The 55,780-nt window shown below is 61.4% G+C and carries 55 protein-coding genes and 4 pseudogenes (2 of these 59 only partly in view); 25 read left to right on the top strand and 34 right to left on the bottom strand.

Annotated elements, in window-relative coordinates; genetic code table 11:
• The 14 genes and pseudogenes from tnpB to C1T17_RS20225 form a co-directional block, all read right to left on the bottom strand.
• Positions 1–131: pseudogene (tnpB, locus tag C1T17_RS20290) on the bottom strand (IS66 family insertion sequence element accessory protein TnpB) (its annotated part extends 19 nt beyond the left edge of the window); the annotation flags it as partial.
• Positions 128–511 (bottom strand): IS66-like element accessory protein TnpA, encoded by a 384-nt coding sequence (gene tnpA / locus C1T17_RS20285; RefSeq protein ID WP_104955473.1) that lies wholly within the window; start codon positions 509–511, stop codon positions 128–130. The pseudogene tnpB and the gene tnpA, both read right to left, overlap by 4 nt.
• 407 nt (positions 512–918) lie before the next feature.
• Positions 919–1,371: a GlcG/HbpS family heme-binding protein gene (locus C1T17_RS20280; RefSeq protein ID WP_104955472.1), complete on the bottom strand. Its 453-nt coding sequence runs from the start codon at positions 1,369–1,371 to the stop codon at positions 919–921.
• 128 nt (positions 1,372–1,499) lie between these two features.
• The gene (locus tag C1T17_RS20275; protein WP_104955471.1) at positions 1,500–2,261 is read right to left on the bottom strand and encodes a 2-keto-4-pentenoate hydratase; all 762 of its coding nucleotides are present in this window, start codon (positions 2,259–2,261) and stop codon (positions 1,500–1,502) included.
• A gap of 52 nt (positions 2,262–2,313) precedes the next feature.
• Positions 2,314–3,093: a 2-keto-4-pentenoate hydratase gene (locus tag C1T17_RS20270; RefSeq protein ID WP_104955565.1), complete on the bottom strand. Its 780-nt coding sequence runs from the start codon at positions 3,091–3,093 to the stop codon at positions 2,314–2,316.
• Positions 3,094–3,101: 8 nt separating this feature from the next.
• Positions 3,102–4,568 carry a 2-hydroxymuconic semialdehyde dehydrogenase gene (locus tag C1T17_RS20265; RefSeq protein ID WP_104955470.1) on the bottom strand — a complete coding sequence of 489 codons (1,467 nt, stop codon included), beginning with the start codon at positions 4,566–4,568 and terminating at the stop codon, positions 3,102–3,104.
• Positions 4,569–4,625: 57 nt separating this feature from the next.
• The gene (locus tag C1T17_RS20260) at positions 4,626–5,549 is read right to left on the bottom strand and encodes a catechol 2,3-dioxygenase (RefSeq protein WP_104955469.1); all 924 of its coding nucleotides are present in this window, start codon (positions 5,547–5,549) and stop codon (positions 4,626–4,628) included.
• 27 nt (positions 5,550–5,576) lie between these two features.
• Positions 5,577–5,813 carry a 2Fe-2S iron-sulfur cluster-binding protein gene (locus C1T17_RS20255; RefSeq protein WP_262982760.1) on the bottom strand — a complete coding sequence of 79 codons (237 nt, stop codon included), beginning with the start codon at positions 5,811–5,813 and terminating at the stop codon, positions 5,577–5,579.
• 89 nt (positions 5,814–5,902) lie between these two features.
• The gene (locus C1T17_RS20250; RefSeq protein WP_104955467.1) at positions 5,903–6,964 is read right to left on the bottom strand and encodes an NADH:ubiquinone reductase (Na(+)-transporting) subunit F; all 1,062 of its coding nucleotides are present in this window, start codon (positions 6,962–6,964) and stop codon (positions 5,903–5,905) included.
• 17 nt (positions 6,965–6,981) lie between these two features.
• Positions 6,982–7,341 carry a phenol hydroxylase subunit P4 gene (locus tag C1T17_RS20245; RefSeq protein ID WP_104955466.1) on the bottom strand — a complete coding sequence of 120 codons (360 nt, stop codon included), beginning with the start codon at positions 7,339–7,341 and terminating at the stop codon, positions 6,982–6,984.
• 37 nt (positions 7,342–7,378) lie between these two features.
• Positions 7,379–8,917 (bottom strand): aromatic/alkene/methane monooxygenase hydroxylase/oxygenase subunit alpha, encoded by a 1,539-nt coding sequence (locus C1T17_RS20240; protein ID WP_104955465.1) that lies wholly within the window; start codon positions 8,915–8,917, stop codon positions 7,379–7,381.
• Between the two features lie 28 nt (positions 8,918–8,945).
• Positions 8,946–9,218 (bottom strand): MmoB/DmpM family protein, encoded by a 273-nt coding sequence (locus C1T17_RS20235; protein ID WP_104955464.1) that lies wholly within the window; start codon positions 9,216–9,218, stop codon positions 8,946–8,948.
• Entirely contained in the window at positions 9,218–10,228 is a 1,011-nt protein-coding gene (locus C1T17_RS20230; RefSeq protein ID WP_104955463.1) for an aromatic/alkene monooxygenase hydroxylase subunit beta, read from the bottom strand. Before C1T17_RS20230 ends, C1T17_RS20235 begins: the two co-directional genes overlap by 1 nt.
• Positions 10,225–10,530, bottom strand: coding sequence for a phenol hydroxylase subunit (locus C1T17_RS20225; protein ID WP_104955462.1), 306 nt, complete (start codon positions 10,528–10,530; stop codon positions 10,225–10,227). Before C1T17_RS20225 ends, C1T17_RS20230 begins: the two co-directional genes overlap by 4 nt.
• 708 nt (positions 10,531–11,238) lie before the next feature.
• Between C1T17_RS20225 and C1T17_RS20220 the strand changes: the two genes are divergently transcribed.
• Both C1T17_RS20220 and C1T17_RS20215 read left to right on the top strand, forming a co-directional pair.
• Positions 11,239–13,176 carry a sigma-54-dependent Fis family transcriptional regulator gene (locus C1T17_RS20220; protein ID WP_223262989.1) on the top strand — a complete coding sequence of 646 codons (1,938 nt, stop codon included), beginning with the start codon at positions 11,239–11,241 and terminating at the stop codon, positions 13,174–13,176.
• 75 nt (positions 13,177–13,251) lie between these two features.
• The gene (locus tag C1T17_RS20215) at positions 13,252–13,443 is read left to right on the top strand and encodes a 2-hydroxymuconate tautomerase (protein ID WP_104955461.1); all 192 of its coding nucleotides are present in this window, start codon (positions 13,252–13,254) and stop codon (positions 13,441–13,443) included.
• Positions 13,444–13,612: 169 nt separating this feature from the next.
• Here C1T17_RS20215 and C1T17_RS20210 read toward each other — a convergent pair whose 3' ends face one another.
• The gene (locus C1T17_RS20210) at positions 13,613–14,164 is read right to left on the bottom strand and encodes a hypothetical protein (protein ID WP_104955460.1); all 552 of its coding nucleotides are present in this window, start codon (positions 14,162–14,164) and stop codon (positions 13,613–13,615) included.
• Between the two features lie 118 nt (positions 14,165–14,282).
• Here C1T17_RS20210 and C1T17_RS21095 point away from each other — a divergent pair, with 118 nt between their 5' ends.
• Entirely contained in the window at positions 14,283–14,519 is a 237-nt protein-coding gene (locus C1T17_RS21095) for a hypothetical protein (RefSeq protein ID WP_189338635.1), read from the top strand.
• Positions 14,520–14,644: 125 nt separating this feature from the next.
• Here C1T17_RS21095 and C1T17_RS20205 read toward each other — a convergent pair whose 3' ends face one another.
• The 5 genes and pseudogenes from C1T17_RS20205 to C1T17_RS20185 all read right to left on the bottom strand — a co-directional run bounded on the left by C1T17_RS20205 (position 14,645) and on the right by C1T17_RS20185 (position 22,167).
• Entirely contained in the window at positions 14,645–17,881 is a 3,237-nt protein-coding gene (locus C1T17_RS20205) for an efflux RND transporter permease subunit (protein ID WP_104955459.1), read from the bottom strand.
• Positions 17,878–19,023, bottom strand: a complete 1,146-nt coding sequence (locus C1T17_RS20200) for an efflux RND transporter periplasmic adaptor subunit (protein WP_104955458.1) — start codon at positions 19,021–19,023, stop codon at positions 17,878–17,880. Before C1T17_RS20200 ends, C1T17_RS20205 begins: the two co-directional genes overlap by 4 nt.
• Positions 19,020–20,321: a TolC family protein gene (locus C1T17_RS20195; protein WP_104955457.1), complete on the bottom strand. Its 1,302-nt coding sequence runs from the start codon at positions 20,319–20,321 to the stop codon at positions 19,020–19,022. Before C1T17_RS20195 ends, C1T17_RS20200 begins: the two co-directional genes overlap by 4 nt.
• Before the next feature lie 52 nt (positions 20,322–20,373).
• On the bottom strand, positions 20,374–20,751 hold the full coding sequence (locus C1T17_RS20190; RefSeq protein ID WP_145959050.1) for a hypothetical protein: 378 nt from the start codon (positions 20,749–20,751) through the stop codon (positions 20,374–20,376).
• Positions 20,752–20,830: 79 nt separating this feature from the next.
• A pseudogene (locus tag C1T17_RS20185) lies at positions 20,831–22,167 on the bottom strand (MFS transporter).
• 118 nt (positions 22,168–22,285) lie between these two features.
• Between C1T17_RS20185 and C1T17_RS20180 the strand changes: the two are divergent.
• Positions 22,286–22,555: a metal-sensing transcriptional repressor gene (locus tag C1T17_RS20180; RefSeq protein WP_104955455.1), complete on the top strand. Its 270-nt coding sequence runs from the start codon at positions 22,286–22,288 to the stop codon at positions 22,553–22,555.
• A 74-nt stretch (positions 22,556–22,629) separates the two neighbouring features.
• On the opposite strand, the gene C1T17_RS20175 is transcribed toward C1T17_RS20180, so the two are convergent.
• The 7 genes and pseudogenes from C1T17_RS20175 to C1T17_RS20140 form a co-directional block, all read right to left on the bottom strand.
• Positions 22,630–23,022, bottom strand: a complete 393-nt coding sequence (locus tag C1T17_RS20175; RefSeq protein WP_189338634.1) for a copper-binding protein — start codon at positions 23,020–23,022, stop codon at positions 22,630–22,632.
• Between the two features lie 17 nt (positions 23,023–23,039).
• A complete protein-coding gene (locus C1T17_RS20170; RefSeq protein WP_104955454.1) occupies positions 23,040–26,177 on the bottom strand; it encodes an efflux RND transporter permease subunit in 3,138 nt (1,045 codons plus the stop codon).
• On the bottom strand, positions 26,174–27,661 hold the full coding sequence (locus C1T17_RS20165) for an efflux RND transporter periplasmic adaptor subunit (protein ID WP_104955453.1): 1,488 nt from the start codon (positions 27,659–27,661) through the stop codon (positions 26,174–26,176). The genes C1T17_RS20170 and C1T17_RS20165 overlap by 4 nt, the downstream gene beginning before the upstream one ends.
• Entirely contained in the window at positions 27,658–28,887 is a 1,230-nt protein-coding gene (locus C1T17_RS20160; RefSeq protein WP_104955452.1) for a TolC family protein, read from the bottom strand. The genes C1T17_RS20165 and C1T17_RS20160 overlap by 4 nt, the downstream gene beginning before the upstream one ends.
• A gap of 136 nt (positions 28,888–29,023) precedes the next feature.
• Positions 29,024–29,323, bottom strand: coding sequence for a hypothetical protein (locus tag C1T17_RS20155; RefSeq protein ID WP_223262987.1), 300 nt, complete (start codon positions 29,321–29,323; stop codon positions 29,024–29,026).
• 103 nt (positions 29,324–29,426) lie between these two features.
• Positions 29,427–29,798, bottom strand: a complete 372-nt coding sequence (locus C1T17_RS20150; RefSeq protein ID WP_104955451.1) for a hypothetical protein — start codon at positions 29,796–29,798, stop codon at positions 29,427–29,429.
• 282 nt (positions 29,799–30,080) lie between these two features.
• A pseudogene (locus C1T17_RS20140) lies at positions 30,081–30,817 on the bottom strand (MauE/DoxX family redox-associated membrane protein).
• A gap of 76 nt (positions 30,818–30,893) precedes the next feature.
• On the opposite strand from C1T17_RS20140, the gene C1T17_RS20135 reads away from it, so the two are divergent.
• Entirely contained in the window at positions 30,894–31,292 is a 399-nt protein-coding gene (locus tag C1T17_RS20135) for a MerR family transcriptional regulator (RefSeq protein WP_104955562.1), read from the top strand.
• A 109-nt stretch (positions 31,293–31,401) separates the two neighbouring features.
• Here C1T17_RS20135 and C1T17_RS20130 read toward each other — a convergent pair whose 3' ends face one another.
• Positions 31,402–32,598 carry a tyrosine-type recombinase/integrase gene (locus C1T17_RS20130; RefSeq protein WP_223262991.1) on the bottom strand — a complete coding sequence of 399 codons (1,197 nt, stop codon included), beginning with the start codon at positions 32,596–32,598 and terminating at the stop codon, positions 31,402–31,404.
• A gap of 186 nt (positions 32,599–32,784) precedes the next feature.
• Here C1T17_RS20130 and C1T17_RS20125 point away from each other — a divergent pair, with 186 nt between their 5' ends.
• Positions 32,785–33,705: a hypothetical protein gene (locus C1T17_RS20125; RefSeq protein WP_104955560.1), complete on the top strand. Its 921-nt coding sequence runs from the start codon at positions 32,785–32,787 to the stop codon at positions 33,703–33,705.
• 8 nt (positions 33,706–33,713) lie between these two features.
• Here C1T17_RS20125 and C1T17_RS20120 read toward each other — a convergent pair whose 3' ends face one another.
• The 3 genes from C1T17_RS20120 to C1T17_RS20110 form a co-directional block, all read right to left on the bottom strand.
• Complete coding sequence (locus C1T17_RS20120) at positions 33,714–34,730, bottom strand: ParB/RepB/Spo0J family partition protein (protein WP_104955448.1); 1,017 nt, start codon at positions 34,728–34,730, stop codon at positions 33,714–33,716.
• A gap of 46 nt (positions 34,731–34,776) precedes the next feature.
• Positions 34,777–35,979 carry an AAA family ATPase gene (locus C1T17_RS20115; RefSeq protein WP_104955447.1) on the bottom strand — a complete coding sequence of 401 codons (1,203 nt, stop codon included), beginning with the start codon at positions 35,977–35,979 and terminating at the stop codon, positions 34,777–34,779.
• Between the two features lie 189 nt (positions 35,980–36,168).
• Positions 36,169–37,263 (bottom strand): replication initiation protein, encoded by a 1,095-nt coding sequence (locus C1T17_RS20110; protein ID WP_104955559.1) that lies wholly within the window; start codon positions 37,261–37,263, stop codon positions 36,169–36,171.
• A gap of 750 nt (positions 37,264–38,013) precedes the next feature.
• Here C1T17_RS20110 and C1T17_RS20105 point away from each other — a divergent pair.
• From C1T17_RS20105 to C1T17_RS21855, 8 genes are all read left to right on the top strand, one after another.
• Positions 38,014–38,334, top strand: a complete 321-nt coding sequence (locus C1T17_RS20105; protein WP_021243468.1) for a single-stranded DNA-binding protein — start codon at positions 38,014–38,016, stop codon at positions 38,332–38,334.
• A gap of 82 nt (positions 38,335–38,416) precedes the next feature.
• Entirely contained in the window at positions 38,417–39,316 is a 900-nt protein-coding gene (locus C1T17_RS20100; RefSeq protein WP_104955446.1) for a toprim domain-containing protein, read from the top strand.
• A 69-nt stretch (positions 39,317–39,385) separates the two neighbouring features.
• Positions 39,386–43,603 (top strand): strawberry notch-like NTP hydrolase domain-containing protein, encoded by a 4,218-nt coding sequence (locus tag C1T17_RS20095; protein ID WP_104955445.1) that lies wholly within the window; start codon positions 39,386–39,388, stop codon positions 43,601–43,603.
• Between the two features lie 123 nt (positions 43,604–43,726).
• Positions 43,727–45,781 carry a ParB/RepB/Spo0J family partition protein gene (locus C1T17_RS20090; RefSeq protein WP_104955444.1) on the top strand — a complete coding sequence of 685 codons (2,055 nt, stop codon included), beginning with the start codon at positions 43,727–43,729 and terminating at the stop codon, positions 45,779–45,781.
• Positions 45,782–45,920: 139 nt separating this feature from the next.
• The gene (locus C1T17_RS20085) at positions 45,921–46,844 is read left to right on the top strand and encodes an ArdC family protein (RefSeq protein ID WP_104955443.1); all 924 of its coding nucleotides are present in this window, start codon (positions 45,921–45,923) and stop codon (positions 46,842–46,844) included.
• 131 nt (positions 46,845–46,975) lie between these two features.
• On the top strand, positions 46,976–47,611 hold the full coding sequence (locus tag C1T17_RS20080; RefSeq protein ID WP_104955558.1) for a hypothetical protein: 636 nt from the start codon (positions 46,976–46,978) through the stop codon (positions 47,609–47,611).
• Positions 47,612–47,636: 25 nt separating this feature from the next.
• Positions 47,637–47,798, top strand: coding sequence for a hypothetical protein (locus tag C1T17_RS21860; RefSeq protein ID WP_223262986.1), 162 nt, complete (start codon positions 47,637–47,639; stop codon positions 47,796–47,798).
• A 141-nt stretch (positions 47,799–47,939) separates the two neighbouring features.
• Complete coding sequence (locus C1T17_RS21855; protein WP_223262985.1) at positions 47,940–48,248, top strand: DUF6927 domain-containing protein; 309 nt, start codon at positions 47,940–47,942, stop codon at positions 48,246–48,248.
• Between the two features lie 100 nt (positions 48,249–48,348).
• Here C1T17_RS21855 and C1T17_RS21850 read toward each other — a convergent pair whose 3' ends face one another.
• Both C1T17_RS21850 and C1T17_RS21845 read right to left on the bottom strand, forming a co-directional pair.
• The gene (locus C1T17_RS21850) at positions 48,349–48,573 is read right to left on the bottom strand and encodes a GDCCVxC domain-containing (seleno)protein (RefSeq protein ID WP_104955442.1); all 225 of its coding nucleotides are present in this window, start codon (positions 48,571–48,573) and stop codon (positions 48,349–48,351) included.
• Positions 48,566–48,772, bottom strand: a complete 207-nt coding sequence (locus C1T17_RS21845; protein WP_223262984.1) for a mercuric ion transport protein, MerT — start codon at positions 48,770–48,772, stop codon at positions 48,566–48,568. Before C1T17_RS21845 ends, C1T17_RS21850 begins: the two co-directional genes overlap by 8 nt.
• 236 nt (positions 48,773–49,008) lie before the next feature.
• Here C1T17_RS21845 and C1T17_RS20060 point away from each other — a divergent pair, with 236 nt between their 5' ends.
• A complete protein-coding gene (locus C1T17_RS20060) occupies positions 49,009–49,458 on the top strand; it encodes a MerR family transcriptional regulator (RefSeq protein ID WP_104955440.1) in 450 nt (149 codons plus the stop codon).
• On the opposite strand, the pseudogene C1T17_RS21840 reads toward C1T17_RS20060, so the two are convergent.
• Positions 49,445–49,752 (bottom strand): annotated as a pseudogene (locus C1T17_RS21840) (arsenical resistance protein ArsH); the annotation flags it as partial. The gene C1T17_RS20060 and the pseudogene C1T17_RS21840 sit on opposite strands and share 14 nt — an antisense overlap.
• A gap of 8 nt (positions 49,753–49,760) precedes the next feature.
• Between C1T17_RS21840 and C1T17_RS21460 the strand changes: the two are divergent.
• From C1T17_RS21460 to arsH, 10 genes are all read left to right on the top strand, one after another.
• Positions 49,761–49,937, top strand: coding sequence for a hypothetical protein (locus C1T17_RS21460; protein WP_189338633.1), 177 nt, complete (start codon positions 49,761–49,763; stop codon positions 49,935–49,937).
• A gap of 27 nt (positions 49,938–49,964) precedes the next feature.
• On the top strand, positions 49,965–50,411 hold the full coding sequence (locus tag C1T17_RS20050; RefSeq protein ID WP_104955439.1) for a hypothetical protein: 447 nt from the start codon (positions 49,965–49,967) through the stop codon (positions 50,409–50,411).
• A gap of 244 nt (positions 50,412–50,655) precedes the next feature.
• Complete coding sequence (locus C1T17_RS20045) at positions 50,656–51,603, top strand: DUF2493 domain-containing protein (protein WP_104955438.1); 948 nt, start codon at positions 50,656–50,658, stop codon at positions 51,601–51,603.
• 218 nt (positions 51,604–51,821) lie between these two features.
• Positions 51,822–52,451: a hypothetical protein gene (locus C1T17_RS20040; RefSeq protein WP_223262983.1), complete on the top strand. Its 630-nt coding sequence runs from the start codon at positions 51,822–51,824 to the stop codon at positions 52,449–52,451.
• A gap of 488 nt (positions 52,452–52,939) precedes the next feature.
• Positions 52,940–53,353 carry a single-stranded DNA-binding protein gene (locus tag C1T17_RS20035; RefSeq protein ID WP_104955437.1) on the top strand — a complete coding sequence of 138 codons (414 nt, stop codon included), beginning with the start codon at positions 52,940–52,942 and terminating at the stop codon, positions 53,351–53,353.
• Between the two features lie 102 nt (positions 53,354–53,455).
• Positions 53,456–53,788, top strand: a complete 333-nt coding sequence (locus tag C1T17_RS20030) for an ArsR/SmtB family transcription factor (RefSeq protein ID WP_104955436.1) — start codon at positions 53,456–53,458, stop codon at positions 53,786–53,788.
• Between the two features lie 9 nt (positions 53,789–53,797).
• Positions 53,798–54,229 (top strand): arsenate reductase (glutaredoxin), encoded by a 432-nt coding sequence (gene arsC / locus C1T17_RS20025; RefSeq protein ID WP_104955435.1) that lies wholly within the window; start codon positions 53,798–53,800, stop codon positions 54,227–54,229.
• Positions 54,226–55,302, top strand: a complete 1,077-nt coding sequence (gene arsB, locus C1T17_RS20020; protein ID WP_104955434.1) for an ACR3 family arsenite efflux transporter — start codon at positions 54,226–54,228, stop codon at positions 55,300–55,302. Before arsC ends, arsB begins: the two co-directional genes overlap by 4 nt.
• On the top strand, positions 55,299–55,730 hold the full coding sequence (gene arsN2, locus C1T17_RS20015; RefSeq protein ID WP_104955433.1) for an arsenic resistance N-acetyltransferase ArsN2: 432 nt from the start codon (positions 55,299–55,301) through the stop codon (positions 55,728–55,730). Before arsB ends, arsN2 begins: the two co-directional genes overlap by 4 nt.
• Positions 55,730–55,780, top strand: partial view of an arsenical resistance protein ArsH gene (gene arsH, locus C1T17_RS20010; protein WP_104955432.1) — the 5' end (the start) only. The gene runs 690 nt beyond the window's last position; the window shows 51 of its 741 coding nt (coding positions 1–51); the start codon lies at positions 55,730–55,732; its stop codon lies off the right edge, out of view. The genes arsN2 and arsH overlap by 1 nt, the downstream gene beginning before the upstream one ends.

Raw genomic sequence — 55,780 nt, 5'->3', positions numbered from 1 at the left:
AACAGCGCACCGGAATGCGGGCTTTGCTCCAGAACCTGCTGCGTCATCACCGCCAGGCCATCGAATCCCTTACGCATGTCCGTCGCGCCGCAGGCCAGGAATATCCGCGTCGATGGCGGCAACGGGATCATCGTGTCAGGATACCGATCACCCGTGACAGGGCATCGGCATCCACCGTGGCATCCACCGTCACCCTGACGCCCGACGGCAGCTCAATCCCGATCGCACTGTCGCTGCGCGTCGCAACCTGTGGGGCCGGCAAGGCAAGCGGCTCGCTGATCTGGACCTCGGCAAATGCCGGCTCGGCCAACTTGCGAACCCCGGCAAGCTCACCGGACATCGCCTGGCGCCGCCAAGTGTAGATCGAGCCGCTGCCGACATCATGGCGTTCACAGGCCGTGCGCACGCAGCCCTCCGGGCCGAATGCATCCCGCAGCACGGCTAGCTTCTGCTCTACCGTCCACCGCCGCCGACCTGACACACGGCTAACGATCTCTATCCGACTACTCATACGACCGCTCGTATGAGTAGTCGCTGCACCACTCCCTGAATCCTCAATCTCATCCGACATCGGCCACCCCGCTCAAAGAGCGGCAATCATCCCCCCGAATGGGCGCCGCGCAAGGCGGCCGTCAGACCTCGCTTACACCCGAACGCGCGAGCTAACAGAGAATTCATGTGTTGCTCCAAACCTACACTGCACCGAAGCCTTAGGCTCATCAGCGGGTCTGATATATTAGCTGACGTTTGGCAGAGACCAGATGCTCCATGCGCACAGAACGTGCAGCGCGCTGTTCGCATTGCTCGACATTAGCCCCATTGAATTTTCCGGGCGTTGAGCATGCCGGCCCTTCACTGTGCGGCTGGCACAGCCCTGGTACTGCTATGACGTCGACGTCGTCGTAGCCTCAGATGAGGTCAAAGTACGGGCGATTTGCCAATGAATTCTGTCGTTTTGAGTGCAAACTGTAAGCACTCTGTGTCTTGTTCCTCGGAGCCTCCAGAAACCCCCAGCCCACCTATGATGTCGCCTGCCAGAGTAATGGGGGAGCCCCCACCGAATAATGCAAACCCCCTCCTCGTCGCCAAGCCGATCTTGAGAGCCTCGTTGCCGGCAATTTCTTCAAACAGATTGTCTGTGCTTGTGCGGAACCCCGCTGAAACGGCCGCTTTATCTCTTGCAATGGCGGCGCATTCAGTCGGTGCTTTTGGATGCATGAGCGCAGCGACCGGACGGCCCGTAGTATCGCAGACGCTAGCGGCGACAAAGACACCGATAGAAGCACCATGTTCTACAGCCGCCAGTACGAGCCGTGCGGCAAGTTTAGCCGACGGACTAAACATTGTCTCGGCATCACGATCTACTGCCATTTTGTGCCTTCGATAATGTGTGCTGAGCCCGATGTCTGGACCGGGACGCGTTCCCTGCCTCACTCCAACTCGAACTGTCGACAAGACTCAATCGGCTCTGCTCATAATAGGGCCGCTCGATTTGGAAGTTACACAACGTTGAATGCGGTTCGGCCCAGCTTCTCGACATCAAGGCGCACCGACATTCCAGGCAAAAGTTTTTCAGCGGCTGTTGCGCCTCCAGCCATGATTATCCAACCTGCTTCGAGCCTCAAACCAGCGGCTGCAACGAGCCTCGACGCTGCAGCAAGACTCCGTCCGGGATGACCCAGGATCGCGGCGGACGAACCGATCTGAATGGGTCTTCCACCAATTTGCATGACCATGCCAAGATTTCCCGTATCGATCGATGGACTATTCCACGTTCCCAGCACGAAAGCCGAGCTGCTCGAGTTGTCAGCAATCACGTCAGGCAGGCTGAACTTGAAGTTTTTATAACGACTGTCGATAATTTCCATTGCTGGCGCTACAGCTTCCACTGCGTTCATTGCTTCGAGAAGTGTTACCCTTCCCTCCAGAGGCTTCTTCAGCAGAAACGCAATCTCAGGCTCAACGCGAGGATGAACGAATTTTTTAAATTCGATGCTATCCCCGTCTTCCACGCGCATTGCATCTGTAAGGCGACCCCATATGACATCTGAAACGCCCATCTGGACCATCTTAGCCCGACTGGTCAGACCCATTTTCATACCAATGAGTTTTTCACCTCTTTCGAGCCTGCGACGGATCGACAACGCCTGGATCGCATATGCTTCATCCACGGACAACGCGTGCGTCTCTGCCAATTGCGGAATCTCGGTCGCGGTTCGCGACGCATCGTCGACGGTACGCGCAAGTTCATCTAATGCCATAAATTTGGGCTCCGAAAGGAATATGAAACATGAGAGGGTTGCTTTGTGAGGCTCAGAAATGAGCCCGAACGCTACCTATCCCTGAGATCTTCAACTCGACGCTGTCGCCCGCCGCTATGGGTGCGAGCGGCCCCAGCGCACCCGACATAACAAGGTCACCCTTTTTTAGAGGCCGCCCCACTTCCACCATCTTCTTAGCAAGCCACAAGGTAGCCGTAAGAGGGTTGCCGAGGCAGGCGATGCCGGCACCGGTTGAAATAGGCTCCCCATTACGTTCGATAACCATACCGCACAGGATTGGATCGAACTCCGAGAGTCTGCGTGGCTGCGAGCCAAGCACATACAGCCCGGCACTTGCATTGTCAGCTATCGTATCGAGGATCTTTATGTCCCATTTGTCAATTCTGCTCCCAACGATCTCGATCGCCGCAACTGCGTAGTCGATTGCCCCTATTATGTCTGCAATGTTGAGCTGGTCCGAGTCCAGGTCCTCCCCTATCGCAAAAGCAATTTCGCCTTCAACTTTCGGTTGTTGAACGCGTGCGACCGGTATTTCCTCACCATCGGAAAAAGCCATATCGGCAAAGAGCATGCCATAATCGGGCTGATCGAGCCCGAGCATTGTCTGAACGGCAACCGAAGTTGCACCGATCTTGCGCCCGACCAACCGCCGCCCCTCCGATATCCAGTGCTTCGTATTGTGCTCCTGAATAGCGTAGGCAACGGCTGGGTCATTGCTTCCCACACTATCACGAAGCGGCGCAATAAAAGCGCCGCCATAGGCGGCTCGCAGTGCCCCGGCGGCAGTCTCAATTGCTTTACTGTCGACCATATCGTCCCTCATAGTTTCACGCATATGTTTGTGAGCTCAGTATAAAACTCGAGGCTATGAACACCTCCTTCGCGGCCGATCCCGGACATTTTCGAGCCGCCAAATGGGGTGCGCAAATCACGTAAAAACCAAGAATTGACCCAAACCAGGCCAACATCCATTTTTCCAGCAACGCGGTGAGCTCGACTGGTATTCTCTGTCCAAATCGAACAAGCCAGACCATATTCGGTGTCATTAGCCCGGCGGACGACCTCGTTCTCATCGTCGAACGGGCTTATGTGACAACACGGACCGAAAATCTCCTCCCGCATGATAATGCTATCGTCCGCGAGACCGGTCCAGATTGTCGGCTCGACCCACGCACCTTCTCTCAGCGCTTTGGGCATATCGGGTACGCCGCCGCCGGTCACGACGATCGCACCGAGCGCTTTGGCTTTTTCATAATAGGAAAGAACCTTGTCGCGGTGCTCGAGGCTGATCAACGGACCCATGTTGGCATCTGGATCATTAGGGACCCCCGGCCTGAGCGCCTCGGCGCCAGCGCGTAGCCGTTCGACGAAAATATCAAAAATCTGCCGCTCGACGAATACGCGCTCGGTTCCGAGACACACCTGCCCACAATTGGCGAACACCGACCGCATAGTTCCTTCGATGGCTTTCTCGAGATCGCAGTCGGCAAACACAATGGCCGGATTCTTTCCTCCGAGCTCGAAGCTAACAGGTCTGACGCGATCGGCTCCCGCTTTCATGATTGCAGCGCCAGTACGGGTTTCTCCGGTGAACGTCACCGCATCGACGCCATGATGGCGCGTCAGAAATTCGCCGGCGCTATTCGGGCCAAAGCCGTTGAGGACGTTGTATACGCCATCAGGTATGCCGGCCTCATTCATCACTTCAGCAAGGAGGTTCGCTGTTGTCGGCGTTTCCTCAGACGGCTTGACAATGACGGTATTACCGCAGGCCAATGCTGGCCCGACTTTCCAGGTCATCAGCAAAAGAGGCAGGTTCCAAGGAGATATGACTCCGATCACACCGCGGGGCTTGCGGATCGCATAGTTGATAGCGCCCGCTCCGTCCGGCGTGCCCATCTGGAAGGATTCCGTTGCAACATTTTTGACAAGGTCGGCGAATATCTTGAAGTTGGCGGCGCCACGGGGAATGTCGATATGTCGAGCAAGGCTGTAGGGTTTGCCAGTATCGGCGCACTCTGCCGCGAGAAATTCGTCAAAGCGGGCGATCACTCCGTCCGCGACTCGGTGCAATAGCCCGGCGCGTTCATCAACGGACATCTTTCCCCAAGGGCCAAGCAGTCCCGCGCGCGCTGCTGCGACCGCGGAGTCCACATCGGCTGCACTGGCCTCAGCAACCCTGCTGATAAGGCTGTTATCAATAGGGTTACGATTATCAAAGCAGCTTTGGCCTGAGTGGTCGACAAAGGTCCCGTTTATGAAGTTACGTAGTGTTTTATTAGACATCAAGATTTCCTAGGGAGCGCTACGGTCTCTATCGACAAGTCTTCTATTTGCTCGTTATTACGTTACGACCGTCATAAACCGATCATTAAGCGCCCGTTCGTAATAGAATATTGCCTTTCCGGCCTGATCCGCAGTCCATTGGCGAACGGGATTATCCGGATAGAAATCATAGCCGCCCGCGAATACCTCATTCCGATTGCCGGAAGGATCAAAGAAATAAATGGTTTGCCCGCGTGTGATCCCATGCCTGGTCGGTCCGATATCTACTGACATGTCATAACGGGTCATGAGATCCGCCGCGTGGCCGATATCATTCCAACTCTCGAGACGAAAGCTGACGTGGTGCAGTTTGGCATCCTCACCAAACCGGACGAGCGCTAGGTCGTGAGCCTTCATCCCACACGAAAGAAATATAGCAATCGTGTCGCCGTCGGGCGTCACAGCTTTCTCGGCGACCTTAAAACCGAGGAGATCAGTGAAAAGCTTAGCAGTAGCGTCGATATCAATCCCATAGAGGAGGCAATGATCGAAGCGCTGCGCCTTCATACCCCGAGGTTCATCGTGCCAGAGGTCCGGATTCTCGATCATGGGTCCTTTCGCGGACAGGTCCATCGACGCGAACAGGTCGAACCGATGACCAGTCGGCGCGATGAAGCTCAACCGCCGACCAAGGCCAGGCTGTTCTCCCGAAGCGATCTCTTCGATGGCAATTCCGGATTCGGACAGCGTCTGGCCCAGCGCCTCAAGTACATCCTCAGAGGCTACCTTGAAGCCCATAAGGTCCATTCCTGGCTCATCGGCCTCACGCAATATTATGCTGTGATGATCAAACTCGTCAGGCGCCTTGAGGTAAGCACGACCGTCATGGCCGATCTCCACGAGATCCAGGCCTATCCGATCGCGATAGTGAACAATCGAGGCCTCCAAGTCGAGGACACGCACCTGCACGAAGCCAGGCCTTAAAACACCGGTGAGAGCCATCAAACATCTCCATCTTCACTTGCAGGGTTATGCCCTGCCTGGTTGAAAAGCACATCGCGGGCTGGGTGCCAGCTCAAGGACGAGATCGGAGGCAGGCTGCAGGCAACACGCGAGCACCAGGCCCCGGCTTGCTTCGTCCTGAGTCACATAGCGAATACTCATCTTCCCCACCGCATATTCCCCCTCGATCACACGTACGCGACACGCGCCACAGCCCCCCCGTCGGCAACCAACCGGAATGACTGATGCGCCACCGCGCTCCATCGCGATGAGGACCCTTTGATCGCTGTGACACAAGAACGCGGGCTCTCCGCGCACTTCGATTAGAAAAGAGTCTGGTGCGCGCGACATGATCAGATCTTCTTGAAGAGCGGGCTCTTCGCGAGACTCTCCCCGTCGGATTTTGTTAAAAAGGTTTCCGTGAAGATATCTTTCTCGAAGAGCCTGCCCTTCATCAATGATCGGATGCAAGCATCGATCATCGGTGGCGGACCGCAGAGATAAGCCTTGTGGCCTTTGAAGCTTCCTTCAAAAAGCTCCTCGGCAACCTGATGCACAAAACCTACCGACCCGCCCCATACTTCATCGTCAGCCGCCTGCGACAGGACCGGCACGTATCTGAAGCTGGGGTAATCTTTCTCGAGTGAACGGAACTCGTCGGCAAAGTACAGGTCTTGCGCTGTCCGGACACCATGAATCAAAGTGATGGACCCTTCCCATCCCTTTTCCAGCAGATCCAGCGACATGCTCTTGGGACTGGACAAACCGGATCCCCCCGCCAGAAATATGATAGGATCGGCTGACGAGGCGCGGACGAAAAACCTTCCCAAGGGTCCGGTCAGCCGCAGTCGAAGACCCTCGACAACATTAGCATGCAACCATTCCGTCCCCACCCCACCAGGAACCTTGCGAATATGAAGTTCTAGCAAATTCGGATCGACGGGCGAACTCGCGATTGAAAACGATCGGGGTTCAGCGCAGCCTGGAATATCGACGTTGACGTATTGGCCTGCTTGAAATGGCATCCCTTCGCCGTCAATTGCCAGCCAAATTCCTAGGATATCGGGCGTAAGCGATGCAAATCTACGAACTGTCCCAACGACATCGCGAACCTCGAGATGGAGTGCATCCGGATCGACCTCCACATCGGCCTCGATTGTCAGATCACTCATGGCCGTTGCGCAGCAAGCCAGCGCTCGCCCTTCTTCGCGCTCATAATCCATCAGGGCGAAAGGCGAAGCAGCCCCATGATCGACCTCGCCATCGATCACCGAAAGCTTGCAAGTGCTGCAAAGACCATGATTGCATTGATAGGGCAGATAAATTCCACTGCGCAGGCACGCATCAAGGATGGTTTGTCCATCTTCGATAACGACGGTCTCTCCTAGCGGCTCAATGGTGAGTTGATACGTCATGGTTCGCTTCGGCTCTCTCAGAAATGTTTGCCATCAATGCCTTCGAGGCCCGGGGTAATAAATCTCAGCAGCGATTTATGCCCAACCTTGTTCTCAGCGAGACTCCTTTCCCACTCCGGTTCAACAACGACGTCATCAAGTGTCCAACGAACAGCAGCCCAATCGATTTTTTCAAAATCAGGGTGCGGTGAATAAGCGGGGGTTAGCACATTCTCGATCATCCCTCGAAAGCTCATCGTTGGCGGCAGCGGGAATGCCACCGGTGCGCAGAACATAAGATGATCTTCCCAGTGGAGGTAGACAAGTTGATTGCCGTGGAAGTTTTCCACCCGGTCCTTCGCGGGAAACTCGTAGTGCGCGATTGATGCGACTGCCATTGGGCGCCCTTTCATGACGAGAATACTGAGGTGGAGCTTAGCCGACTGCTTTGTGTGCCGATTTGGTCCATTCGTTCCAGACAGCTTGATCAGGAGATCCCTCGTAATCGAGGTTATCCGAGCCGTTCTTGATACCATACCAGTCCAGGACTTCCGGCATCGTACTGCCACCGCAATTGCCCTGGTAAATCTGATGTACTGGCAGCCATGACTGGATGTACTTCTTCGGCTCGTAATCAAAAATATCTTTGCACCCATCCGAACAGAAGTGATATTTGTCGCCCTCATATTCGGAGTTTCTCAAGCATAGCTTGGTCGGATCGTCAGGCTCCGTGAATACCATTGGAATTTGGCAGACATTGCATAGCTGCGGCAGCGAGTTGTTGTAGAATCGCTCACCCTTCTCTTGGAGCGCGCGCCAATGCTCGAAGCGTGGTCGATAGAGCTGATCAAATGTTTCTGGATACTTCTCTGACAACCAATCAAGCTCGTCATCATTTGGAATCCATGTGTGAAAAGCAGCCGCGTGGGTATAATTGTAGAACGTGGACCATACTTCGTGGGTCAGACGATCCTTTTCCTTCGACGCGACATCGGCATACTTAGGAGTGGTGATGCCGTATCGGGCAAGATCCTCAAAAAGGGCGCCACCCGCCTCTTCGAAGTAAATTCCCCACGCCTCGGCCCAGGACATAACCCGCTTCGGAAGCATGTAATCCATCATCATCGCGACGATCGACAGCAAACGATAACCACGCCAGAACCACTTGTCGATCCAGCGCTGTACGATCGGGACATTCTCGGGATCTTGCTCAAGCATGAACTTGATAATTTCCAGGCCCAAAGTCATGTGACGGCTCTCGTCAGACTGGGCGCTGAACCCGAATGTGACGGTGGCCATGTCTCCATTGTATGCCGCACCGCTCATAAATGGCACAAACAGCAGATTTGTCAGAACATACTCGAAGCTAAAGCTGATCGCCGTCAAGAACTCGAATGGTCCTGCCGTCATGGCATCTTCGAAAAAGCTCTTCGGGACCGAAAGGTACCAAACACGATCGAACATGTGGCGCGGGTCTTGAAGACCATCAAAGAACTTATTGTAATGACTTATCGTGTGCATCTGTGTCTGTGCGTGGCGCAGTTCATCGATCGCCTGCATCTGGCAAGCGACACGCGGCCCGGCTCCCACAAAGTGCCGACCCACATGGGCGTAGCCGCGATGAGCGAGATATTCTAACGGAGAGACCCCGGTAAGGAAAATCTTGAGCGCATTAACGTAACGCGCATCCGTGATCTTCATTTGCCCGTTATTTTGAGCAAAGCTGTCGATCACTGCATACAGCTTTCTTTCTTTCTCCGCTTGATACTTCCAGTATGCATCCATGGTAAGTCGGAAGGGGTCTTCAAAGGCGTCCCAGTCGTGGATTTTGATCCCCTCGTAAGATGCAAAGGGAAACACTTTATCCATAGGCTGATAGGTGGTTTCCCACCCCAGGCCACGGGTAAGATGGCCGTACCGTTCCTTAAGACCAAGCTTCTTGGCTTTGCGCTCGATTTTCGTTTCAGCGTTCATAATCACTCTCCGATTTGACTGTGGCTGCTCAGCGATTCCAGGCCAGAACGAACTCATCGTCGTCTTCGTCGACGTTACCGGCGAGGCTTACGAGGCTAAGTTGGAGTTCCTGCAGATCGAACGCCCTGCCCATATTGATCTCGATCGACTCGCGCCGAACAACTAGCCGGTTAGGGCAGTCAATCTTGGTCATCGAAGGGTAGACGTTAACCGTCGCAGCTTCATTATCGGATGAAATCGCTTCGATGATGGCCCGACCCTCATCAGTATTCTGCAGCGTTATAGACACATTTCCGGCCATTATACGCTTTCCCTTTCGCTGATACCGAACTTCGCCATGCGGGCGTCGAGCTTTTGTTCGGCAATCTCCAATGCTGCAACACTGCCCTCTCCCAGTATTTCGCACGCAAGTGGTTCCAACGCCGTCAATGCAACAGCCTTCCATTCGACAATCCAGTCCCGGATTTTCGAGGCGTTCGCTGGCGACTCCTTGGCTACCCGCGTAATGACAAAATCTACCCATCGAGTGGTCTCGTCATGCCAGTCAGTCAAAAACTCCGTAAGAAGAGAAACGGCCGCGGCCCCCCTATTCTGCCCCTCTTCATCGAAAGCGCCGAAGACAAGCGAGTACATGAGGACATCGAAAACGAAGTTCTGCGCGATAAACTGCTCGAACCAGTCGTCGAGCACGAGGCTATTTTCCACCATTTGCCGAATAGGCTGCCAAGCGAGATGTTCCATCCACACGGCCTTCGCCCTTGTAAGACTTTCCCCGGACTGATTGTCCAGAAGCAGCCCAATACGGCTAAGAACTTGAGCATTGCCGAGCCTATCCATTGTGGCGTACATTGTCGCCTGCGTGATAGCTGCACCATAACCAAGGTCGGTGATGTTGCAGTTATTCATGTTTGCGCCCCACTCGAAGTGCCTGAGTGGGACGATGTACAATTCAAGTAGCGCGCGCCAGTCGGCATCAATTTTGTTAAAGGCTTGCCGTTTATCAACGAATGCAAAGTTCTTTTCCGTTGACTCCATCATTCTGGCTCGAGCGATCGTGTAAGCTCCATAATAATATTGACGCGGGTCTTTCAACGCGTCCCAATCGTCCATGACAACCTTGGTCCGGCTGCGATCGAAGATTTCGAACTCTGGGGCCCATGTCGGTCGATAGTGGAAGTTCGCGCTGGGCTGCATGTCGTACGTAGCTTCCTCATAGCGCGAAGCTGGCTTATCACTTCCTAACCGACGCGCGATGTGCGCAAAGGTATTGCGGCGTGGCTGCACGCTCGTTGTCTTGATATCAACAGTCATCGGGAGACCCTCTTTTGTCCGGTATATTCATTGCGTGCCTGAGTTCGCTCGCCATCCGCGTCCTTGGAGAGCCACTTCAGGCGCTCGAACGGGGCAGCGGCTCCCGGTTCAACGGTCAGAACTGCTCGGTTGGTAGCGCAGAATTCAGTGAAAGCTTTGTAGGGCAGGATTAGGTCTACCGATAAATCGGGATCTGCCACAACGAAATTGAATAAGACGAAGCGCCCATGCGCGCCGGTGACTTGTGCCCAACGCTCGGTCACGTCCAGAGGCTTTGGCTGCTCTATATTCCCATGAGGCATCTAACTCTCCAGGCGTTCGAGGGCAATCTGCGCGCCTTCTCGTTTCCACTATCACAGCCTAACCTATGCAAACGACGTGCCATAAATCGCCGGCACCTAATGCACTCCATAAGCTACTGTTATATCATAGAAATAATTGACACTGTCGTGAAATGACGCGCCATCGGTGTTCGTCACAATCGAGACTCTTCATCAAATCGGAAAGCGATGATCAAACGATTTTGACGATTAGATCGATGATTGCAGACGGTCGGACTGCGGACGGTGTCACCAGGCGACGGGGCAACCGCCGCGCTGCTCCGGCCACAACGGCGGAGCGCGGTTTGGCCAGTCCAAGACCAAACATTGCCTCATAGCCAGGCATCGTTTCCACCGTCCCTCGTCAATTCGCCTTGCTTTCGCAGAGCCCCCCGCACTGATCGATTGCGAACATCGAGCGTGATGGCGACGATCTTACGTTCGGCGCACACGAGAGCCGCGAGCTTCAAGCAATGTTCGTCGTTGCCGACCATGTCAGCAAAGTGCAGAAGATTGGTGCTCCACGCTCAATGTACCTTGCTGGCCCTGCAAACTCCGTTGCGTTACTGCCAAATCTTACAACCGCCATTCTACTGAGCCATCTTGTCGATACGTATCCCGCGAGTCGCGGTCGCTCAGTGACGCCCCGTCGGATTGCTCCAAGAGCCCCGCTTTTCTCGGGATGCCTCGTTGCGCTACACGGTCCGACTAGGTTCTGAGCAATTGCTCAAATGGTTAACTTTTAGCTTGACTCCACACGATCCCTATATACCATTTGGGGAAATGCTGGAATGTGCCAGCGGTGGAGAGGTGATGGCTTCAGCTGATAACCCTAACGGCGCCTCGCATGAAAATTGCGGCGATCATGCTGTTCGTAACGGCTCATTGAGAGCCGGCATCGAACTGCCAAACATTGACGATCTAACCGAGCAACTGAGATTTTCGCCGGGGACGGGACATATTTGGCTGGGCGGCGATAGGATGGTGTTGATGCACACTCGGGCCATGCGCGCGCTCCGGGAGGAATTGGTTACTACAATCGGAATGGCTGCTGCAAAAGCCCTTTTAATGAGAATCGGATATGCATCCGGCGCCCAGGACGCGGAGCTGGCTGTGAAGGTCCGGGGGCAAAGCACCTTTGACGAGTTCTTTCTTGTCGGGCCACAGCTGCACGCACTTGAGGGCGTTGGCCGTGTTGAGCCAGTTTCAGTCATGTCCGATGCCAAAACCGGTAGTTTCTTTGCAGAGTTCATTTGGCACGACAGTTGGGAAGACGAAGTGCACATTGATTCTTACGGCGTGTCGAGCGAAGCCGCCTGCTGGACACAATTGGGATATGCATCGGGTTACACGTCCGCCTTTGTCGGTAGACCCATTGCGTATCGGGAAGTAGAATGTCGCGCAACGGGCCACTCGGCCTGTCGGATCATTGGTAAGCCAGTTGCTGAGTGGGGGCCGGAGGCAGTCGACGATTTAAGATACTTGCAGCCGCAAAAGTTCGTCAATGCTGGCAAACCGCCGCCGCGCCCGGTCAACGCCTCAGCAGAAAAGGTAACAGCCGAGGGGCGACTGCCAGCGATCACGTCGTCGCGCGATCTCGTCGGTGCCTCAGCTGGATTCAACCTTGTCTGTCATATGCTTGAGAAGGTCGCTCCTACGAGCGCTTCCGTACTTCTGCTTGGCGAGAGCGGAGTGGGTAAGGAAGTTTTTGCTAGAACTTTGCAGCGGATTTCTTCTCGTCCGAAAGGTCCATTTATCGCTGTCAATTGTGCCGCCGTACCAGAGCAGCTTATTGAGGCAGAACTGTTTGGAGTCGTAAAGGGAGCATATACGGGCGCAACAGAGGACAGGCCAGGGCGTTTCGAGCGCGCTGATGGTGGGACAATTTTTCTTGACGAAATTGGCACGTTGTCACTGCCAGCCCAGGGAAAGTTGCTCCGTGTATTGCAGGAGCGCGAAGTGGAGCGAGTGGGAGATACGAAAACTAGACGGATTGATGTCCGGGTAGTAGCTGCGACCAACGAGGATCTTCGACAGCGTGTAGCGAGTGGTGAATTTCGGCAAGACCTTTTCTATCGGCTCAATGTATTCCCGATAACAATTCCGCCTTTGCGGGAAAGACGAGCGGATATTTCTCCATTAATGGAGCATTTTCTACACTTGTTTAACGTCCGGCATGGAAAATCGCACAGTGGATTCACTCAACGAGCTATTGGTGCCATGTTTTCCTATGCTTGGCCCGGCAACGTCCGAGAACTTGAAAACGTGATCGAACGCGGTGTGATCTTAGCCCCTGAGGGAGAGGGCATCGACGTCTGCCACCTGTTCACCTCAGGCGAACGTTTGGATACAGAATTGTTGTCGATGGCAGCGGACGGTCGCTTCGAAAGAAACCGGACAGATGTTGCCGGTAACTCCAAAGATCGAATGTTAGATCTGAAAGAACTGGTAGACGGCTTGATCGAGTCCCGCGCCAGCATGGACACCGTCGAAAGCCTTTTGCTAGAACGGGCGATAAGTAAGGCCGATGGCAACGTTTCAGAAGGGGCCCGAATTCTTGGCCTTACTCGTCCTCAGTACGCATATCGTCTCAAACGGCTTTCGGGAGAGAAAAGCGACTCAGTCTAGGGTTATCTCAAGACAGTGGTGGTTCGCAAAGCCTTTATGTTGCTGTTTCGCTTAACATGGTTCAGGAGATTTAACATGCCGTTTGCGCAAATTTTTATTCTGGAGGGTCGCACCGAAGATCAAAAGCAGGCCGTCATTGAGAAAGTAACTCAAGCTCTTGTAGATGCGGTGGGAGCGCCGCAAGAGAATGTGCGGGTCTGGATTCAAGAGGTTCCGAAGGAGAATTGGGGTATCGCAGGCGTCTCCGCAAAGGCTCTTGGTCGTTAGGCAGTAGCGTCGTTAGAATTCCCGCGCATACGATCGCAGCTCCTCAGATGGGCGGGATTTTGATAGTGCAATCGAACCGACGGTGTATCTGCGCACCTCTTCGAATCTCGCATCTAGGAGCGCTAGAAAGCCAATGTTCGATGATATTGAGATATGATTTACCTCCGTCTCAGTAGCCGCTTGCCAACGCCAGCCGCACATCCGGCGCGATCGTATAGACGGCTTCGCGCTGCGCGCCCCGATTGGGATGATCGACGCGGAACCCCTGATAATGGCGATGCAGCAATCCAGCGCGCACAAGGTCAGATACCGCCCGGCTAACGTTCGTCCGACCGGATCGCAGGATGCGTGCTTCGATCTCCTCATCTTGCTGCTGAGCCAGATCGCGCCCATTTTCCGAGGTTTCAGCCTTTGCAATCAGCTGCGACCGAACCGCTGCAATCATGGCCTTGCGCCGACAGTCGCGATTGGCCAACGGCGCCAGTGCCTGGCATAGCCAGTCGCGTACCGGAACCTGGTTGGCTTCGCTTCGCACATAGGGTCCGAGACTGCCATTCTCTCCTGCGGCTTTCGCGATCAGGTTGAGGATGAGTAACACATATCTGGGACGTTTCGATACCTGCGATACGCGCTCGACAAGATCTGGCAGCGCGACGGTCGGCGGCGCCACAGCCAGCGGGGCCTGTCTGATATGGTCAAAGAGCTCGGCTTGGTGGAACATAGCAGGAATCTAGCACAAGCGATTCCGCTGTGAATCCCCCTAAATGATCCGGCTCAACAAAAATCACCAGTGTCACTTTACCGCCCGGGTAAAGTGACACTGGTGACACAGTCCAAACTTGGCTCGCGTTCCTACGAACGGACGTCATCCGGCAATGTTTCTAGCTGGCTTCCTGACCAACGCCACGAGCGGTGAATCGATCGTCGTTGCGATCGCACCGCGGCTCTCACCACGCGCGGCCTGGCTACAGGCGTTAGCGGCGTCGTTATGGTGTCCGAGGCGCGTGTTCGGCACCTTTGCTGCCGAGCGCGTCGACGAGCCGATCCGTTGGCTGGTCGGTCTCCATCTCCGATGAACCCTGTCATCGGCTTATACCAACTATTGTCAAATTTGAATATCGGGCGTGAGTCTGCGTTTGGTGCTGAACACCTTCGGCCCTTCCCTGTCCTCCGACTAGAGCCGTCGTCGGAGGACTGATCGTCAAGCTGGTCGCAATGTCGCTTGGTGCTCCCCGCGTCCTTGGCGCCGCGCCAGATAGCGGAACATCATGGCCGAGATCGCTGGCAACACCAGCAAGGTCAGCGCGGTCGAGGTAATGAGCCCGCCGATCACGACCGTCGCCAGCGGGCGTTGAACCTCGGCTCCCGTCCCGGTCGCCAAGGCCATCGGTATGAAACCAAGGCTCGCCACCAATGCCGTCATCAACACTGGCCTCACACGCTCCATGGCGCCGCCGATGATCGCATCCTCTTCTGCCGCGCCATCTTCCCGCTGCTTCCGGATCGAACTCATCATCACCAGTCCGTTGAGAACGGCCACGCCCGATAGCGCAATGAACCCAACCGCTGCCGTGATCGAGAATGGAATGCCGCGAAGGAGCAAGGCAAACACACCGCCCGCCAAGGCCATCGGCACCGCACTGAACACGATCGCGGCGGGTATGAACCCACCCAGCGCCATGTAGAGCAGCGCATAGATCGCGACGAAGCAGATCGGCACCACGATCATCAGCCGAAGTCGCGCGGACTGAAGGCTCTCGAACGTCCCGCCCCAGCCCGTGTGCATGCCCGGGGGAAGATCGAGCTTGCCGATCCTGTCCTGCGCCTCGGCCACGAACCCGCCGAGATCGCGGCCCCGCACATTGACCTGCACCACCACCATCCGCTTGCCGTTTTCGCGGCTGATCTGGTTGAGGCCCTGCGTGTAGCTGAACCGTGCCACTTCGCGCAGCGGGATCGACCGCGCTATCTGTCCGTCAGGCGCGGGCAACATCACCGGGATGGCGCCCAGTGTCTCAAGATCGTCGCGTTGGGCATCGGGCAACCGCACGACCACCGAGAAGCGCCGATCGCCTTCGAATAGGAGGCCTGCTTCCCGGCCGCCGAGCGCTGCGGCAACCGTATTGGCGACATCCTCCACCGTCAGCCCGTAACGCGCGGCGGCGAGCCGATCGATCTTCACATCGAACGTCGGCGCGCCGTCAGTCTGCTCGGCGCTCACATCGCCCGCACCGGGGATGGCGCGCAGCACGCCAGCGATGCGCCTGGCCTGCTCGCTCATCTGCTCCAGATCGTCACCGTAGAGCTTGACCGCGACATCGGAGCGGACACCGGCAATGAGCTCGTTGAAACGCATCTGGATCGGCTGCTGGATTTCGGTGCGGTTGCCGATCAGCGGCTTCATGCGGGCCTCGATCCGCCTGAGAATGTCGTCCTTGGATTTCACCTCCGCCGGCCATTCGCTTTCGGGCTTCGGGATGACATAGGTATCCGACGCGTTGGGCGGCATCGGATCGGTGCCAAGGTCGGCATTGCCGTTCTTGGAGAAGACCAGCGCCACCTCGGGCAAGGTTTTGAGCGCATTCTCAATCTGGAGCTGCATCTGGGTCGACTGGTCGATCGAGGCCGATGGCACCCGGAAGTTGGTGACTGTGATGTCCTTCTCGTCGAGCTGCGGCATGAACTCCTCGCCCAGGAAGCCGAAGCTCAATACCGCTGCAAGGAACACGGCCACGCCGCCCATGATAAATGGCATGGGCCGCTCGACCGCTTTGGCGAGCATGGGCGCGTACTTCTCCTTGAACCAGCGGATCGGTTTCACCTCGATCTCGCTGACTTTGCCCTTGATGACGATCGCGATCATCGCCGGAACGAAGGTGATCGACAGCACGAAAGCCGAGGCCAGCGCCACCATCAGCGTGATCGCCATGGGCGCGAACGTCTTGCCTTCGACACCCTGGAACGTCAGCAGCGGCACGAAGACCAGGAAGATGATGAGCTGACCGTACACGGTCGGTCGCACCATCTCCTGCGATGCCTCGACGGTTTCGCCCAATCGTTCGCGCAACGTCAGGAGTCGGCCCTCATGCGCCTGTCGCTCGGCAAAGCGGCGCAGGGTATTTTCGACGATGATGACCGCGCCATCGACGATCAGGCCGAAGTCGAGCGCGCCGAGACTCATGAGGTTGCCAGAGACGCCCAGCCCGTTCATCCCCGCCGCCGTCATCAGCATCGTGATGGGAATGACCGCGGCCGTCACCAGCGCCGCCCGGATGTTGCCGAGCAGCAGGAACAGCACGACGATGACCAGCAGCGCGCCTTCGACCAGATTCTTTTCGACCGTCGCGATCGTGGCGTTGACCAGCTTGGAGCGGTTGTAGACCGGCTCGGCGAAGATGTCGGGCGGCAGAGACTTGTTGACCTCGATCAGCTTTTCCGCCGCGCTGTTCGCGACGATGCGGCTGTTCTGGCCGACCAGCATCAGGACGGTGGAGATGACCGCCTCCGATCCCATCCGACTGCCGGAACCGGTGCGGACCGCGCCACCGATCACGACCTGCCCGACGTCCTTCACGCGCACCGGCACGCCCGCGCGCGTGGCGACGACCGCTTCCTCGATCTCGCTGATGGAGCGAAGACGCGCGTCGGCACGGACCAGAAAGCTCTCGCCGGCGCGCCGGACATAATTGGAGCCTGCCGAAAGGTTCGCCTTTTCGAGCGCGTCGGCCAGCTGCGTGATCGACAAGCCATAAGTCGCGAGTGCATTGAGGTTGGGCTCGACGAGATATTGTTTCACATAGCCGCCGTTGGAGTCGACTCCGGCAACGCCCGGGACATTGCGCATCTGCGGCCGGATGATCCAATCCTGCACGGTACGCAGATAGGCGGCCTTTGCGAGTTCGGTGGTCAGCCGCTCACGCTCGGGCGTCAGGTAGCTGCCATCGGACTGCCAGCCGGGCTTTCCGTCGACATGTTCGGGGCCCTTGCCGTCGGGGTGACGGAAGGCGACGGAATAGAAGAAAATCTCGCCCAGGCCCGTGCTGAGCGGCGCAAGATTGGGCTGGATGCCGGCGGGCAAGCTGTCCTTGGTCTGCCCCAGGCGCTCGGTGACCTGCGCCCGCGCAAAATAGATGTCGGTCGAATCCTCGAAGACCGCGGTGACCTGGCTGAAACCGTTGCGCGAGAAGGACCGTGTCATCTGCAGGCCCGGAATGCCGGCAAGTGCCGTCTCCACGGGGAAGGTGACCTGTTTCTCGATATCGACCGGTCCCAGGGTCGGCGCGAAGGTGCTGATCTGCACTTGCCTGTTGGTGACATCGGGCACGGCATCGATCGGCAGCTTGGTGATCTGCCAGGCGCCGAACCCGACGACCAGCAATGTCAGGAAGGCGACAAGCCATCGGCCGCGGACCGAAAGATTGAGGATGCGGCCGATCATTCTGCCGATTCCTTCTCAACTTCCGCCTTGAGGAGGAAGGCATTGGTCGTGGCGATCGGCGTGCCTGCGCGCAGACCCGACACGATCGCGACAAGGCCGCCACTGCGGCTACCTGCCTGGACGTTTGTGGCCTTGAACCCATCGCGGGTCTTCACGAACAAGACGGTCCGGTCCCCCAGCGTCTGGACCGCGTCCTGCGGCACCATCACGCCGCTCTTCGTCGCGCCGCCGCTGGCGAAGATGCGCGCCTGCACGAGCTGCCCTGGGACAAGCAGACTGCCGCCGGCAAGGGTCTCGACGACCACGGTGGCCGCGCGGGTCTCAGGGTCGACAACGCCGGTCGTCGAGCGCACGCGGCCCTCGATGGTCTTGCCGTCATTAGTGGTGAGTTCGACACGATCGCCGGCGCGGACGCGGTCGGCATCCGCTGGCGGCAGGCTCGCTGTAATCTGCAACCGGCTCGGATCGGCGACGCGGAACAGCACGGTTTCGGCGGCGACAAACTGGCCGAGACTGGCGGACGCGGCGGTCACCCGGCCCGAGACAGGGCTGACCACGATCACCGAACGGCCATCGCCCGCAACCCGCGCTGCGCCGGCTGCGGCGCTGGCGCGCATGGCATCGGCGCGTGCCACCGCAAGGTTTGCCTCGGCGGTCTCATAATCGGCCCGTGGGGATACGCCCTGCGCGAGCAGGCTGCGCTCGCGGGAGAGTTGCTTTTGCGCCAGCGTCACGCGCGCGGATGCCGCAGTGCGGTCCGCCGCGATCGCCGAGGCATCGCGGCTTTCGACCAGCGCCAGTGTGTCACCGGCCCGGACGGTATCGCCGATTCGTTTGAAGATCCGCGTCACGGTCCCGGCCGCGCGGGCGGTCAGCACCGCTTCGGCATCGGGCGTGGCCTCGACCGACGCTGAGGCGGGAATGGCAGCATCGAGTTCGCCCGACGCGGCTGCCGCCACGACAATCTGTGAAGAGCGGATGCCCTCTGCGGTGATTGCAACGCTATCGGATGGCGCTTGCGTCTTTTCGGTCGCCTCGACTGGCGGTGCGGGCGCGGTCATCCGGGCAATGCCGAACCCGGCGCCAGCGGCAAGGGCAAGCGCAAGGGCGGCGCCGGCATAGAGTTTCTGGTGCGATGTCATTGGATGGGTTCCCCCGTGATGGTGCGGCCAGCCAGGCGCGCGAGCCGCGCGCGGGCTTCGAAATGGGCGGTGCGGGCATCGAGCACGACGCCGCGCGCAGCCCCAAGGCCGTGACGGGCGGAGAGAAGCTCGACCAGCGGAGACTTGCCGGCCTCATAGGCGATCCGCGCAAGGCGGTAGGTCTCGTCGGCGGTCGCCTGGGCGTCAGCAGCGGCGGTGACCCGGGCATCAGCGGCGGCCAGTTCAGCGACGGCAGCCTGCCCCTCGGCGCGCGCCTCGTTGCGCGCCATCGCGAGGCGCGCCTCGGCAGCATCGATCTCGGCGCGCGACGCTGCGATGTTGCCGCGATTGCGATCGAAGATGTGCAACGGGATCGAGATGCCTCCGACCACGGCGGTCGAGTTTTCATAATCAAGCCGGCGCACGCCGACATTGGCTGTGATGTCGGGTGTCGCGCGACGCCGTTCGACTTCGAACCGCCGCGACGCCGCTTCGCATTCGGCCTGCGCCACGATGAAGGTCGAGGTTGTTCGCGGATCGACCGGACCGACGACCGACGCTTTCGCGCCGACGTCGAGCAGCGATTCCGACAGGCGGGCGTAGGGCTGTTCGCTCCCGACCAGCGCCGAGAGGCGCGCATAAGCGCCGATGCGGTTTGCTTTGGCGAGTTCGAGCGCTGCGCTTTCCTCATTGAGCGCCGACTGAGCCTGGAGCGCGCGCAGCCTTGCCTCCTTGCCAGCGCCGACCAGCGCCTGCGCGGCGTGGAGATCGCTTTGCGCTTCTTCGACCTCGTCTTCGGCAAGGCCGATCCGGCGGTCGGCTATTTCCGCGGCCGCATAAGCACGCGCCAGATCATAGGCGAAGGCCACACGGGCGTCACGGTCGCGCGCCTGCGAAAGCGCGACGCCGGCTTGCCCTGCGGCCATCCGCGCCGATCGCTTGCCGCCCAGTTCGATCGGCTGGCTATATTGCACTGTCGTTTCGGCCCGATCGAACCCGCTATAGGGCGACGAACCCGCGACATTCTCTGTCATAACGCTGATGCTGGGATTGGGCCGGGCGCGGGCCTGCTCGGACAGCCCTTCGGCGCGGCGTATGTCCGCTTCGCTGGCGGCGAGACGCGGCGCGTCCCCGGCCTGGCGCAGCAGCATCGCGTAAGGCGGTGCTATCTGCCCCTGAGCAGGCGCGGTTTCGGTCTGCGCGTGCGCGCCCGCGCTTACACTCAAGGCCACGACGCAGGTCGCGACCATCATGCCGGACATCGCGCAACGCGGCAGCCGGCCTATAAAGGCTGTCATTTTTCTATTCCCCTGAAAGGCTACAATGTCGGCGCACGCTCAGGCGCGCGGATCAGCCTCGAGGGGGGCGAAGGATCGATAAGGGCGCTAGCGAGCGCGTGCCCGCGACCGTGCCGAGTATCCAGTTCAACGCAACTGGCGCGAGGCCGGCAGTCACCACGGGGGGTGCGGGAACGACGACGGTCTGGAGGACGACATGCGCGGCCATATGCATGAGGTCAGCCTGATCGGGCTTCTCACCTGGCGCCCGACCGTGATGGTCGGTCTCGAGACTGACGACATGATCGGCGTCATGATCATGCGGCATGGCATCGTGCCAGTTGGCGAGCGCCAGCATTCCGAACAGCGCCAGAATCGCCAATAGCGCCGAAAGGCGCATGCGAAGCGTGCCCTTCACAGGGACATGCGATCTGGCCGATAATGCCGTCATGGTGGCGAACCTAACCGGCAAGACGCCGATCGACAAGCAAATCGCCATTGCAGTGCAGCAAAAGCGAAACCGCCGACCATCATTGCCGGGGCCAGTGATGATGGAGATCGTCGATGACGAAGGCGTGCGACCGGGCTTCGCGGTGATTTTCGCGCAGGTGCGGATGGTCCGGCGACAAATCGGCATGATCATGCTCGACCGCATCTGGATTGCGCTGCGGCCAGAGCCAAAGCGCAACGATCGTGCCGATCAAGGCAATCACCGCCATGGCCCCGAACGCCGCTACCTGACCGGCTCCGGCTCCAAGCTGTCCCACCAGCGGGTAACAGATCAGCCAGCAGCAATGGCTGAGCGCGAATTGTGCGGCGAATAAGGCGGGACGGTCGTCGGCATTGGCCGAGCGTTTGAGCAGGCGGCCCGACGGCGTGAGCTCATCGAATAGGCCACGCCGAGTATGAACCATCCGACCAGGATGACATGCCAGAAACCTGGAGTCAGACCGGTGCGCGCGGTCATGGCCGCGAGGATGCCGAGCGCGATCGTCATCGCGGCAGCCGCACCGATCATGATCGTGCGGTCCGCGACCCGGTCGAGGATGCGCGGCAGCGTCAGGGCGGCGAGGATCGAGCCGCCACCGAATGCGGCGAGCGTGAAGGCAACATCGCGCTGGGTAAGGCCAAGGCCTGCGCGCACGATCACGACCGTATTGACGATCACCATCGAGCTTGCGGCCGCCGATGCGAGCGTCAGCGCCAGCAATCCGCGCAGGCGCGGCGTCTTGAGACAGATGCGGATCCCGCGCGTCGTCTTGGCGTAGATGCCGCCTTCCCGAGCCGCCGCAGTGGCAGCCTTCGGCAGCACAGTCGAGACGACCAGCAGTGCCGAGCAGAGGAAGCCGACCGCAGTCCCGGAAAACAGCCAGTGGAAGTTGATCACGGTCAGCAGTCCAGCCGCCAGGATCGGACTGGTCAGGCTCTCCAGGTCATAGGCAAGCCGTGAGAGCGACAGCGCACGGGTATAGTCGCGCTCCTCCGGCAGCACGTCGGGGATGGTCGCCTGGAAGGTCGGGGTGAATGCGGCCGAGGCCGATTGCAGCATCAAGATCAGGACATAGACCTGCCAGACCTGGGTAACGAACGGCAGGCCGAGCGCGACCAGCATCCGGACGACATCCATGCTGACCAGGAAGGCACGACGCGGCAGCCGGTCGGCGAAAGCGCCGACGATCGGAGCAACGCCGATATAGGCAATCATCTTGATCGCCAGAGCGGTCCCGAGCACGGCGCCCGCATTACCGCCGGCGATGTCATAGGCGAGCAGCCCCAGCGCGACCGTGGCAAGGCCAGTGCCGACAAGCGCGATAACCTGGGCCATGAACAGATGGCGATAAGTGCGGTTAGCCAGGACAGAGAGCACTTCGCGATGATCCAGTTCGAGTCGGGACATATCCCCCAGGGGGATATTGACAAAACTTGAGCTATCCCCCTGGGGAGGATAAGTAAAGTCATGTAGCGCGTCGCCAGGGAGTTTGCGGATGACCGAACACAGGCACGAAAGTCATCCTGCGATCGTCAAGCGGTTGAACCGCGCGGGTGGCCATCTGCGCAGCATCGTCGAAATGATCGAGGCAGGACGGCCATGCACTGATGTCGCCCAGCAGCTACACGCCGTCGAAAAGGCCGTCGCCAGCGCGAAGCGAGCGCTGATCAACGACCATATCGATCATTGCCTCATGCACGCCGAAACCAATGACGGTGTCGGATCGGCGGTCGAGGAGTTCCGGACGATCTCAAAATATCTTTAAGCCGCTACGTCCTCTTTGGCCCCGATCATTAAGCTCAGGCGCCCGCCAGGTTACCCTTGGTGAGCGCCTGAAGCTTAGGGTTGCTTGGCGATGGCCGTCACTTCGCCGGCGCTACCAGTCAATGTCAGGTCAAAATCGACCTCTTCGCCCACCTTCGCCGCGTCGGTGATCGCCGGTGCCGCCTTGAACGCCATCGTCATCGCCGGCCATTTGGCTTCCGGGATCGGGCCATGGTTAAGCGTGATGGTGCCTGCGGCCTTGTCGATTGCGGTGACGGTGCCATGACCCTTCGCCTTGATCGCCGATGTCGCGGAAGGCGCCATCGCCATATTGCCCATGTCGCCGCTCATGGCGGCGGCAGGCGCCGCCTGGTTGGTCTCGGCCGCAACCGGCGTTTCCGCCTGTTTGCCGCAGGCGGTAGTCAGGGCGGCGAGGCCGAGGGCGATGGTCAGTCGTGCAGAGTTCATGGTCTTCTCCTTCAAGGTCATACAGGTTGGTGGGTGGGATGTGCCCGTCGCCGCCGGAGCAGCAGATAGGCAGCAGGCAGGACGAACATGGAGAGCAGCGGCGCGGTGAGCATGCCGCCGATCATCGGCGCGGCGATGCGGCTCATCACTTCCGAACCCGCGCCCGAGCCGAGCAGGATCGGCAATAGGCCGGCAAGGATCACCGCGACAGTCATTGCCTTGGGCCGGACGCGGAGCAGCGCGCCTTCGCGCACGGCCGCCTCGACCTGGTCGGCGTCCGGATCGGCACCGCGCTCCTCCAGCGCGTTCTTGAGGTAGATCAGCATGACCACGCCGAACTCGGCCGAAACGCCGGCCAATGCGATGAAACCGACGCCGGTCGCCACCGACTGGTTGAAGCCGAGCAGATAGAGGATCCAGAACCCGCCGGTGAGCGCGAACGGCAGCGTGCCCATGATCAGCGCCGCCTCGTCGAACCTGCCGAAGATCATGTAGAGCAGCACGAAGATGATCAGCAGCGTCGCCGGCACGACCAGCTTGAGCTTTTCGAGGGCGCGCTGGAGATATTCGAACTGGCCCGAATAGGCGATGCTGACGCCGGGCGAGAGCTTCACTTGGCTGGCCACCGCGCGTTGCAGGTCGCCGACCACCGAGGCGAGATCGCGGCCGCGCACGTCGATATAGACCCAGGTCGAGGGCCGGGCATTTTCGGTCTTGAGCATCGGTGGCCCTTCGGCAATCGAGACCCTGGCTACCGTGCCCAGTGTGATCTGCTGGCCCGAGGGAGTCAGGACTGGGAGCGTGCGCAGCCCTTCGAGACTGTCGCGCAGCTCGCGCGGGTAGCGAACGCTGATCGGATAGCGCGCCAGCCCCTCGACCGTCTCGCCGATGGTCTCGCCGCCGATTGCCCCCGACACGATCGTTTGCGCGTCTGCGATGTTAAGCCCGAACCGCGCGGCGGCGGCCCGGTAGATATCGACATCGACATAGCGGCCGCCGGTCAATCGTTCGGCGAGCGCCGAACCGACTCCCGGTACGGTCTTGGCAACGGTCTCGACATCATGGGCGATGCGATCGAGCTGGACGAGATCCGCGCCGGACACCTTGACCCCGATCGGGCTCTTGATGCCTGTGGCGAGCATGTCGATGCGGTTGCGGATCGGCGGCACCCAGACATTGGCGAGACCGGGGAGCTTCACCGTGCGGTCGAGTTCGTCGACCAGCTTTTCGGGCGTCATCCCCGGCCGCCACTGATCACGCGGCTTGAACTGGATGGTCGTCTCGAACATCTCCAGCGGTGCCGGGTCGGTCGCGGTCTCGGCGCGTCCGGCTTTGCCGAACACGCTCTCAACCTCGGGCACGGTCTTGATCAGCCGGTCGGTCTGCTGGAGCAGTTGCGAGGCCTTCGCCGCCGACAATCCCGGCAGCGCCGAGGGCATGTAGAGCAGGTCTCCCTCGTCGAGGTTGGGCATGAACTCGCCGCCAAGCCGGGCAAGCGGCCAGGCCGTCGTCAGGAAGACAAGCCCCGCGATCATCAGCACCGTTTTGGGCTTTCGCATCGTCCAGTCGAGCGCGGGTCGATACGCATTGGTGAGCCAGCGATTGACCGGATTGGCCTGTTCGGCCGGGATGCGGCCCCGGATCAGCCAGCCCATCAGGATCGGCACAAGCGTCACCGAAAGGATTGCCGCCGACGCCATCGCATAGGTCTTGGTGAAGGCGAGCGGCGCGAACAGCCTGCCCTCCTGCGCCTCCAGCGTGAAGACGGGCACGAAAGAGAGCGTGATGATCAACAGGCTGAAGAACAGCGCGGGGCCGACCTCGGCGGCGGCATCGGTGACGACCGTCCACCGCGTGGGGCTGTCGAGCGTCTGATCGGGATGATCATGCTCCCACCGTTCGATCTTCTTGTGGGCGTTCTCGATCATGACCACGGCCGCATCGACCATCGCCCCGATGGCGATGGCGATCCCGCCCAGCGACATGATGTTGGCGTTCACCCCCTGGAACCGCATCACGACGAACGCGGCAAGGACGCCCAATGGCAAGGTCAGGATCGCGACCAGCGCCGAGCGGACGTGCCAGAGGAACAGCCCGCAAACCAAGGCTACGACGATGAACTCCTCGACCAGCTTGTGGGTAAGATTCTCGACCGCGCGATCGATCAGCTGCGAGCGATCATAGACCGTCACCACCTCGACACCGGGCGGCAGGCTCTTCTTCAGGTCGGCGAGATTGTCCTTGACCGCCGCGATCGTTTCGCGGGCGTTCTTGCCGGAACGCAGGATGACGACGCCACCCGCCACTTCGCCTTCGCCGTTCAATTCGGCGATGCCGCGCCGCATCTCGGGGCCGATCTGGATATTGGCGACGTCGCCGAGTCGCACGGGCACGCCGCCCGCCACAGTCTTCAGCGGGATCGCGCGGAAGTCGTCGAGCGACTTCAGATAGCCCGAGGCGCGGACCATATATTCGGCCTCGGCCATCTCCAGCACCGAACCACCCGTTTCCTGGTTGGCCTTTTGAATGGCATCGACCGCCTGGGCGTGGGTGACGCCGTAGGCGGCGAGCTTCACCGGATCGAGCAGCACCTGATATTGCTTCACCATGCCGCCCATGCTGGCAACCTCGGCCACGCCGGGCACGGTTTTCAGCTCGTAGCGCAGGAACCAGTCCTGGATCCCGCGAAGCTGTGAGAGATCGTGATGGCCACTGCGATCGACCAGCGCATATTCATAGACCCAGCCCACTCCAGTCGCATCGGGGCCGAGCGCGCTGCGGGCGCTCGCGGGCAAGCGCCCCTGCACTTGGTTTAGGTATTCGAGGACGCGGCTGCGCGCCCAATAGAGGTCGGTACCGTCCTCGAAGATCACATAGACAAAACTGTCGCCGAAGAAGGAATAGCCGCGCACCGTCTTGGCGCCGGGCACCGACAGCATGGTGGTGGTGAGCGGATAGGTGACCTGGTTCTCGACGATCTGCGGTGCCTGCCCCGGATAGGAGGTGCGGATCACGACCTGCACGTCGGAGAGATCGGGCAGCGCATCGATCGGGGTCGACCGCACCGCCCACAGCCCGACGCCAACCAGCGCCAGCATCCCGATCAGGACGAAGAAGCGGTTGCGGACCGACCAGCGAATGAGATGGGCGATCACTGGCCCGCCACCTTTGCCATGCGCCGCACGGTCGGTCCGGCGGGAGGCTGGTCGAACCCGAAGCGGACACGATCCCCCGTCTTCAGGCCCCGCACCAACGCGGGTGTGCCAAGCTGGAAGGTCATCGTCATCGCCGGCCAGCCGATCGCGGGCACCGGCTCATGGCTGAGCGTCACCGACGTGGCGGTAAGCTGCTCGATCTTGCCCGTCGTCTCATAAAGCGACGTGGCGGACCGGGCGGCGGGTGCCGCCGATACGCCCCCGCCGATCGGCCGCGCCGCGACACCCGACAGACTCGCTTCGGAATCGATCAGGAACTGGCCTGACGCGACGATCTTCTCGCCCTCGCCCAGGCCCGCCAGGATCTCGGTGTCACCGCCGGCTTCCCTGCCGGTTTGCACCTCAGCCGGCCGATAGCGACCCTTGTCGAGCGCGAGCATGACTAAGGTGCGCTTGCCGGTACGGATCAACGCTTCGGACGGCACGAGCAACGCCGGTTGCGTGGCTCCACCGAATGAGACGGTCGCGAACATCCCCGGCCGCAGGCGCCCGCCGCGATTGGGCAGTTCGATCCGAACGGTCAGCGTCCGGCTGTCGGCCTGAGTCGTCGGCAGGATCGCGGAGACGCGGCCCGACAACGTCTCGCCAGGGAACGCGGCAAGCGAGGCCTGCACGATCTGGCCGGGCTTGAGCGGTCCTGCGATCGCCTCGGGCACGGCCGCATTGAGCCAGACGGTGCCAAGACCATTGACCTCGGCGAGCGTCTGCCCCGCCGCCATCGTCATGCCGGCGCGCACGTCCAATGTCTTGATGACCCCGCCGGTTGGTGTGGAGATCGTGACGACATTGTGCGGCCGCCCGCTCCGCTCGACCGACGCGATGGTGCCGGGCGGCATGCCGAGCAGCAGGAGCCGCTGTCGCGCCGCCTGCATCAGCGCCGCGTTGCCGGTGCGGCGGACCGCCAGATACTCAGCCTGTGCGCCACCCCATTCGGGGACGAGCAGGTCGGCGAGCGGTGCGCCCGCGCCGATGATGTCGCCGGGCGCCCGGGCAAAGACGCGTTGGACGAACCCGCCGGCGCGCGCCTGGACGATCGCGACATCGCGCTGGTTGAAATCGATCGTGCCGGTAGCGGTGAGACTGCTCGCCAGTTCCCCGCGCCGGACGGCGACCGTGCGCAGCCCGAGCGACTGCGACGTTGCGGGATCGATCCGCACCCCGGGGGCGTCGCTACCGCTCCCATCGGCATATTTGGGAACGAGCTGCATATCCATGAAGGGCGACTTGCCGGGCGCGTCAAAATGCTGCGACGGCACCATCGGATCATAATAATAGAGCGCCTTGCGACCCGCGTCGGCGGATTGCATCGCGGGTGTCTCGCTCCCCCCGAGATGGGCGACGCCATAGCCTGCACCGCCGGCAACGAGCGCGAGCGCAGCGGCGGCAAGGCCCAGCCGGGTACGCGGTGACATTTCGAGGCTCATCGTGCGTCGCTCCGATAGGTGAGGGTCAATCGGGCGCCATCGGCGGCGACCAAGGCTTCACGGTCGAGGGTATTGAGGGTCGCGTCGGCGAGCGCGGCATAGGCGTCGGCGATATCGACCAGGCTGGCGCGCCCCGCTCCGTAGCTGGCGGTCTCCAGTTTCACCCGCTGCTCGGCGAGCGGCTGCAGGGTGCCCTGTGCGCGCATCCATTGTTCGTGGTGCATGACATGATCGGCGATATCGGCATCGAGGTCGGCGGCGAGCGCGCGGCGCGCCGCTTCGCGCTCTGCCACGACCCGCCCGGCATTGGCCTGGGCTGCAGCGATCCCGGCATTTTGGCGCGTGCGGGTGAAGAACGGCAGGCTGACCGTCACCCCGGCCGAGACATAGTCGCCGAAGCGGGGGTCGCGGCGCTGATAGCCAACATTCACGCCGAAGTCGGACCGCCGGCCGGCGTCAGCCAGGCGTATATCGGCATCGGCCTGGCCCGCCTGGGCATCGATCATCTTGATGGTCGGGTGGCGATCGAGGCCCGCCCGCAAACCAGCTTCATCGACCGGGAAATCCGGGATGGCGCCGGCAATCTCGGGCGCGGGATCGCCGGTCCAGCGGGTCAATGTCGCGCGTGCCCGCGCCACGGTCGAAACCAGCTCACTCCGGCGATCCTGCATCGTCGCGATGGCCTGCTGTCCGGCCAATGTCTGGGCTGGTCGCGCGTTGCCCGAGGCGACTGCGCTCGGTGTTGTTGTGACCACGCGCCCGAGACGAGACAGAACATCGTCAAGCGCGGCAAGCCTGCGCTCTGCGTATGCAAGGTTGATCCAGGCCAGTGCGGTCCCGACCTCGACGGTGCGGGCCTCGACGGCGGTGTCGGCGTCGGCTGCCCTGATGTCGCTCTCGGCACGCGCTTGCTGGGCATGGCGCTTGGCGAGATTGGGAATGTCCTGCGACACGCCGATCCGAGCCATGGTAAAATCGTCACGCTGGGGCTCGAACGCGAGCGGCCCGGAGATCGGAAAGCTCTCCACGCCCACGCCAAGCGTCGGATCGGGGAGCGCGCCCGCCGCACCGCGCGCAGACCGGGCGGCATCGGCGCCGAGCGCCCTGGCCTTGAGCGACGGTGCGTCCTGTAGCGCGCGCTGGAGCGCGGCGTCGAAGGTGAGCGGCCCGGCGAACGCAACGCCGGGAATGGCGGCGAGCAACGGCAAACATAGGAACAATCGCATGAAAATCTCCCGATCCTGAGATCAGGCCGGCGCGGCGCTATCGAATGCGGCAGGACAATATCGGCGGAGCGAGGCACGCTCCGCCGATATCTCAGACCTGACCGTCAAGAAGGACCGGACCAGCCAGGGGCTTATCCTAGCCGGCCGCCGCGCCCGAAGGAGACGCCATGCCAGGCATCGCCTTCATGCAGGCAGTTGCAGCGGTGCCGCTCATTTTCATCAAGTCGCAGGCACAGCTTGCCATGTGCATGGCGTCCGGCACCCAGACGCGCCGGGCGGCTTGGAGTGGCGCACGCGGTCCATATTGCGGTGCCTGACGCCATTCGTAATGGCCTTGGGCCGCGGCGGAGGCATCGCTCTGGGCGAACGCCGGCGCGAAGGTAAACATGGAGAGGGACGCCGCAATGATGGCGGCGACGGATTTGAACCTATTCATGACACTTTCCTTTGGCGATAATCGTGGGGTGGCCGCAGGTCAGGCAGGTCATTCCGATGCGCGTCAGGCGCAACGATCCTGCCAGCCTGACGGCCGGATGCGATCAGCCAAGGAGAGTGGGTGGTTCCAGTTCGGGCGTGAGGTCACTGCCAAGCAGGACCGTGGTGGTCGGCCAGAAAGCGAGCGCAGGACCGGCCCCGCGACTGACAAGCGCTGGAGAATCGTTCCGCACGACCATGGGAACGACACAACCCATCGCTGCGATGCAGGCCAAAGTCATGCCCTTGCAGGGTTTTTGCTGGGGCTGCTGCTGCGCCATCATCTTTATGCAGTCTTCGGACATGCCTGAATTGGTCATGCCCGACATAGCCATCGGCGCGGACGACGCAGTTTGGACCGATGCATAGGCGACCGCTTGGCCGAACAGGCCAATCAGGGCTCCGAAAAGGAGAAAGAGGCGAAGCGCGCGTTTCACTGCTGCTCTGGAGTAGGCCAAGAAGGGGTAAGGCACAACGACATGTTCATAGCCTCCAATACGCCCTGGATGTTCACATCGTTACACCAGCGCATTCGATAGCTCGGCAAGAGCGTCGAAATAAGAGATTCGAAATTCGTCGCACCCTAATCGCGGGTCGGAGATCGGTTACGACGCGCGGAAGTGCGGTCTGCCCTTCAAGCAGACGGATCAGGGGTGCCGGCACCGTGTCGTTGATGCCGATCGCCCGCGACGGGCGGCCATCGGGATCGGAGGGCTTCATCACATCGCCACCATCCAGATCGCATTGCGACCATCATCAGATTTTCGGTGAGTGACACGAAGCCGAGCGGCACGCTGCTCGATCCACCAACGCAGGCACATTTGAGTTCACGACGATCGATGTAGACCGCCTTGAACACCGAGACCGCGCCAACCGTTCCGACAAAGAGTGCGACAGGAACAGACAACCATGGCCAGACGCCAGCGACCATCAGCACGCCGGCAAGCGCTTCGGCAAACGGATAGATATAGCCGTACCGCACCCAGCGCCGCGCCAGGAGGTCGTAGTTGAGAAACATAGTCGAAAAGCGTTCGATGTCCTGCGATTTCAGGATAGCGAGGACGCACATGCTGAAGGCGATGAACCATTCACCCGTGCGCACCGTGAGGGGACTACCGAACGCTGCCTGGCTTGCCGCCAGCGCCATCAGGGCCGTCACAGCGAACACCGCGATCACCGGGCGATAGCTGGTTTCTCCGGCCTGCGCGACATGCTGGCCGAAATGGCGACGCAGATCATCGTAGCCTCCGATGCGTTCCCCCGTGATGAAGATCTGAGGTGTCGTCTTGACCTGTTGCTCTGCTTTGAACGCATCGGTCTCGGCGCGGGTGCGCAGCCAGTGATCCTCTACCGCGAACCCCTTGCGCTTCAGCAAGTCGACGGCCTTCAGGCCGTAAGGGCAGATATGCTCGGGCATCACCATGCGGTGAATGACGGCGGTGGGACGCGTACTCATCTGGTGCCTCGATTGCTTGCGACATGCTGCACCAGCCCCATATAGGGTCCGTACCATAGTCCGGAGTCAAGGCATGATGTCGATGACAATTGCGCGCCTCGCCGAGCAGGGCGGCGTCGGTGTCGAGACCGTGCGCTATTACCAGCGTCGCGAGCTCATGGCGGAGCCTGCACTGGGAGGTCCGACCGGATCGCGCGGCGTTCGCCGCTATGGCGAAGACGATGTGCGCCGCTTGCGCTTCATTCGCGCCGCTCAATCGGCAGGCTTCACGCTCGAACAAATCCGCGAGCTGCTCGAGTTGGACGCCAATAACGATCGCGTTCGCGCGCGGGCGCTCGCTGCACCGCAAATCGATGTTCTGGACCGCAAGATTGCCGAGCTATCGCTAGCACGAGAGGCTCTCACCCGGCTCGCTGCAGAATGCGGCGCATCGTCCGAAGGTCCCTGCCCCATATTGCAAGCATTCGATAGCTGAAGTGATACATGCAAAACCTATTCTGCGATCTCGCTCTAGGCCGATGGCCAGCGGATTGGCCGCTGTCGATGCGAAGGACCAGTCACTTCTGGTAATTCAGCCAGGTGCCCTAAGCGATTTTCGCCATCAGTCGACCTGCCGCACCCTGCTCCGCAGCCAGATTGCGGTTGTACGCCAGTGGCATCCGTGGCGACTTCCAGCGCAGCGCATCCATGATGCCAGCAAGATCCTCGCCACTCGTGAAGAGGTCCTGGTTCAACCCCACCCGCGTCGAGTGCGCACTGATCCCCTTGAGCAGCCGAGCCAGATCGTCGGCTGTCACATCGGGCAGCGCGCCACGATCGAACGCCCGCTGGATGATCGACCGAAAGATCGGCCCGATCGATCCCGGGTGCAGCGCGACGGTGCCAATGTCATACTCAACGCGTGCCTTCACGGCCGGCTTGGAAAGCGTCTTGCGCAGATCCCATGTCTCGCGGCCCGAGATGCTGTCGATCGGCCGACCGCGCACCGCAGCGCGGGCCTTGTAGCGCCGCACCTGCACCCGGCGGAACAGCGGCCCGGCCGTTGTCTCGGCCGCCTCGGTCCAGGCCGCGATCGCCGCCACGGTGCGCGGGCTGAGATAGGCGGTCGCCCCCTCCCCGTCCGGATCGCTCTTGCTACGCAGAATTTTCAGCAGCCGCGCCTCGGGATCGATCGCCTCGATAACATGCTCGACTGCGACCGCCACCAGTTCGGAGGCGCGCAGACCGGTATCATAGGCGGTCGACAGCAGCGCCCGATCGCGCAACCCCGGCAGATCGTCGCCGCAGCTCTCGAGCAAGGCGCGAATATTGAGCCCCCGCGCCTTGTCACGCTCAACGTCACGTACCGGACCTTTGAACCGCAACGGCCGCGCCTGCTTCTGCGCCGCCCCTTTTTCGCGGCGCACGGCCTGTAGCCGCAGCTTGACCAGCGGGGCGGGCGTCGGATCCTTCAGGTCGAGCAGCTGGTGGATCTTGGCGATCGACGCCTTGTAGCGGCCGAGAGACGCCGGTCGGCTCCCCTGCCCCGCCCGCGCGTCGAGATAGTCGGCTACGGTCTCGGGCGTTGCCGGCAGCGCGATCCGGTTGTGGCGTCGACACCAGAGGTCGAATGCTTCCAGATCGGACTTGAGCGCGCGGATGCTGTGCGGCGAAGACGCGGCCTGATACGCGGCGATCAGCGCCTCGTTGACGATGATGCGCTCGCCCGCGCGCATCTTCACCACCGCCCACGACAGATCGTCGGCCGCCGCCATCGGCGCAGACGCCGTTTCCCCAGCCATCAGGGCGTTGTCGTCGAGATGCGCGAAGTGATCCATCGGCGCGATGTGTAGCGCATTTCGTAAAGAGAGGTCAAATATGGACATGCGATAAGTGCAATTATCGTGTGTCCATAATCCTGTGGCTATGTCCGGCGAAACTAACCTAGGTGTTTGGTTTCTCAATTGGTTGCGATAGAGACTGGATTGATGGCCTCGCTCTCCCCTTTCCATGCCTCCAGTGAGCAGGCAATGCTCCTGCTCGGCCGACTGGATGGACGCCTGCAAAACAGCCCATGGGCTGACATTTGGCTGGCCCGCGCGCGGTTGCAGGGCGCAGCCCAACTCGCCGGTCTCGCCGGCGCGCCAATCGACGTCCGGCATTTGCAGGATTGGATTTGCGGACGCACACCCCCTCCCCGCGCCTCTGAAGGGTTGAACGATCCTGTCTCTGTGGCAGCGGTGTTTCATCTCGCGATCGAGGCTAGCATTGGCGATAAGGGGCCGCTGGCGCGCGCGACGCTCAACGTCTTGCGCACTGTGCTTGACGATCGATCCGAAGCCGAAATCTGGGCAGGCAGCGACATGGCCTATTTCGGTCCGGCGTGGCGGCAGGCTCGTATCGAAGCACAAGCCCCCTACCCTTCTGCCTCGCTGCACTCCGTCGCCGATCGGATTGCCGCCATGCTCAAGGCGGTCGTCGTCGCCGAGCAATCTGCGGTGGATGTGACCACGATCGACGGTCGGACGCTCATGCTCGAGCCGAGGGCGCGCGATCGCGCCTGGCTTGTGGCCAGCCATGTCCCTGCCATGCTCCATCATGCCGGGCTCACATTGGGCGCCCTGCCTTCGCTCATTCTGTTGCCGAAATTCCCGCCACACGCTGTTACAGAGTTGACGGATCTCATGATGCGATCGCTGCTCGCGACCTGCCAGTCCGGCCTGAAGGATCTCGACTGGATCGAGCGTCAAGGGTCAAAAGCGTTGGACGTATCGGCAACGCGCCGCAGCCGCGCACCGCTCCTCGCGCGCCTTGCGCTTGCCTATCCCGGTCTTCGCCCATCTGCAGTGGCGCGGCTTCTTGAGGTCACGCCGCAGGGAGCACGCAAACTGGTAGCCAAACTCGGGTAACGCGGAGGCTACTGCCAATGCGCGTCGAGCAAGATCTTGATAGCGGCCTCCGCTTCGTCCCGAGAACCGCCACCGTGTGGGAGCAAGGTGATCCTCACCCCCTTACGGTCCTTACCCTCAAACCGAAGCAATGGCTTTCCGCTCTGCGACGCCACGGTTTCGATCGATCCTGACCTCTTGGGGGATCCTGACCTCTTGGGGGGATCGGCTGCCAGTGCCAATGCACGGAGAATATCAGGCACCGCAATAGGAGCGCCCTCCCCTCCCGATCGCGCGCTGAGCGCCGCTGCTTCGGCAAACACCCGCTGGCGACGATCATCGGGCTTCAGCAAGGGCTTGATGGTCGTGACGTGCTTGATCCGCAAATCCTGCGGATTGGGAAAGGCGACCATCAGTTCCGCTGGTAGGCGCGCGAGATCGAGATAACGGCTCAGCCAGCTCTCGGTGACGTTGATCCGCTCGGCCATCACCTTTTGCCGGCCCTCATAATAGGCATCAAGCGCACGAAGATAATCGCGGGCGCGTTCCAGATCGCTGAGGTCTTCGCGCGCTCTGTTCTCAATGTCCGCAATGCGGAACGCTTCCTCGTCCGACAGTTCGCGAATATCGATCAGGAAGCGGAAGTCGGGATAGTTGTGGCCGCGTAGCCAGCTGATCGACCAATGGCGTCGCGCGCCGCAAATCACCTCGAAATCATAATCGGGCTCACCGCGCACGCGGCGGACGATCGCGGGCATCTCTTGGCGCCCTTGCGCCTTCATGCTCTCGATAAGGTCGGCGCACCGCTCTTCGTTGAGCAAGGCATATTCGCGGTTATGTCCTGCCCACATCCGACAACGCGCGGGATCAACCAATTCATGGGTGCGGCTGACGACCGTACCAGCCGCCAGTTCGGCCAACCGATTCTCCCGATTTGTCAGAACATTGGCGCCCAGCCCAGGCCGGCGCGGCGCGGGCACACCATCTTCGGGTGGATTGATTCCGGCGGCCAGTTCTGCTGCGAAACTCGCATTCTTTCTGCTCATGAAGCCGTTCCTTCACCCGGAATTGCACCGGTGCAATTTTGTCGTTTCACGCCAGACCTTCCTTGCGCAAACGGCTCAAATGGCTGGGCCACATAGCCCGAATATCCAACTCGAGTTCAGCATTCACCCCATCGAGATAGGTGAGGCAGCGGTTGCGGACGGCACTGCTCGTCACAGGACCGTCGAGCTCATAGACCGTCATCAAACGGGCCGTCGCATTGTCGATCTCAGCAGAGTCTTTGAGCGGCGTGCGCACCATCGCCTGACCAAACAGCGTCCGCATCAAATTGAGCAGTTCCTTCTGCATCGATTTGTTCTCATCGACTTTGGAAGCGACAAAGCGCAGAAATCTCAGGGTCGGTGCAAAACCACGTTCGGCCAGCGTCTCGATGGTCTCATCAAGCATCGCCAGAAACGCTGCGGTCGAGGAAAAGTCCATGACGGTTGGAGGCACCGGCACGACAAGTGCGTTCGCGGCGCGCAAAACCGACAATGAGATCGCGCCAAGGGCCGGGGGCGGATCGAGGACAATGACATCGAAGCGATCAGAGATGCTGGCGATACCCTCAGAGAGGCGATCGATAAGCCCCCCCTGCCCCCGCGCCATTCGGGCTGCGATCTCATATTCCGACTGGAACAGCCGTAAATTTGCCGGGATCAGTTCGAGACCGTCGAAATGCGTTTTACGCAGCGCATAATCGAGCGAGGTCTTCTCCTCTTCCCGGAGAAACGGGTAGAGCGTATCCTCCTCGCTCAGGTCGAGATCCGGCACATAGCCGAACAATGTCGTCGCAGAGGCTTGGCTGTCGCAGTCGATCAGGGCAACGCGGTAGCCCTGGATTGCGAGATATTGGGCAAGGTGGACGGACAGGGTCGATTTGCCGACGCCTCCCTTGAAGTTCTGGACGGCCACGACACAGCATGGATCGTCGGCCGCTCGCCAGGGCCTGGTGCCGAACAGGCCTCGCATGTCATTGAGCTGGGCAAGCGTGTACCCAACCCTGCGGTTATTCTCGGTTCGCGGCGGCGGCGGAAGACGTCCGTCCTTTTCGGCGTCGCGAATTGCAGCGGGCGTCCGCCCGACGAGAACAGCGGCCTTTCCGATTGGAAAAGTGGGCTCGCGGCGTTCATCCGCCCGCGCGCTGCGCGCTGAATCGCGAAGGCGCTCCAGCACCGATGAGGTCCGCTGGGCAAGCGCCGCCACCGAGAGAAGATCATGAGTGTCGTCGATGTCTAGTGATGCTACCACAAGGCGCCCCTTTGCGAAACTCGGGGCACTATAGCGCTACTTGTGCTTTTTCGTCAAACAGAAGCGCTATTTCGAAAGTCTGCCTCCGGCATGGGCGGCAATTGCAACGAAACCGGCTGCCAATCGCCTACTAAGCGGCCCATCCTGACTCGGTGGGGGCACGACGAAATTGCACCGGTGCAATTTCGCTTATGGACGCCCCCTTCGGGCAACGAAACTCTCGCAAAAACCCGTCCACGAACTGATCAGCTTCGCGCCCTTGAGCTTCGCCAGACGGTCGCCCATCTGCTGGCGGTAAGCGTCGGCAATGAGGTCGATATCCCACCCGCCTCCGTGCGACCGGGCAATCGCGGCCAAGCCTTCGGCGTTGAACCGGATCGTTCCTTGCGGAAAGACGATCTCCGAACTCTTCTCCGGCGTGACAAGCGCGCTGATAGCGGCCTTCACTATCGATCCCACTTCCACCGGTTCGGCGATCGTCTCCACAGCCCCCTCCCGGCGCGCCTTGCGCCCCGTCGAGTGCCGCTCAATCTCATCGACGGTCGCGATCTGCGCTGGCGCATCCTTCGGTTCGAAACGGAACTCGATCTCGGTCACCGTCCGGCCCTGCCGCATCTCCTTCCACTCGACTCGGAAGTGAGCCAGCTGATCGATCTCGGCCTTCGCCTTCTCGAGCACCTTGCGACGAAGTTGCGCGAAATCCGTATACACCTCAGGCGATATGCCAAGCGCTGCACGCAGCGCCGCCATATCACCCTTCCAGGTCGACTGCCGGCGATGGAGCCGCAGCGATCCAATCTCATAGAGCTTGAGCGCGTAGCTTGATCGGAAGCCCAGCACCGCCTGTCGATTCAGGACAGCATAGCTCTCAGACTCCTGGATGAGCTTGCGCGCATCAGGCGTAAACTCCCATTCGATCCACCCCGCATCGGCGCCGTCTGTATCTTCCGCCTCTTCGCGGGACGACGAGATCAGGGAAAAGCGCAGCGTCGCTTTCTTGCCGCGCCAGGACCGGTCGTCGATCGCGAACAGGGTCCGGTGAAGTTCCTCCAGCATGTCGGAGATACGTTCGTTACCTTTATGGCCGCGGCGAATATCGGCCTTGCGCATGCGATGTGGCCGGTCCTGCCAAGCATCGCCGCCTGCGGTCAGGATCATCAACGCGAGCAACCGGGAGGCCGTCAGGCTGAGCGATTGGCCTTTGACGAACTTGATCTCAACAATGCTGCCGGGCTTGGCGAATTCTTCGCCACCTTTCGCCTGCAAGGCAGCTGCAACGCGCATAGCACGGCCAGGCGCCGAATCGGCTTGCGCCTCTTGCGCTGCATCGGCGCTTAGATTTTCCGCATGTTCCATGTCATATAGGCCGAACGCATATGGGCAGATTCGCCCAATTGCTGCCTGACCTGTCCTCGCTCGTCAAGTCAGGGCAGGCTGAAACACTTTTGTGGCCCCCATGCGGTCAGGTTAGAAGCGTGTGGCACTTGCGCAAAAACCTTGTGATTCCGCCGAGTCGCGATGCGATTCGCATTCTGCCCGTTTTCGGCTCGCTCACGCTCGATAAACCCGGCAGAATGAGGCCATTCCGCAGCCCCGGATCGCCAGATGCCCTCGCCCCCACTCGGTCAGGATAGCCCCAATAGGTCAGTTATCACCCCCCGATCGGTCAGGATGCCGCCCCCGCCGGGTCAGGCAATATCCCCCGTGCGGTCAGGTTAAACGCGATAGATTATTGAAATTGCAGACCTTTTCGGCCCAGAATCTGAATCACTTAGAATCATGAATCCTTCCGCTGCAAGCAGCGGCGTTGTTTCAGAATGATTCTTGAGGGTTACGCAGGCGATTCGCTGAGGCTTTACGGTCGGACAGGGTAACCAGTGCCCCCTAGCTGGGGGGATACCGCCAGACCGGTGATCCACGATAACACCCCGGTCTCGATCCTTGGCAGATTCGCCGTGCGACGAGATCCTCAGCGAACCGACCGCAGCTGCATAACCGCTCGTCGCCGCTGGGCAGACGCAGTGAGGAGCTCGCATGATCAATTTTGCCAAATTCGAGATCATCGGAAGGATCGGTGAGATCGACGCCAAGCCGAAGGTCACGAACATCTCGGTGTGCGCGAACTATCGCCGCCGCGGAGAAGGCGACCAGTGGATTGAGGACAGCTACTGGAACCGCGTCGTCATTTTCAGCGACGGCCAGCGGAAATATATCGATGAGAAGGCCCAGGTTGGCGATCTCGTGCGGATTGCCGGACGGCTCCGTGACACCTCGTACGAGCGCGACGGAACCACGCACTACACGACCGACCGGATCGTCGAAGAGTTCGGTGTGCTCGCGGCAAAGGCGGCATAGGTCGGAACAGGCAGCGCCGATCGGGTGAGAGGGGAGGGGGCATGCGCGGAGCGAACCTAGGTTTTCGATAGGAGTTTCGGGTATGCCAGCCACCATCGACGCAGCGGTTCGTGCCAAGCAAATCGTCGAGAGCTTGGGCGGACGCTGGTCTGGATCGCGCGGGGAGTGCCGCTGCCCCGCCCATGACGATCACTCGCCTAGTCTTTCGGTCCGCCTCGGCACCAAGGCGATCCTGTTCAAATGTTTCGCGGGATGCACCTCGACCGATATTCTCAAGGCGCTGGATCGTCATGGTTTGCATGACCGGGTGCCGGTCCATGTCGAGCCACGCGCGCCAGCGCGCGATCTAAGCGGCTTGGCCAAGTCATTGTGGCAGCACAGCGTCCCCATCGGCGGCACACCGGCGGAAGCCTATCTTCATGCTCGTGGCCTTTATGCGCCGAACCCAGACCTTCGCTTCAATCCACAGACGATCATAGGGAAGGGGAAAGATCGGCGCAGCCTTCCGGCAATGATCGCGGCGGTGAGAAATGAGCTGGGCCTGGTCGCGGTCCACCGGACATTCCTCGATCCCACAGACATTTTGCGTCGGCCCTTCCGCAAACCCAAGCTGGCGCTGGGTCTACTCGGCTCGGGCAGCGTGCGCTTTGGTGAGCCCGGTGACGTTCTGGGCATCGCCGAAGGGATCGAAGATGCCCTGTCCGCCATCGACTGGTTCCAATTGCCGGTTTGGGCTGTGCTTGGTGCCGAGCGCTACGCCCATGTCGGCATACCGTCCCATGTGAAGCGCGTCATCGTCTTCGGCCAGCGGAACACGGCGGCGAGGATCTGCCTGAAGAGGGCAGGGGAGCACCTTAGCGCCAACGGGCGAACGGTGGAGGAATGGCTCCCATCCGAGCATGACGATTGGAACGATGCCTTGCGCGATCGGCTTGCCCGCAACGCCGTTCCTCGCACCGTGATCCAAACACACTCCGACTGAAGAGAGGAGAGGGGGCCTCCGGCTTGTTGATCCGGTGATGAGCACCGGACGATACGATGGAGGCTTACCATGCGCACCTCAGCCGCTGCTCTCGAACTCGATTTCACTGAACCATCCATCACCGCCGCGAAGGCAGTCTCTGCCGTGCTGAGCAAGGGCGAGGGCATCGACCGGCCTGGCCTGCTCCGGACGATGGAAACCGCTTATGGTTCAACCGCAGCCGATGGGCATTGGTCACTCCGCGACGCCTATGATGTGCTGGAGCTGGCCCAGGTCCTGCACCTCGCCAGGCTCGACCTGTCGCAAGAGCCCGCCGAGTGCCTTGCGGCTCTGATTGCGCTCACCGCATCCCTGCCGACGCATACTGTGCGCAGCGAAGAACAGATCACGCTCCAGCAATTTTCGACACCGGTCGCGATTGGCTACCTTGCCGCGCTCGCCGCTCGCATCACCGCTGCGGATACCGTCCTGGAGCCCTCCGCCGGCACCGGACTCCTTGCCGTTTTCGCCGCGCGCGCGGGCGCCAAGCTTATCCTCAACGAGATCGATCCGGCGCGCGCCGGCATGCTTGAGGCAGCATTCCCCACCGCACCGGTCAGCCGCCACGATGGCGAACTCATCCACGATCTGATGCCGCTGTCGATCCGCCCGACCGCCGTGCTCATCAACCCGCCCTTTTCCCGCAGCATCGGCCGGCATGCCGATCCGCTTGCCGCATTCCGCCATCTGCGCGCCGCCCTGCAGCGGCTTGATGCCGGCGGGCGCTGCGCCGCTATTCTTCCCGATCGCGTGGACACATCGAGCCGCGCCTGGGCGAAGGCGACCGAAGGCTGCGCAATCACGCTACACGTCGAATTGCCCGCGAATGCCTATGCCAAGCATGGCACCAGCCAGATCGTGAAGCTCATCGTTCTTGAAAAAGGCTTCCAAGATGACGTCGCCATCGTTCGGTGCAGCTCACTCGCCGAAGCGCTCGCGACGATCATCGCTTCCGCCGCCAGCGTTACGGAACTCCCGCGATTTTCCCCAGCGCGCCTCGCATCGACCCGGGTGGTTGGATCCCTGCTCGGGGGTATCTCGAGCAGGCCCCGGCTTTCGGCCCCGATCGCCAAGGCCGCCCCGCCGCTCGGTGCGCGCGATATCGACTACGACGTTTTTGCCGAACCCGTGCCAACCGGTGAGGCGGTGGGGGTCTACCTGCCATATCGGCCGAGCCGCATTGCCATCCCCTGCGCAACCCCGCATCCGACCGCTCTGGTGGAATCGATCGCCATGGGGTCGATTACGGCACCGCGGCCGTCCTACCTTCCCAAGTTGCCGGCCCGCGTCGTGGAAGACCGGGTGCTGTCCGATGCTCAGCTCGAAACGCTGATCTACGCCGGTGACGCCTTCGAGCGCGATATCTCTGGCCTGTTCAAGGCGGCCGAGGAAGGATTGTCGCTCGCCCCCGACGAGAATGGCCAACCTTACCGGACCGGATTCTTTCTTGGCGATGGCACGGGTGCCGGCAAGGGTCGTCAGGTTGCCGCCATCATCCTCGATCAGTGGCTACGCGGGCGCCGCAGGCACATCTGGATTTCCAAGACCGAGACGCTGCTGGAGGACGCACGTCGCGACTGGACTGCCGTCGGCGGTCTCGCGCTCGACATTCAGCATCTCAACCAGTGGAAGTTGGGCACACCGATCGGCGCGGCCGAGGGCGTGCTTTTTCTCACTTATGCGACGCTCCGCTCCAATCGGGGCGAAAAGGGCACACGCCTTCAGCAGATTCTGGACTGGGTCGGTGACGATTTCGACGGCATGATGGTGTTCGACGAGGCGCACGAAATGGCGGGTGTCGCCGGCGGCGAAGGCCGGTTCGGCACCAAGGACGGCTCCGATCAAGGCATCGCAGGCGTGCGTCTGCAAAACCTGTTGCCCCGCGCCCGCGTCCTCTACGTCTCCGCAACCGGCGCGTCGGACGTCAACAATCTCGCTTATGCCACCCGGCTTGGCCTGTGGGGTCCGACCACCGCCTTCGCCGATCGCCGCGCCTTCGTCGACAGTTTGCGGCGTGGCGGAATCGCGGCAATGGAATTGATCGCCCGCGACATGAAGATGCAGGGCCTCTATGTTGCCAGGGCGCTCAGTTTCGCCGGTGTCGAATATGACATCCTCGAACATCGCCTCACGCCCGACCAGGTCGAGGTTTATGACGCCTACGCCGATGCGTGGGCGATCATCCACGCCAATTTGCGCACTGCCCTCGATGCCACCCGGGTGACGGACAGCTTTTCCAACGACACCTACAACAGCGGCGCGAAGGCCGCAGCGCTGTCGATCTTCGAATCCACCAAGCAGCGTTTCTTCGGCCAGATCCTGATCGGCATGAAGCTGCCTTCGCTGATCCCGGCAATCCGTGCCGATCTCGCCCGGAACGAGAGCGTCGTGATCCAGCTCGTTTCGACGTCCGAGGCGATGCTCAACCGGGCACTCGCCGCGCTGAATGCCGAGGACCGGGCAAATCTGGACATCGAGCTGTCACCCAAAGAGTTCGTCATGTCCTATCTGACGGCCGCTTTTCCCGTTCGACAGATGCAGACCTTCGTCGATGACACCGGCAAGACGCGTTCCGAGCCGATGTCCGACGAGGAAGGCCGTCCCATCCTCAGCCAGGAGGCGCTCGAGATGCGCGACAATCTCGTCGAGCGGTTCTGCTCCCTGCCGATCGTGGGGTCCGCCCTTGATCATATCATCGGGCATTTCGGCACCGATGCGGTTGCCGAGGTTACCGGACGCAGTCGGCGCATCGTCATCGACGAGCACGGTCGCCAGCGCATCGAGAGCCGTTCGCCGCGAACAAATCTTGCCGAGACCGATGCTTTCATGCGGAACGAGAAGAATATCCTGATCTTCTCGGATGCAGGCGGCACCGGGCGCAGCTATCACGCCAGTCTCACCGCCGAGAACCAGTCGCGCCGCAACCACTATTTGCTTGAGCCCGGTTGGGGCGCCGACGCGGCCATCCAGGGACTCGGCCGCACCCATCGCACGCATCAGGCAAGCGCGCCGCTGTTCCGTCCAGTGTCGACCGACTGCCGCGGCGAGCGGCGCTTTATCTCGACGATCGCCCGCCGCCTCGACAGCCTGGGTGCCCTGACCCGGGGTCAGCGGCAGACGGGTGGGCAAGGCCTGTTCGACCCGCGGGACAATCTCGAAAGCGACTATGCCAAGGAATCCCTCGAAACATGGTTCCGCCTGCTGGCCGACGGCAAGCTGCGCTCGACCACGCTTGGCGAGTTCCAGACCCTCACCGGGCTTGAGCTCGAGGGCGAAGGTGGCGGGCTGAAGGAGGAGCTGCCGCCGATCCAGCGCTGGCTCAATCGCATTCTCGCGCTGCGCATCGCGCTGCAGAATGCGATCTTCGATGAATATCTCGGCCTGATCGAGGCTCGGATCGAGGCGGCGCGCGAAGCCGGCACGCTCGATCTCGGCGTCGAAAGCATCAACGCCGAGCGGATCACGATCCTTGATCGCACGGTCATTCGGCGCGACCAGACCAGTGGCGCCGAAACCGAAATTCTGCGCCTCGAAACGGAGGAGCGCTACAAGCCGCTCCCGCTCGAACGCGCCCTGCGGATCCTGGGCGATGACGCGCGTCCGATCGTCAATCGCAAGTCCGGCAAGGCCGCGATCCGGTGCAGCACCTATTCGCTCACCGACGACGATGGCGAGATCGTTCGCCGCTACGAGCTGGTTCGGCCGACCCGTTCCGAGCGAATGCGGCAGGATTTGCTGCTCGAAACGATGTGGGAAGAAACCGGCGAGGAGGAATTCTCGGCATTGTGGCAGGCCGAGGTCGAGGAGATGCGGGACAAGACCCGCATCAGTACGCTCTACCTGGTCGCGGGCCTGCTCCTACCGGTCTGGGATCGCTTGCCCGACGATCATGTTCAGGTCTGGCGTCTGAACACCGATGATGGCCAGTCTTTCCTCGGCCGGATCGTTCCTGCACCGCTGGTGTCGAAGCTCGCCGACGCTTTCGGGATCAACGCCGCCATCACCGTGTCAGGCGAAGACACCGCAAAGCATGTGATGACGACCGGCGATATATCATCCGTTGGCGCTTACCGGCTCAAGCGGAGCCTGGTCGCCGGCCAGCAGCGCCTCGAACTGCTCGATTGGCCGCACACGCGGCTTGCCGAACTCAAGGCGGCCGGCTGTTTCACCGACATCATCCAGCACAGGACGCGCATGTTCGTCCCCGTCGCGAGTGCCGCTGTCGTCATCGCGCGCATCACCGCCTGACCATCCAGGGCCTCTCTCCTCGCTCAGCACAAGAGAGGGGAGGGGGCCTTCGGCTTTGTGGGCCTGATGTGCAGGCTCGCGTGACCGTCGCGGCGGCGCGCCAGTTCCAGATGGAGACAAAAAATGATCCAGTCCGTCAAGGTCAAGAACCTCTCGCTGTCGAAGGACAATGTCCGTAAATCGAGCCGAGAGGTCGGTATCGACGCCCTCGCCGCCAGCATCGCAACGCAAGGCTTGTTGCAGAATCTGATCGTTACCCCGCTCAAGAAGTCGGGCCATTTCACCGTCAAGGCGGGTGGGCGCCGGCTGCGCGCGCTCCAGAGCCTGATCGAGCAGGGCAATCTGCCCGTTGATCATGTCGTGCCCGTCCTCGTGCTAAGCGACGACGACAACTCGGTCGAGGCGAGCCTCACTGAGAACTTCCAGCGCGTTCCGATGAACCCGGCGGATGAAAGCACCGCGTTCAATTTCCTCATCCAGAAGGGGATGACCGCCGAGGACGTTGCCAAACGGCAGGGGGTCACCACCCGCTTCGTCGAGCAGCGGGTGCGGCTTGCCGAGCTTGCACCCGATGTGTTCCAGGCTCTCGCTGCCGGCGAAATTACCCTGGGTGTCGCCCAGGCCTATGCCGTGACAAGCGACATCGATCGTCAGGCTCGCGTCTTCGCACAGATGAGCACTTCCTATTACGGCGATCAGCCCGACAATATCCGGCGCGCGATCCTCAACGGCACGATCAAGGCGAACGATGCCAAGGCGCGGTTCATTGGTCGCGATGCCTATGTCGCGGCGGGCGGCCGCATCGAGGGTGATCTCTTTGCCGCCGAGGGGGACGAGAACTGGATCGACGTCGATCTTCTCGAAGATCTTGCCAGCAAAAAGCTCGAGGCGGCCGCAGCCGAACTCGCGCAGGCCGAGGGTCTCGCGTTCGTGACACCAATCGCGGCCACCCACGTCCCGTACGATCTTGAGCGTCAACTTCATGAGTTTCACGCGCCCGCACGGCCGCTCACCGAGGTAGAAACCGCGCGCGTCGAAGCGCTTTCGGTCGAGAATGACCAACTCGTCGAACAGCTTGAGGGCGAACTGGCCGAGGGGACGCCGGAGGCCAAGGCGGCGAACGACCGCCTCGACGAGATCGAACGCGAGCTTGAAGCCATCGAGGATTCCTGTCGCGAGATCGATCCGGCGCTCAGGGCGCAGATCGGGACGTTCGTCTATATCGGTGGTGATGGCGAAGCCCGGGTTCACACCCGAATGTTCAGTGAGAAACCCGTCGTCGATCCGAATGCTCCGCCCAAGGCAACGGGCGGTGGCATCGGTGACGACGGCGTCGGCGGCATCGATCATGGACCCAAGCTCAGTGCAACGCTGATCGACGAGCTGGCGACCCAGCGCCGGCAGATCCTCGTCGCCCACATCGCGAGCGATCCGGCGATGGCGCTGGACCTCACCATCTTCCTGATGGCGCAGAATGTCGTCTTCGAGCCGAACTACGTTCGCAACCACTCGACGCTGAAGTCCAGCGCTGCGCAATTCCCGATTTTCGGCTTCCGTGACGAAGGGTCGATGGCGTCGCAGACCATCGAGGACCAGCGCCAGCGTCTCGATACGAGCTGGGCCGGTCACAAGACCATGACCGAACGGTTCGACGCCTTCCGCGCGCTCGACGACGAGGCCCGCGGCAGTTGGGTGGCCTTCTCGATCGCCCGCACGCTGGAGCCGAGCCTGAATGTTGCCGAGGGCGGACGGTCCAACGGGTTCCATGATCATCTTGGCCGCGCGCTCGACATCCAGGTCGAGCATTGGTGGCGCCCCACGGCCGAGAATTTCTTCGGCCGCGTCAAAAAGGACGTCATGCTCGACGCGCTCGAGGACATTGGTGGGCCGATCCTGCGCGGGCGCTACAAGGATGCCAAGAAGGGCGACCTTGCCGCGACCTGCGCCTCGCTCTGCAACGGGCAGGGGATCGTCGAGACCGAAATCCGCGAAAAGGCGGCGGCCTGGCTGCCGGATGCGATGCGCTTCGACGCCATCGAAAAGCCCGAGACCATCGCCCTGCGCTCGACCTTCGTCGACGAGGCTGATGATGTCGATCCCGGCGATGATGGCGATGACGAGTCGGACCTCGAAAACGCGACGCATGACGGTCAGGACGATTTGAGCGAGGCGGCCTGACGCGCGCTTGCACGGTTCGAGGCGACTGGGGGCGGCACTCTTCGCGGAGTGTCGCCCCTTCTTTTGTGCCCCGACGGCGGCCTCTCAGAGGGGAGGCTGCTGCTCCGGGCTCGCCTCAATCAGACCAGGAGAACTTGCCGTGGCAAAGACCACCGATAAACCATCGCCCGCCGACACCATCACAAACGCAATCATCGACAAACTCGAATCCGGCGTGCGCCCTTGGGTGAAGCCTTGGCGACCCGGCCTTGGCGGCCGTCCACTTCGCGCGACCGGCGACCCGTACAAGGGCATCAATTGCTTCTGGCTGTGGCTCTGCGCCGAAGGCGCGGGCTACGATTCGCGCACCTGGATGACGTATAAACAGTCGCAGGCGCTGGGCGGCCAGGTTCGCGAAGGCGAGCGGTCGCAGATCGCCATCTTCTACAAATCCTACAGCAAGACGGTGGAGTCGCCCATTACCGGCGACTCCACCGACGAAATGCGCCGCGTGCTGCGATCCTACGCCGTCTTCAATGCCGATCAGATCGAGGGGCTGCCGGAGAAATTTTATCCATGCCCGGTCAACCTGGTCGCCCCTGACGACGCGCTGCCGGATCGCGCAGAGCGCTTTCTCGATGCCCTTCCGGCGAAGGTTCACCAGAGCGGCGATCGCGCCTTTTACGACCGCGTTGCCGACAGCATCACGATGCCGCCCGCCGCGTTGTTTTCCACCCGCGCGTATTTCGCGTCGACGTTGGCGCATGAGGCAGGGCATTGGACCGGCCATCCCGACCGGCTCAACCGAGAATTCGGCAGGAAGTTCGGCGACAACGCCTATGCTTTCGAGGAGCTTTGCGCCGAGATGACATCCGCCCTGCTTGGTGCGGATCTCGGCCTCCCGACCGCTCATATCGACGATCACGCGGCATATATCGGCTCGTGGCTTGCGGTGCTGCGCAAGGATTCCCGCGCCATCATGACGGCTGCGGCAAAAGCCGAAGCCGCCGCCGCCTTTCTCCTCCGCGCAACTGGCCTCGCCACGTCGGACGAAGCCAAGGAACAGATCCGTGAAGCAGCATGATTGCGGCGATCGTCCGCCCCGACCCCGGCGCCTACCACCGGTTCGCCGTAGCGTTCAGCCGCGGCAAGGACAGGGGAGGAGAGGGAGCCTTCGGCTTTTTGAGCGCGCCAGAGCGCTCGAAGGAGGCTCCCATGTTCTACGACACGCTCTACCGCCACAATCAGGCCCTTTCCCCCGCCGGTCTGGACCATCTGCCAGCGGCGCTCCACGCGCTCAACGCCGCCGTCGACGACTGTCAGCGTGCCGGCAAGCCGGTCGCGGGCGATGCGGCAATCCTGCTCCTCATCCGTCATCTGGCAGACGTTGCCGAACGCGATGCGTCCGGCGTCAACGCTCTGCGCCTCCGTTGCGAAGCGGATCGCCTGGCAGTCGACGCCGCGCCGGCACTGCTCGACATTGCCGGGACGAACGTAGGCGGAAACTACCACGCCAAACGTACTTTCCACTATCAGGCGCGTCGCGCGCTTACCCGTCTCGCCACGGCAATCGGCCTCGACGGGGACGACGCCCGCATCAACACCGTCATGGGCGGCGATAACGAAGACGGCACGACGGAGCTGCGCCACGCAGATCTCGCCATTCGCGTGGTCCCGCGCGGTTTTCTCCCGGACAGCGAGGTATCGATCAGCCGCTGCCGCGACGGGCAGGAGATCGGCAAGGCGCACCGCGCGCCGATCACCGAGTTGCTCGACGTGGCAGCGTTCCAGCGCCGGATTGCTGGCATCCCCGGCGATGGCGGCGCTCTGCGCCTCGCAGCTGCCGCCTGAACCCCGCAACCATTGGAGACCTCTCATGGGTTGGCTCTTCATGCGCGATATGGGTGGCTACGGCACTCCGCGCTCCTATCTCGACAACCAGTTCACCTATGCGCACGCGGATCATCGTCTCACGGTTCTCGCGTCGTCGATGGTCGGTTCGACCTATTATGCGGCGTGCGAACGGATCGAGGCGTAGGGCGCTCGGGCTGTCTTCGCCGTCGTGTGCCTGACCAGGCAAAGCACCGGCGCGCGTGACGGCTGCACGTTTGGCTACAAAGACATGACGGAAACGATGGGACCGTGCGAGAGCGACTGCCCTGCCGCAATTCTCGATGAATTGACCGACACCGACAGCATTTACGCCTCCGAATGGCGCGCACGCTGCCGCGCCAACCTGGTTCGCAGCAAACTGCAGCGCGCCAAGCCGACCCCGAAGCCGGGGCAGACCATCATCTTCGACGAGCCCATCCGCTTCAATGACGGCGAAGATCGGGACCGTTTCACGGTCATTGCCAACCAGAAGGGCAAGGCACCGCTTTTCCGCGATCCTGTTACCGGCACCGTGTGCCGGGTCGCAAAATTCAGGACGCGCGGCTACCGGCTAATCAACCCGGTCATCGTCCCGAGGGACTCGACCAATGGTTGAGCGCGCGTCGGTGATCGCGGCCTGGGGCGCTGGCGTCGAGTCCGCCGCCATGATCGTGGAACGAGGCGAGCCATCGAAATGATGCTGTTCGCCGATAGCCTCAGCAACAGCCCAAATTTTTGCCGTCGATCTGGATCGGCGGGCAAGGAACCGTTCCATATGAGCAGAACACGCAGCAATCGCCCATCTTGGGCCTGAGCACGGCATCGCAGCCTGAACAATCGTAGAAGAACTGGCAGGCGTTCGTCGGCATCACCTCGGTTTTTGCCGTGCCACACTCGGGACACGTGATTGTAGAGCTAAGCTCAGGAACGATGTCAGACATAGACATAGCCCAGCCAGAGCAGAACGGCGCCGACCAATAAGCCGACGAGTGTGACCGAGCGCATGGATCGAGACGTGCATTCGCCACTAGGCCCACAGCGCGCAGCCGCTACTTGTTGCCGTACAAGGAGTGCGGCGCCAGTCAGCAGACAGAGTGCGCCTATGGCGAGCAATGTTATGCGATAGGGTAGTGCTGCCATGGCAATCTCGGCGAGTCCCGCCGATCCGATGCCAACTGAGGCGAGCAGAATTGGGAGGGCGCAGCAGGATGCCACGCCAAACGCAGCTGCAGTTCCGCCAAGTATCAAAGATACGGCTCCGAGACCCGTTGGACGAGAAGCGTTGGCTGGTAACTCGGACATGGCGATTCCTTGCGATCGGTTCGAGCCTGTCTTACCGTCTGTAGCCACTACAGACTCAAGCGGTATTTTTGACCATGACAATATCCGGCTTCATGATCCCGATTGGCGAACTCTCGCACCGCACGGGCTGCAACATCGAGACAATCCGCTATTATGAGCGAATTGGCGTGCTCCCGGTGCCGCATCGCCGAGGTCGGTACCGCACCTATGGCGCGTCGGATGTGCGGCGACTGTCATTCGTGCGGCGCGCCCGCGAGCTGGGCTTCCCGATCGACGCGGTACGAGTGCTGCTGGCAATTGCTGACGGAGGCGCGCCTTCGTGCGAGCAGGCTAGTGATCTGGCGAGCGCCCACCTGAAGGAGGTGCGCGTTAAGATCGCCGACCTTCGCCGAATGGAGCAGTTGCTGAGCAAAACAGTCGATGCCTGCCAATCGGGTGACAACGTCAGCTGCCCGTTGCTTGAAACCCTCTGTACGGCAGAATTACCGGAAGCGGTGACGCCTCTCGGGATCAGTTTTGAGTGATCGACAGCGTCGCCAAGTCCTCTTGACGTCCCGTTTCGCAGCCTCAGCTTTACGCTCCGAATGGCGGTCGACAAGCTGATCGGCGGGACCTCTCGTGAGCACGGGCAGCCGGACCAGCTCCTCGATGACATCAACGATACGGTCGTAACAGCTCGACGGCTTTAGCCGCCCGGCCTCGTTAAATTCCTTGAATGCTATTGCGATGATCAACCGGTCCGGAATTGTAATCATCCGCATTCAGCGCCCGAGCAGCCGCAGGGTGTTGACCGCGTTGAACGACTGCGGCACGCCATTGCTGCCGCATGCGACGGTATTTCGTCAGCACGACCCTCTCGCCCAGCAAGGTCGATAGGATCGTTGCAGACGCAACACTTGCGTTGGTCGCATTCCAGGTGGCGCAAGCCCGCAAGCACATCGAGCAACGCATGTCGATGGCGCAATGGCTCGACGCATTCCACCGTGGTCAGCGCGCAGGCTGACCGTTCTCACTACCTATGGAAACTCCCATGGCCGATCGCACTTCTGTCGCGATCCGCATCGGCGGATCGCTGTCCCCTGACCTCCTTCCCGGCTTCTGTGCTGCCGTCGAGAGCGACGGGGCCTTCACGGATTGGGAGGGCACCGCGTTCGATCCGTGCGATCTCGATACGAGCGTTCCCTTGTACCTGGCCGACCATGAGGTCGCCTGGGGCCGGTTCGAGGCAATCGAGACTTTCTGTGTCGATCATGCCCTTGTCTTCGCCCGCTGGGCTGGCAGCGCTCCTGGGGCGTTCGGCCCAGAGCGGGTGGTCTTCGATGGCACGACCATTCGGAGTTTCAGCGCCTCTGACGATGACGAGATCCTGATCTCGGCGGAAACGGGGCGCGGTCTCGGCAGCTATGCGACGATGTTGTCGCATCTCGCAGCGGCGGAATTGGAGATACCTCCGTTTCGGATAGACGGCAGCCTCTGAAGACAAAGCGAAACCGGTCTGTGTCGACACCTCCCCGCCAGAGGATGCCGCATATGGGCGCCCGCGAGGCGCTGGCAACCCGCGAACGGCGGGCCGAGTTGCCGTGGTGCCACGGCTGCCCGCACCACCCCTTGTTCGCGAGTTTCCCTCGGCTGTGCCTCGGTGCCAGCCCCCCTTTTGCGAGCGCCCGGAGGATGCGCATCCGGCGGAGAGGCCGCCGGCACAGACAGAAAGGCTCGCTATCATGTCCACATCGCTTGCAGCCGCACTCGCGGCACTGGAGCTAGGGCACCTCGAACCCCGCACTGAAGACCTGAGTGGCATGGCCCCGCCACCAACCGAAGCGCTGGAGCAGACCGTTACCGCAATCTGGAGCGATCTCTTCACGACGATGGCAAACACCTCGATAGAGCGCGATATCGAAGACCTGGGCTGGGGCCTGGTGAACCTCTTCCACCGCGCCGCCGCCAAAAAACACGGGCTGGTCGATCGGTTGACCGACGACATCCGCCTTCTCCTCGCTGAACAGGACGGCTCCGAAATCAGCACGGCCAATCTGGAGGAAAAGATCGATCTCGCCAAGAAGGTCGAGGAATCCGCGGGTGCCTTCGAGATCATGCGCGATGTCGCTGCCGCGCATTACATCCGGGAGACCGGGAGATCGTGGGTGCCATCGTCCGGCAATCGCATCTCGCTCGGCGTCACCGCAGGGATCGTCGATGGCCATGCCTTCCTGCGGGCGCGCGGCGAGCGGGCTCTGAACGCCAACACCGCGCAGGGTACGCCGGTCGTGTTCGCAGGTGGCCGCCTGTCCTTCGCCAACAACGAAGACATGAAGACGTTCGCCGATAACCTGCTGGCGACCCTCAACAAGGTTCGCGCCCATGTCGGCGACATGTATCTTGTGCATGGCGGCGATATGAAGGGTATCGAACGGCTTGCAGCGTCCTGGGCCGAGCAGAACGGCATCCAGCAGGTGCGGTTCGGTCTCGATCGCAAGCTCGGAGATCGCGCCGGCTTCCGTCGCAACGAGCAGATGCTCTCGCTCAAGCCGAGGTTCGTGGTCGCTTTCCAGGGCAATGGCGTGACCGAGCGGCTCGTCATCGAAGCCAAGGCCCGTGGGCTCCGCGTCGTTGATCGCCGCGGTCCGTTGGGAAGCCCTCCTTCAGCAGCTCGTGGCGGTGTGGGCTGAAACCGCAGGCCGCCGGTTTTCCGGCGGCCTGTTTCTTGCGCAGCACGGCCGTCCAACCCTGAATTTCTCCGGGCGAGAGGGGAGGGCGCTGCGCCGTTGATGCCGCTGAAGAGCTGGAGCCTGCAGATCGTCTTCGCAGCCCAGACCCGGTTCAAAAGTTCACAGCCATCCGCGCCCGCCCGCGCTGCGTCGGGCGCCGACTTGCTCACAGATCGGAGATGATGATGCGCGATTTGCATGATGAGGAACTGCGCGCGCTGCTTGCGTTCCGGCAGCGCTACGGGCGCTGCTGGAAGGCGGCCCTGCTGGTGCGCTGGTCGACCGGCGTCGATACGTATGAACCGGGTTCGTCGCATTTGCGCCATCTGCGCAATATCGGAGGGCCGCGCTGGCTGATCCGGCTTCCGGCCGTCACGCTCGATGATGCGGCGCGGCGTTTTGCCGGGATCGTCGATCCGGCGCTGGTCGCCATTTTTATGGCGAATGCCACGGGTTTTGCCCGCAGTGCGGCCGGGAGCGTGAAAATCGCGCACGCGAGTGCCGCACATTCGCTGGCGATCGCGATCGAACTCGGCCTCAAAGCCTTTCTGATGAAGGCCGGCTATGCCGATGACTGGAACCGCGTCCATATTCGGCATGACCTCGAAAAGGCCCTGGCGTTGGCCATGGAGGCGGGCCTGTCGGGCCTGCCTCCGGAATTACCGGATCTCATAGCGATCCTCTCGCCGGCCTATGGCCGCCACCAGATCGACGCCTTGTTCCGGGGTGGGGCCTCACCCTTCGATGTGACCGACGCCTCTCTCTGCGTCGACCGACTCCTTGTCGCGATCCACGCGCAGATCGCGTGACCGGCACCGCCCCCATCAGCCAGTGCGCCGGTTCGAAAGGGCGCTCGCCGATCCCATGAGGCCGGGGATGGGTGGGCCTGCGCCGTATCGTGCGACTGACCGCCATGATGTCTGTTGCCACAAGGGTTGCCGTCACTTGACTGCGGACGGCAGTCCAAAATGGGAAAACGCTGACCGCCGGTTATGGGGTCTCAGCCTGGCGGGGATTGCGGGGCGATAGGGCAGGGTTTCTGCACCGGTTCCTGGGTTCATAGAACCAAAGCCACCATCCCTTCTTTTTGACCTGATCCCTAAGTCGGTCGGTCGGTGCTTCCAACCCGCTCCCCTTCGGGCCGAGTTGCCGTGTGCCACGGCTGCCCGCACCACCCCTTGTGTCGGGGTTCCCCTGCGCTGCTGACACGCTCCGGTGGAAGCACCGCCCATGCCCGCCTTTTTCGGGGGTCAGTCGAAGGGACGGTCCCTTCGGCACCCAGAAAAGGAACCTCGACATGCAGAACCTCGTCATCCTCGCCGGCAATGTCGGCGCCACGCCGGAAGCCCGCACCACCCAGGGCGGCACCAAGATCATCCACTTCAGCCTCGCGACATCGCGGCCCAAGCGCGACAGCAACGGCAAGATTGTCAAGGACGACAATGGCCGCCGGATCGAAGATACCGAATGGCACCGCATCACCTGCTTCAACGGCGTCGGCAAGACTGTCGAACAATATGTCGACAAGGGAATGAAGGTGATGGTGCGCGGTCGCATCCACTACACCCGCTGGACCGACAACGAGAATATCGAGCGGTACGGCGTCGAGATCATCGCCGACGAGGTGACCTTCCTCACCCGCGCCAAGCCCGCGAGTGGCGACCAGGGCGGCAGCGACAGCTCGGTGGATGATGACGAAATTCCCTTCTGAAACCCGCGAAAGCCCGGTGGCATCAGCCACCGGGCTTTTTGCTGTTTGTGCGTTCATCCGTTCGCGCTTGTCAGAAATCCATATATCCAATATTATCGATATATGGACAATGATTCTGCGATTGGCGCTTTGGGCGCGCTCGCTCAGGGAACCCGGCTCGACGCGTTCCGCCTGCTGGTACGGCATGAGCCTGATGGATTGGCTGCAGGCGAGGTTGCCCGTCAGCTCCATATCCCCCAAAATACGATGTCATCGCATCTGGCCGGGCTTGCCCGCGCGGGTCTGATCCGTGCTGAACGCCATAGCCGCCAGATCATCTACCGCGCCGACCTTGATCAGCTCAAGGCGCTTACCCTGTTCCTCGTCAAGGACTGCTGCGGGGGCAGGGCGGAGTTGTGCGAGCCACTGATCGCCGAACTCGTTCCTTGCTGCTGAGAGCCTGCCATGCCGATCGACGTCATCATCTACCACAATCCCGATTGCGGCACGTCGCGTAATACGCTGGCGATGATCGAGAATGCGGGCATCGAACCGCACATTATCGAATATCTCAAGACGCCACCCAACCGGTCACGGCTTGTGTCACTTATCGCGCGCATGGGCCTCACGCCGCGGGGGTTGCTGCGCGAGAAGGGTACGCCCTATTGCGAACTGGGGCTCGACAACCTTGCCCTCACCGATGACGAACTGGTCGATGCGATGGTGGCGCGCCCGATCCTGATCAACCGCCCGATCGTAGTCTCGCCGCTCGGCGTGAGGCTCTGCCGACCATCCGAAACCGTGCTCGATCTGCTGCCGACCACGCAGCGCGGCGCATTCAGCAAGGAGGATGGCCAGCGCGTGATCGATGCCGATGGCAAGCGGGTCTCGCCGTGACCGCAGCGCCCGATCTTTGCGCAGCACCGCATCCGCCTGCCATCAGCGGCTGCGAGCGCTATCTCAGCATCTGGGTGGCGCTGTGCATCGTCGTCGGAATCGTGCTTGGCTATGGTCTGCCGGGCCTGTTCAGCGCGATCGCGTCGGCAGAAGTTGCGCGCGTCAATCTCGTGGTGGCGGTGCTGATCTGGCTGATGATTGTGCCCATGCTGCTCAAGATAGACCTTGGTGCGCTGGGATCGGTGCGACAGCATTGGAAAGGCGTTGGCGTCACGCTCTTCATCAACTGGGCGGTAAAGCCCTTTTCGATGGCGCTGCTGGGGACGGTTTTCCTGGGCTGGCTGTCCCGTCCGCTTCTGCCGGCTTCCGAGATCAGCTCCTATGTCGCGGGGCTCATTCTGCTGGCGGCCGCGCCCTGCACGGCGATGGTGTTCGTCTGGTCCAATCTGTGCGGCGGCGAACCGCGCTTTACGCTGAGCCAAGTCGCGCTCAACGACATCATCATGGTCTTTGCCTTTGCGCCTTTGGTGGGCCTGCTACTGGGGGTGGCCTCGATCGCGGTGCCCTGGGACACGCTGCTGATTTCGGTGCTGCTCTATATCGTTGCGCCCGTCATCGTCGCCCAGGTTGCGCGACGGGCACTGCTCTCCTCGGGCGGCGAAGCCGCCCTCGATCGCATACAGTCAGTGTTCGGCCTGGTGTCGCTGGTGGCACTCCTGATGACGTTGGTTCTGTTATTCGGGTTTCAGGGCAGGGCGATTGTCGCGCATCCGCTGGTCATCGCGCTGATTGCCGTGCCGATCCTCGTGCAGGTTTATTTCAACGCGGGGCTGGCCTACTGGCTGAGCCGCCGGTTTGGCGTGGCCTGGTGCGTCGCAGCCCCCGCAGCCTTGATCGGCGCCTCGAATTTCTTTGAGTTGGCCGTCGCGGCGGCGATCAGCCTTTTTGGCCTCAATTCCGGCGCCGCGCTGGCGACGGTGGTCGGCGTGCTTGTCGAGGTGCCGGTGATGCTCTCGGTCGTGGGCATCGTGAAGGCAACGCGCCCCTGGTACGAGCGGCGGGCGGCGGCATGATCATTGCCCGTGTCGATCATGACCAAATGACCGTTCTCGCCGAGATGCTTTCGGCCGAAGCGCTGCCGATCGGCGATCTCGAAGCACTCTACAGTCGCTTTTACCGGTTTGACGATGGCAACGGCCTCGTCGGCTTTGGCGGTCTCGAAGGCACTGGGCCGGATCGTTTGCTGCGCTCTTTCATCATCGCATCGCCGCGCCGTGGCAAAGCGCTGGGCGGCGCGATGTTGGCTGCGCTGGAGCGCGCCGCCGCTGACGAGGGCGCGACATGCCTGTATCTGCTCACCACAACGGCCGCGCCGTTTTTCCGTCGCTTTGGCTATGGCCCGGCCGAGCGGGCAGATGCGCCGGCGCCGATTGCCGATTCTGCGGAGTTTCGATCGCTTTGCCCGGCCGATGCCGCCTTTCTTTCCAAACGGATTTGCTGATGTCCCGCCTGCGTCTCTTGGCCGATCCCGACCTCATGCCCGCGCTCGAT

It is taken from the genome of Sphingobium sp. SCG-1, assembly GCF_002953135.1.
Taxonomy (GTDB): Bacteria; Pseudomonadota; Alphaproteobacteria; order Sphingomonadales; family Sphingomonadaceae; genus Sphingobium.
Note: the sequence above shows the minus strand (reverse complement) of the source record. Positions and strands in the feature narration are given on the sequence as shown.

What these genes read in the sequence shown, in the direction of transcription:
- C1T17_RS20245 (WP_104955466.1), bottom strand. Translation starts at nt 7,341, where the DNA reads ATGGCAGTCGCATCAATCGCGCACTACGAGTTTCCCGCGAAGGACCGG.
- C1T17_RS20050 (WP_104955439.1), top strand. Translation starts at nt 49,965, where the DNA reads ATGGCCGATCGCACTTCTGTCGCGATCCGCATCGGCGGATCGCTGTCC.
- C1T17_RS20205 (WP_104955459.1), bottom strand. Translation starts at nt 17,881, where the DNA reads ATGATCGGCCGCATCCTCAATCTTTCGGTCCGCGGCCGATGGCTTGTC.
- C1T17_RS20275 (WP_104955471.1), bottom strand. Translation starts at nt 2,261, where the DNA reads ATGGCATTAGATGAACTTGCGCGTACCGTCGACGATGCGTCGCGAACC.
- C1T17_RS20270 (WP_104955565.1), bottom strand. Translation starts at nt 3,093, where the DNA reads ATGGTCGACAGTAAAGCAATTGAGACTGCCGCCGGGGCACTGCGAGCC.
- C1T17_RS20210 (WP_104955460.1), bottom strand. Translation starts at nt 14,164, where the DNA reads ATGTTCCACCAAGCCGAGCTCTTTGACCATATCAGACAGGCCCCGCTG.
- C1T17_RS20155 (WP_223262987.1), bottom strand. Translation starts at nt 29,323, where the DNA reads ATGAATAGGTTCAAATCCGTCGCCGCCATCATTGCGGCGTCCCTCTCC.
- C1T17_RS20165 (WP_104955453.1), bottom strand. Translation starts at nt 27,661, where the DNA reads ATGAGCCTCGAAATGTCACCGCGTACCCGGCTGGGCCTTGCCGCCGCT.
- C1T17_RS20195 (WP_104955457.1), bottom strand. Translation starts at nt 20,321, where the DNA reads ATGACAGCCTTTATAGGCCGGCTGCCGCGTTGCGCGATGTCCGGCATG.
- C1T17_RS20160 (WP_104955452.1), bottom strand. Translation starts at nt 28,887, where the DNA reads ATGCGATTGTTCCTATGTTTGCCGTTGCTCGCCGCCATTCCCGGCGTT.
- C1T17_RS20095 (WP_104955445.1), top strand. Translation starts at nt 39,386, where the DNA reads ATGCGCACCTCAGCCGCTGCTCTCGAACTCGATTTCACTGAACCATCC.
- C1T17_RS20235 (WP_104955464.1), bottom strand. Translation starts at nt 9,218, where the DNA reads ATGGCCGGAAATGTGTCTATAACGCTGCAGAATACTGATGAGGGTCGG.
- C1T17_RS20180 (WP_104955455.1), top strand. Translation starts at nt 22,286, where the DNA reads ATGACCGAACACAGGCACGAAAGTCATCCTGCGATCGTCAAGCGGTTG.
- C1T17_RS20190 (WP_145959050.1), bottom strand. Translation starts at nt 20,751, where the DNA reads ATGACGGCATTATCGGCCAGATCGCATGTCCCTGTGAAGGGCACGCTT.
- C1T17_RS20120 (WP_104955448.1), bottom strand. Translation starts at nt 34,730, where the DNA reads ATGAGCAGAAAGAATGCGAGTTTCGCAGCAGAACTGGCCGCCGGAATC.
- C1T17_RS20200 (WP_104955458.1), bottom strand. Translation starts at nt 19,023, where the DNA reads ATGACATCGCACCAGAAACTCTATGCCGGCGCCGCCCTTGCGCTTGCC.
- C1T17_RS20215 (WP_104955461.1), top strand. Translation starts at nt 13,252, where the DNA reads ATGCCGTTTGCGCAAATTTTTATTCTGGAGGGTCGCACCGAAGATCAA.
- C1T17_RS20125 (WP_104955560.1), top strand. Translation starts at nt 32,785, where the DNA reads ATGGCCTCGCTCTCCCCTTTCCATGCCTCCAGTGAGCAGGCAATGCTC.
- C1T17_RS20130 (WP_223262991.1), bottom strand. Translation starts at nt 32,598, where the DNA reads ATGGCTGGGGAAACGGCGTCTGCGCCGATGGCGGCGGCCGACGATCTG.
- C1T17_RS20110 (WP_104955559.1), bottom strand. Translation starts at nt 37,263, where the DNA reads ATGCGCGTTGCAGCTGCCTTGCAGGCGAAAGGTGGCGAAGAATTCGCC.
- C1T17_RS20255 (WP_262982760.1), bottom strand. Translation starts at nt 5,813, where the DNA reads ATGGAGCGCGGTGGCGCATCAGTCATTCCGGTTGGTTGCCGACGGGGG.
- C1T17_RS21845 (WP_223262984.1), bottom strand. Translation starts at nt 48,772, where the DNA reads ATGGCAGCACTACCCTATCGCATAACATTGCTCGCCATAGGCGCACTC.
- C1T17_RS20280 (WP_104955472.1), bottom strand. Translation starts at nt 1,371, where the DNA reads ATGGCAGTAGATCGTGATGCCGAGACAATGTTTAGTCCGTCGGCTAAA.
- C1T17_RS20230 (WP_104955463.1), bottom strand. Translation starts at nt 10,228, where the DNA reads ATGACTGTTGATATCAAGACAACGAGCGTGCAGCCACGCCGCAATACC.
- arsC (WP_104955435.1), top strand. Translation starts at nt 53,798, where the DNA reads ATGCCGATCGACGTCATCATCTACCACAATCCCGATTGCGGCACGTCG.
- C1T17_RS20035 (WP_104955437.1), top strand. Translation starts at nt 52,940, where the DNA reads ATGCAGAACCTCGTCATCCTCGCCGGCAATGTCGGCGCCACGCCGGAA.
- C1T17_RS20040 (WP_223262983.1), top strand. Translation starts at nt 51,822, where the DNA reads ATGATGATGCGCGATTTGCATGATGAGGAACTGCGCGCGCTGCTTGCG.
- C1T17_RS20080 (WP_104955558.1), top strand. Translation starts at nt 46,976, where the DNA reads ATGTTCTACGACACGCTCTACCGCCACAATCAGGCCCTTTCCCCCGCC.
- C1T17_RS20090 (WP_104955444.1), top strand. Translation starts at nt 43,727, where the DNA reads ATGATCCAGTCCGTCAAGGTCAAGAACCTCTCGCTGTCGAAGGACAAT.
- C1T17_RS20250 (WP_104955467.1), bottom strand. Translation starts at nt 6,964, where the DNA reads ATGACGTATCAACTCACCATTGAGCCGCTAGGAGAGACCGTCGTTATC.
- C1T17_RS20105 (WP_021243468.1), top strand. Translation starts at nt 38,014, where the DNA reads ATGATCAATTTTGCCAAATTCGAGATCATCGGAAGGATCGGTGAGATC.
- tnpA (WP_104955473.1), bottom strand. Translation starts at nt 511, where the DNA reads ATGAGTAGTCGGATAGAGATCGTTAGCCGTGTGTCAGGTCGGCGGCGG.
- C1T17_RS21860 (WP_223262986.1), top strand. Translation starts at nt 47,637, where the DNA reads ATGGGTTGGCTCTTCATGCGCGATATGGGTGGCTACGGCACTCCGCGC.
- C1T17_RS20100 (WP_104955446.1), top strand. Translation starts at nt 38,417, where the DNA reads ATGCCAGCCACCATCGACGCAGCGGTTCGTGCCAAGCAAATCGTCGAG.
- C1T17_RS21460 (WP_189338633.1), top strand. Translation starts at nt 49,761, where the DNA reads ATGCGACGGTATTTCGTCAGCACGACCCTCTCGCCCAGCAAGGTCGAT.
- C1T17_RS20030 (WP_104955436.1), top strand. Translation starts at nt 53,456, where the DNA reads ATGGACAATGATTCTGCGATTGGCGCTTTGGGCGCGCTCGCTCAGGGA.
- C1T17_RS21850 (WP_104955442.1), bottom strand. Translation starts at nt 48,573, where the DNA reads ATGTCTGACATCGTTCCTGAGCTTAGCTCTACAATCACGTGTCCCGAG.
- C1T17_RS20225 (WP_104955462.1), bottom strand. Translation starts at nt 10,530, where the DNA reads ATGCCTCATGGGAATATAGAGCAGCCAAAGCCTCTGGACGTGACCGAG.
- C1T17_RS20135 (WP_104955562.1), top strand. Translation starts at nt 30,894, where the DNA reads ATGTCGATGACAATTGCGCGCCTCGCCGAGCAGGGCGGCGTCGGTGTC.
- C1T17_RS20060 (WP_104955440.1), top strand. Translation starts at nt 49,009, where the DNA reads ATGACAATATCCGGCTTCATGATCCCGATTGGCGAACTCTCGCACCGC.
- C1T17_RS20240 (WP_104955465.1), bottom strand. Translation starts at nt 8,917, where the DNA reads ATGAACGCTGAAACGAAAATCGAGCGCAAAGCCAAGAAGCTTGGTCTT.
- C1T17_RS20260 (WP_104955469.1), bottom strand. Translation starts at nt 5,549, where the DNA reads ATGGCTCTCACCGGTGTTTTAAGGCCTGGCTTCGTGCAGGTGCGTGTC.
- C1T17_RS20175 (WP_189338634.1), bottom strand. Translation starts at nt 23,022, where the DNA reads ATGAACTCTGCACGACTGACCATCGCCCTCGGCCTCGCCGCCCTGACT.
- C1T17_RS20045 (WP_104955438.1), top strand. Translation starts at nt 50,656, where the DNA reads ATGTCCACATCGCTTGCAGCCGCACTCGCGGCACTGGAGCTAGGGCAC.
- arsN2 (WP_104955433.1), top strand. Translation starts at nt 55,299, where the DNA reads ATGATCATTGCCCGTGTCGATCATGACCAAATGACCGTTCTCGCCGAG.
- C1T17_RS20265 (WP_104955470.1), bottom strand. Translation starts at nt 4,568, where the DNA reads ATGTCTAATAAAACACTACGTAACTTCATAAACGGGACCTTTGTCGAC.